The sequence below is a fragment of the Sphingomonas aerophila genome (assembly GCF_014199305.1).
Lineage (GTDB): Bacteria > Pseudomonadota > Alphaproteobacteria > Sphingomonadales > Sphingomonadaceae > Sphingomonas > Sphingomonas aerophila.
The window spans coordinates 166,094-212,869 of the sequence record NZ_JACIJK010000008.1 but is presented as its reverse complement, the minus strand read 5'-3'; the positions used below and the strand labels follow the sequence as shown (position 1 = coordinate 212,869).

Sequence of the window (46,776 nt, the reverse complement as noted above, 5' to 3'; positions counted from 1 at the left end):
TCATAGGCCTGGATGGCACGATGCACGCCAATCGCGCAGCACTGCTCGGCGTCCTCCCAGTGAGCGGCAAGGCCGTACTGGCGGATGAAGTGGCGGATGCGCGGCCCGATGAGCTTCAGGATGTGGGCAAAGGCCTTGTCCGCGTTGGCGCGCTGACGAGCTGTCTGACGAATGTCGTCCGTGGGCGTGTTCTCGATCACGACGGCGACAGCAGCTTCCAATGCAACAGTGGTCTTCGACATCTTCTGGTTCCCCAACCAGCGAAGCGGAGCAAACTGCTGAGCTTCGATCAGGCCGGTTTGCCGTCGAGAAGTTAACGAGATCACACTTAATCAATGTGCGAGTGGCTCTTGCGCGCAGGAGCTGCCGGCGCGGGGACCGCCACGCCGTCCGCGTCAGGCTGAAAGCAAGCCGGCGAACCTGGGCGCTTAGTAGGCGCTAGGCTCTCGGCCTTACATCGGGAGGTTCCGAACCGAAGCGGGGAGCGCCATGCGTCAGGGGTTAGTCATAGAGCTTGGTGAGCGTTGCGGCGCGCTCGATGATCTCGCCCGTGGTGCGTATCGGACCGCTAGGAAGTGCGAGCCTCGGGCAGGCCGGATTGTCCCAGCTTCTCCTCTGGCCCGCGATGCTGACGAAACGCTTAGAAGGCGTTCCAACCCTCGTCCGCGGTAGGAGGATGCGTAGGCCTGGTCAGCGCTGTGATGGCGGCAGCTGGAAGCGGCTTGACCGGCGAGACATACGCCGAAGCCTTGGCCCGATCCTTCAGATTGGCGCCTCCGGCTGTATCGACGCGAAAGCGCCCGGCCTGCTCACTCAGCGCTTGTACCTCGCCAGACAGATTGCGAGCGGCTGCTGAGGTTTCCTCCACCATTGCGGCATTCTGCTGGGTGGCGTGGTCCATGGTGCCAATCGCGGCTGCAATCTGGGTAATCGCGGATGACTGGGCCTGGTTATCGGTGGCCATCTGGCCAAGCAGCTCATGAACCTGGGCGACGTCGCTCGAGATACGCGAAAGCGCATCGTCCACCTTCTCTACCGCGCCAACCGCGGCCACGACGTCAGTGCTGGTAGCAGTCAGCTGCTCGCGAGCGCGCTTGGCTTCTTCTTCCGAACGCATGGCCAGCGCACCCACCAGGTCCGCAACGACCGCAAAGCCGCGCCCCGCCTCGCCAGCGCGCCCAGCCTCGACCGCAGCGTTCATTGCCAACACACGGGTCTGAAAAGCGATCTTGTCGAGCCCTTCGATCACGCTGTCGATACCCTTGGCACTCTCGGCAACGCGGTTCATTGCTGCCATCGCGCCGCTAGCGAGCTCGCGCCCGTCCGAAACGGTTCCCATTGCCCCGTCTGCCCGGGTGACGGTCTGTGTTGCGGCATTCGCGGATGCTCGAAGGCGACCGTCGATCTGCGCGATTGCAGCCGATGTCTGTTCGAGCGAGGCCGCATTGCTTTCGGTCCGTCGCGCAAGGTCCTCAGAGGCCTGCGCAATCTCGCTCGAGCCCGTCCGGATCGAGTGGGCGCTGTCCGTTACCGAGCCAATCAACTCGCGCAAACCCGCGAGTGCCGCGTTGAAGTTCGTCTTGAGCGTGTCAAACGGCACTGCAAGCTCGGCGTTCACCGAGACGGTCAGGTCGCCCGCCGCAAGTGCGCTGAGCCCGTTGCCGATGCTGTCAACAATCAGGCGCGCCTGTGCGTCCTTGGCTGCCTCGGCCGCGTTGAGCTGGCCACGAAAGCTTTCGATAGCACCCGCAAGGGCACCCAGTTCGTCGCGGCGGTCGGTCAGACCCACGGTTGTCGAGCGGTCCCCGGCAGCAAGCTTCCCGACCGAGGAGACCAGGTCGAGCAACGGCTTGACCAGATGCGAGCGCACCTGGCGGGCCAGGAACAACGCTCCGCCGACGGCTGCAGCCAATGTCAGCAGCAGCACAGCCATTGCGATCCTGCCAAGCGATTCCGCAGAACCAGACACGGTCAGCGAGTATGCGCTGATGGCGTCGCTCGCGGACTCCATCGTGCCCTCAAGGACGTGGAATTCGCGTACAAAGTCCTTGAGTTCAGCGTCCGCGGCGTTTGGATTGTTAGCGGCGAGCTCAGAAATCTGCTCCGCCTCTCGAACGTAGCTGTCGACTCCCTGTACGAGTTTGGAGGTCGCGGCCGAGACCTCGGGCGAGCTCTTGAAGGCGACATCAGTGTCGACGTTCACCTTCAGCGACTTTGCATGCTCGGTGAGGTCCTTACGCACATCGGCGATGACGAGGCCGCTTTTCGGGTCGCGCGCCTGAAGCGCCGCCAGCACGTCCGCACGAATGGCGTCGTGCATCATGTCGGCGTTCATGTGATTTCGGAGAAGCTCGGAGGCTTCCTGCTGATCACGCAGCGCTGCGCTCTGCTGCCACGTCGACCAGACGCCGGCTCCGCCGCACAACACCACCAACCCCACGATCGCCATACTTGCCTTGCGGGCAGCTTTGTCCAGCGATGTCGTGCTCACGTCGGTTCTCTCCACGATACTCTCAGCAGCATTATAGGACGCTGTTAGATCGATCTTCAGGAATGGCCTGTAAAAGTCGCCTTCGACGGGAGAGGGCAACAGGATGAACTACCGAGTACTTGCAGCGGTGGGAGCATTGCAGGTGCTCACCTCTATGCCGGCATTTGCAGAAGATCCTGTGCAGCTCGACCTGACACACAAGGTCGATGTCGTAGGGGTTGGATCCGCGGATCGCGGCGAGCAGATCTACTATCTGGATAACCTCGACCTGACAGGAACAGCCGAACTTGAGCCGCTGATTGGTTGGACGGGCGGGACGCTGCACGTTCACCTGCTAAACAATCTGGGCGGCCAGCCAAATAACAGGGCGGCAACCCTACAGGGCGTCAACAATATCGAGGTTGAGAGCCATCGCTTTCGCCTATTTGAAGCATGGTTCGAGCAGAAACTCGGCGAGCACACTTCGGTCCGCGCCGGCCTCTATGATCTGAACAGCGAGTTCTACCAGAACGACGCTTCTGGTCTCCTGATTGCACCCGCCTTTGGCGTCGGATCTGAGATCGCCGCGACGGGGCCAAATGGCCCGTCCATCTTCCCGTCGACTGCGCTCGCTGTGCGTATCGATCAGCGGGTTGGCGAGACTGGCTTCGCGCGTGCTGCGGTATTGAATGCGAGTGCTGGCACCCTTGGCGATCCGCACGGCGTCAACCTGACCTTCGATGATGGCGCACTGCTGATTGGCGAAGTCGGTGTCGAGAAGGAAGGAAGGGGCAGGATCGCTCTCGGGATGTGGACCTACACACTTGGTCAAGAGGATGTCCGCGCCACAGACGCATCCGGCGCCCCCCGTTCCCGCAGCGCGCATGGCGCGTACCTGACGGTCGAGGCCCCTTTGGCTGAGGCGCTAAGCGGGTTTGTCCGAGTTGGAATCTCGGATGGGCATACCACCCCATTTCATGGCGGCTGGCAGGCAGGTGTGCTGCTGAGCCCGGCCGTGACCGGCCGCCCTGACAGCCAGTTCTCGTTGGGCGTCAATCAAGCCTATCTCGCCGCGGACTGGCGTAAGAACCTTCGCGATGAGCGGGTCGATCCTGCTCATGCAGAGAGCGCACTCGAGATTACTTACTCGGATCGGCTGTCGAGCCACGTGACCATTCAGCCCGATCTGCAGCTCGTGCTAGACGCGGATGGCGACCGCGGGCGCGAGCCAGTCGTGGTCGCTGGCCTACGTGCTAAGATCGAGATCTAAGGCATTCGGCCGAGCTTACGTGTTAGGCCACGAGATCCTCGGTACGTCAGGCCATAGGCTTCAGCCACTGCTCCGAAGAGAGGTTCCTGGTGAAGATAAGTAACGGCCTACGATATCAGATGCAGGCATGGGGCGCCCGTAACGGTACCCCTGTGCTTCGAGACAGCCGAGCTCGATCAACGCCGCTTCCTGCTCAGCATTTTCAACACCTTCGGCGATCACGCTAAGCCTGAGGCTTGTTGCCATCCTGATCACCGCTTCGACGATAGCTGCGTCGCCAGCCTTACGATCGATACGCGAGATGAAACTACGATCGATCTTCAGCCGCGTTAGAGGATATTTTTGCAGCAGGCTGAGAGAGGCAAATCCGGTACCGAAATCATCAAAGGCAATGCCAACCCCTGCCCCCTTCAATCTCTTCAGCGCCTTGGTGGACTGGCTGTCGTGCCGCAGAACCGTCGTTTCTGTGATCTCCAGTTCCAATTGCGCGATCGGTCCTTCTCCCGCTTGTGCCGGTCGGGCGAAAACATGCGTGTAGCTGGCGTCCAAGCACCAGACTTCACCAATGTGAAGCCATGTCGAGAGCGTCGGCTGAGACTCGTCCGTTCAGGTGAAGTCGCCGATCTGGCCTGCGCAGTCGCGACTAGGCTGACACTGCGCCGAGGCCTTGCGCGGTCCGTCTTTGCTATAAGCTCGCCAACTGGGACTATCGGCAACTACGACACCTTCGGCGTCAACTTCCCACACCGCCTGCGCCCAACTCTCGATCAGCAGGCGGTGCCGCGTTTCACTTTCGCGGAGAGAGAGCTCTGCCCGGACTTGCGCAGTGGTCTCCTTCAAGGTCCACAGGACGCCAGCCACGCTCCCGCTTTCATCACGAACCGGAGGTACTGGCTGGCGCGAGAATGGTCGCGAGCGACGATGCATCCCAGGTCACGGCGGAGAACGCCGGCTGAGTTCTGGTGAGCTACTTCGACAAGAACGTGACAAGACCGATGGCGGCCAAGAGAAGAACAGCGATAACCCCGCTGCAAAAGGACGCCCGCTCGAAACCCCGTTCGGCTGCCTTGACGGGGTCGGCCACCATCCGTTGGTACTCGTCTTCAGCGAGGAACCTGTAGAGTCGATCGCGCCAATCGCGCCGTAGGTCCTGCTGGATGGTTAGAAAGTGCCATCCGGACCAGATGACGACGCCGACGTAGATCGCCAGAGCGATGCCAATGGCAACCGCGGCCGGCGCGACGAACCTCGCATCCTTGCTGAGGGTCACCCTGGCGATGATCAGGCCGACGTTCCCGACTGCCGACGTGGTGACCGCAGCGACCATCGCCCGGGTCGCGTCGGACAGTCTGGCCGTCTCGTCAGACACCGCCTTGCGAAGGTCGCTGAGCGTCTTGAGCGCGTCGCGGCTCTGCTGTGAGACGCCAAACCCATACGCAATCCGCGCGCCCTCGAGAGCGCTGGGCATGAGCGCAGCCAGGATCGGGAGATCTCCGTCGCGCATCGACGTCCGAGCCACCTCGGCAGCAAGCAGCCCGTGGCGGTTCTCGAGTTCACGGGAGCTCTCGTAAACCCATCCAGCGGCCCGTTGAAGCGAAGAGAAAGACTGCACGTCCACGCGCTCCGCGCCATCGTTCGCGAACCGCGTGGTCGGCGGCCCGCGGAACAGCAGCCGGCCATCCGTTTCGACCTCCTGCGCCAATGCCCGTGAGAGAGCCCTGGCCGCGTCGGAACGCCAAGGGGACAAAAGCGAGCCAGACACGTCGGTGTCAGGATCGCGCAGCAGCCACCTTCCGACGGACTCGAGCGGATCGCCAGATCCCAGAATTCTAACCACCCGGGACGGTTCGGTCACAGACTCCGGCCGGAAGTCGCCCGCATCATCCCAAGGGCGCCAGCTGACCGCCACCGTGTCGATGACGCGCTCAAGCCCGTGCACCCAGATAATCGGTTCGGCAGGAGCCCGCGCACGTATCTCATCGAAACCGACACGGGTAAGCACTGGATAGATGCCGTCCGGCACTGCCGGCTTCGACGCTACCAGCTCAATCCCGACTGCTTCACCGTCCAACTCTTCGACGCGAAGATCGCCACCTTCGTCGGCGATGCGGGAGATAGCGAACCCCGCGGAGTTCAGCAGTGGCAGAAGCGCGAAAGCGTCGGCACCCCCGAGCTGATACAGCGCCAGCTGCATCCGCGTTTCGCTGACCGTGGCATGCCCGGCCTTCGCGAGGGCGTCTACCCTATTGGCGAGTTCTGATCGCAAGGGTGCCATCTTCTACGATATGTCGTGTAGTGACGGTGAACGTCGTCACACCGTCACGTTCCACCCTGGTGACGTTCTGGTTCAGCTGCTCCGCCGGGTACTCGATCCGCACCTCCTCGGCGGTCCGCACGAACTCACGCGGGCGGAGCTGAAAGATCCTTCCCTCTGGTGCGAACGCTACCTCCTCCAGACCCTGGCGGCGAAGATGCATTCTCGTCTTCCGCTCAATCCGGGCGACGGCCCGCTCATCGGCGGGTCTATCCGCCGCGTGCAATGCGGCGTCGACGACATCATCGTTGGTGACGGGCGTCCGCGCCTGCAGCGACTGCTTCATGCGGCGAAGCGCTGCCCCGACACCGCCAGGCGGCAGATCGTCGGCCACGTCCCGGAGAGCCGCCCGCATCGCTTCGTGAAGCCGATCGCTCAGCTCGGCGTCCGTCTTGTCACGTGAGACGCCTAGGTATCGGGCGAAGTAGTCTGTGAGATCGGGCGCTTGATGCATCCGGTCCGAAGCGGACACCATCGGCTGTGCCGTTCCGTCGATGAGGCGGACAATGCAGATCTTCTGCATCGCTTTCCGCTCCTTCACAAATGCCTGCACGATGGCCCGCAGAACGCTGCGGCCGTCCTGTTGCGACAATTCCACGACCTCACGGTAGTCGTATTTGATCATCGCATAAAAGCGCGTGTTCGGTCCGGCATCGAGTTGGAACACGAAAAAGGCGCCGCTTGCAGCCTGACGAACGTGATCCCGAGCGAAAAGCTGCGCGAGCTCCTGACCGCCTGCCTCGAACGTCACGGCGCCACGGGCCATCTTCTCGAGGATGGGGCGGACCATTGACGTGTCCTCGAACCGATGCACCGCATCGGCAGCTTCATCGAGAATCCTTAGCCGGAAGAATGCCTCCTCCTGAACCGGCACCTCAGGCTCCGGGGCGAATGCCTCGTCCTGTCGGCCGATGACGTGAAGGATCATCCTAGTGACGCGAAGACTGTCTTGCTCCTCTTCGACGAAAAAAGACAATTCCATCCCCCGTTGACCTAAGCCCGGATAACCGAACCGACCTGCGCGAACAACGCGGCGCTCTGCGCATCTGCGACCAGCTTGGTTCCAATCTCAAAAAGCAGCATCGGTCGTCCCGATCCGAGCCATCCAGCCGCCAAAGAAATCTCGGCCCAATGAGTCGAATATGTTCTCTGTCTGTTCTGTTTTTCGGATGAAGTCCATCCTGAAAAAGGAGGCGGTGAACGTGCGCAACGTGGCGCTGGAAAGCGAGATCGCGACTCAGGAGCGCAACCTGGTCGGCCCATTGTCCCTCTGGCGGCGGCTGCCCGCTTCGGCCTTCATCGAAGAGGAGGAGGAAATCGCGTCGGCGGTGACCAGCCTGGTCACGGCGACCAAGCTCGCACCCGACTGGCTGATCTCCGAGATCCTGTTGCAGGAGTCGACCGCGGCGGCCTCGGTCTGGAACGAACTCTGCGTCCGCTTCGACGTCATCGATGGACTCAACGCCGGCATCGCCGGCGACGTGGCCGGCAGCTGCGCCGCGCTCGCGGCGACTCAGTCCGATGCGCTTGGTCTCATCCACCTCCTGAACCGGCTGAGCCAACCACTCGTACGCGTGCACCTCGGCGAGCGGCTGAGCGTCGCCGCCAGCTGGATCGGTCGTTGCGGCGTGCTGCTCAACGCGTCGACGCTGAGCCAGGTCGACTGGAATCGGCACCGCTTTCTGACCCACTCCACCGCCATCGACGGAGCACCGTTCTGATGTCCGCACTTGTTGATCGTATCGCACCTCCGCCCGCCACCAAGGTCATCGTGCCACAATCACGGCGAGAGCTTCACGAGTACAATCCACCCGCAGTCCCGGACGCGACCATCGAAGACGTGATCGAGCACGACGCGGAATGCGTCACCACGCTGACGCTCGACGGCCGGGTTCGGGGCATCAACCGTGTAGGTTGCCGGCTGATGGAGTTCGCCGATCCCGCCGAAGTTTCCGGACGGGCGTGGCGCGATCTCTGGCCAGTCGAGGCGAGAATGACGATCGACGACGCGTTCCGGCGCGCCGTTGCGGGCGAAGCCGTGCGCTTCGACCTCGCGCGGCCGTCACCTGCAATGCCGGACCGCTGGTGGGAGACCACCATTACGAGCATCGAGGATGGTCGTGGCCAACCGGTGGCGTTCATCGCCGCCTCCCGGGACATCACGGATCGAATGCAGGCACTTCAGGCCATGCAGGCGGTCGTCGAGGAGATGCAGCACCGATTGAAGAACACCTATGCCGTAGCGTCCGGCATGGTGTCGGCATTCGCTCGCGGCGCTCCTGAGCGGGAGGCGTTCGCCGAGGAGATGGCTTCTCGCCTGGCGGCCCTCGGCACCGCCCAGCAATTGTACCACCGTGAAGATCGCGAACGAAGGCCAATCGCACAGCTCGTGCCCACACTGGTGGCGTCGTTCGCGACGCCCGCGTGCCCCATCGTCGCACGTCACCTGCCCGGCACTCTGGATCATGGACAGGCCGATGCGGTAGCGTTGGTGCTCGGCGAACTCGCGGTGAACAGCACCAAGCACGGTGCCTTGAGCGGTATGGGCGCGATCAACGTCACGTCGGAGGATCGTGGCGGCCGCGTGGAGATCCGCTGGTCGGAACGCGGCTCACGCCGCGTCGCGGCAACTGTTCGGGACGGCGGTCAGGGCATGACCTTGATGCGCCGCATCGTCGCGGCGCGACGTGGATCGCTCGACATGCAGTGGAAAGCTTATGGCCTAACCGCAATCATCGGCTTTCCGAAAGCGTCCATCCGGTAAGAGATGGCGGAAATGGACGAGGATCATGATCAACTGGCCGCCCGCGGTACGTCGTCGGCCGCCCCCGACGCGTTCGACCGAATGCTGGAAGCTTGTTCCGCCTGGCTGACGAGCGACGCCGATCGTCAGGAACAGCTGGCCACGACACTGCACGCCACCGGCAACTACCGCATCCTGCGACGCCTACGGCCGGCGCAGCCGCTCGATCGGCTGCCCGACGGCGCCCGGCTCGGCATCGTGCTCGACGTCGAGACCACTGGCGTGGACGCAGCCCTGGACGAGATCATCGAACTCGCGATGGTCCCCTTCGCCTACACGATCGACGGTCAGGTGCTCGGCACGCTTGCGCCATTCCATGCCTACCGTCAGCCGACGACATCCATCCCTGACGAGATCTCGGCGCTGACCGGGATCACCGACGCGATGGTCGCTGGCCAGGCAATCGACTCCGACGCAGTCGCCGCCTTCATAGCCGAGGCCGTGGTCGTGATCGCGCACAACGCGCGCTTCGACCGCCGCTTCGTGGAGCGGTCCTGGCCGTGCTTTGCCAACATCGCCTGGGCTTGCTCGATGTCGCAGGTCGACTGGCGCGCCGAAGGCTTCGAGGGAACCAAGCTCGCCTACCTGCTGGCAGGTACAGGCTTCTTCCACGAGGGCCATCGTGCGACGGATGACTGCCTGGCGACGGTCGCCCTACTCGGCGCGGCGCTGCCATCAGGGGCCACAGGTCTCGACGCGCTACTGCGGCGCGCACGTGAGCCATCGTGGATCATTCACGCGGAGCATGCGCCATTCGAGCGCAAGGACCTGCTGAAGCGGCGCGGCTACCGCTGGTCTGGCAACGACGGGGTCCCCGCAAAGTGCTGGTGGCGCGAAGTGCCCGATGACGGAATGGAAAATGAACGCTCGTTCCTCGACGATGAGATCTACGGCTACAAGGCCGACCCGATCATTCGGCGAGTGACAGCGTGGGAGCGGTTCTCGGATCGGTGCTGATCAGACCGGAATCGACTCTACCGACCAAGGCGCACCCGCGTTTGGCCCCGCGAGGCGGAGTCCCTCGGCTTCCTTAGATCGTCAGGGAGGATGTTCGTCGGGTAGGCAACCAACTGATCGGTGACCACAGGGATGAGATCCACGACCTCCTTCAACCGGCGAAGGGACGCTGCCTTGGAATAACGGCCGCCGGTTTCGCTGGTGATCGTATGGCCGAGCAGATCGGCTCGCTCCTCCTCGAATACCCGCTTCTCCTTCAGCTCCGTGGCAACCGTGTGCCGGATGGAGTGCACCGACTGACCGGGTTTGACGAAGTCTAGGCACTTGGCGATCGGCGTCCACCATCGCTTGTAGAAGGTATCGCCCTGCGCCGATCGCGAGCTTGTCGCCCGCAGCTCGGGAAAGAGCATCGTCTCCTGCGCTGCACGCAAAGCCGCGACGTACTCGACGAGGCCGAGGCGAAGCAGTTCGGCGGCGAGCGGCACGCGGCGCACCGCAGCTCGGTTCTTGAGGCGCATGTCTTCGAAGTTGCGGACATTGAAGTACCATATGCCGCCTTCCTGCAGGATGTCCTCGAGGCGAAGCTGGCCCATCTCCTGCCGGCGCATGCCGGTGTACCAGGCGATCAGGAGCAGCCAGTAACCGGCATCGTGCCAGATCTCCGCCCCCGGCGAGAGCCGATAGGTCACGGACTTGCAGCCTGACCAGATGGGCAAGCGGAACATCGCTTTGCCCTGGTCCACCGTGTACGCCTCCCGCTCGTTGCGGGCATCGCGATCGTCCTCGAAGAGGAATGCCTTCCAATCGATCTCGGCCATCGACGGCACGGCCTTCCTCGCCCATTGCACCAGTTCCCGAAGGAACAGGAAATGGCGGTTCGTGGTCGTGGTGATCAGACCGATGGCATCCTTCGACATCGTGCCAAGAGCAACCGCCTCTTCGGCCTCCCGGCAGATCGCCTCGAGCGTCATGGGGCCGTGTCGCGGGCTCTTGTGGTGACTGGTCGGCAGGCGCGCGAACTGACCGTTCAACGTCAGCACATCTTCATGGGTCAGCCGGTGCAACGGCCGGTCGCCGTAGCTCTTCTGCAGCAGCCGTGCCGAAGCGAGGAACTGCGACCGCGTCTTGTCGGTCCACCGGGCCTTCCGCTTGCCGTCGACGTCGCCCATGATCTTTGGGTTGTCAGCGATGAACTTTTCCGCCGCGGCAACCGGACCGAGCGTCGCGAAGGCCGGCGGAATGATCGGTGCCGCAGGTGGCTCGACGAGCTTCGTTGATGCGACGGGTGTCGCAACCTCGCCGTAGAAGCTGATCGGGTCATCAAGGCGTTGGCGGAACTCGCGCGCCGCGGCGAGCTTGCCCTCGAAGATCGCCTTTCGCGCCAGAGCGATGGCCACTGGCCCGGCGTCAGCGCCGACACGTGCCGCCTCCGCCTCTGCCGCGGCGAGGGTCCCGGCAACGGGACTGGGCGTCATGCGGAACATCTGGAAGATCCCTTCTCGTTGCTCCTCATTGAGGTCCGAGAAGCGACCATCGACATATTCCCGAGTGCCGGCCTGCGGGGGCACTCCATGAAGAATAAAGTCGCCCAGCATGCGCTCGTAGATCTCGACCAAATCCGTGATCAGTTCGGAGGCTTCGTCGGGGTCGGTCCGTTGAAACTGGACGTGGTTGCGGTCCAACTCGTCGCGCAGGTTCACAAGCGCCTTGCGGAAGATGTCCGCCTTCTGGTCGGTCGTCAGGCCCGAAGCGCGAGCCTCCTTCTCCACCTTCATCCGCAGCGTCTCGCTTCCCGTCGTCATGGCGCAGGCCATGCGGCGAGCGACGGACTGATTGGTCGTCCGCAGGCTCAAACGTACGGTTGAGGCCTTACCATCCTGAAAACGAAGGGTCCGCCGCCAGTAATAGACGGCGCCGCGACGTTCGACGTTCTGAATGGCGGGCATGCCAGGCTCCACACGGAGTGGTCACACCTACCGGACCACTCCGGCAGGCAGATCCTGGATAGTCACGCTTTCGCAGAGACTTGCGGGCAAGACCGCAAGTATGGCTGGGGCGGCAGGATTCGAACCTGCGTATGACGGTACCAAAAACCGTTGCCTTACCGCTTGGCGACGCCCCAACTCGGGCGCCGCTCTAGGCAATGAAGGCCGAGTGCGAAAGCCCCCTTGTGCTCACTGGGGATCAGATTGGCTGAACCCAGCCCTCCGGCCCCTTCGCCGTGCCACGCTGGATCGCTTCCAACGCTGAACGCAGGCTCATGGTAAGCTGTCCGGGGCCACCGCCGCCGATGGTGAACGTAGCGTCACCATCGGTGACCTGCCCGATGGGGGTGACCACGGCTGCGGTCCCGCAGGCGAACGATTCGACGAGCTTTCCACTTTCCGCATCGGCTCGCCACTGATCGGCAGCGTAAGGCGCCTCGGTGACGGTTAGCCCCATGTCGCGGGCCAGCGTGATTAGCGAATCGCGCGTGATGCCGGGCAGGATGGTGCCTGTCAGCGGCGGCGTGCGCAGCGTGCCATCGGCGAACACAAAGAAGATGTTCATGCCGCCCAGTTCCTCGACCCAGCGGCGTTCGACGGCATCAAGAAAGACCACCTGATCGCAGCCGCGCTTGATCGCCTCTGCTTGGGCAAGCAAACTCGCGGCGTAGTTGCCGCCACACTTCGCGGCGCCCGTTCCGCCGGCCGCGGCGCGGCTGTGTTCGCGAGAGATCCACAGCGACACAGCGCGTGGCGGCCCCTTCCAATAAGCCCCCACCGCCGACGCGATCACCATGTAATGGTATTCGGCGGATGGCTTGACGCCCAGGAACACTTCGCTCGCGATCATGAACGGCCGCAGGTAAATGGAGCCGCCCTCGATTTCCGGCATCCAGTCGCGGTCCGCCCGCACCAGCGCCCGGCACGACTCGACGAACAGATCTTCGGGCAATTCGGGCATTGCAAGCCGCCGCGCGGAGTTCTGAAAGCGACGCGCATTCGCATCCGCACGGAACAGCGCAAAGCGATCGTCAGCCAGGCGGTACGCCTTCAGCCCTTCGAAGATCTCCTGCGCATAGTGAAGCACCGCCGTCGATGGATCCATGGTCAGCGGAGCCCGCGCGACGATCCGTGCCTTGTGCCAGCCCTTGTCCTCCGACCAGCGGATGCTTGCCATGTGATCGGTGAATACGCGGCCGAACCCCGGGTCCAGCAGACGCTCGCCTCGTGCGGCCACGTCCAACGGGGCGGGAGACGGTTCGAACTCGAAAGCGGCGGCGGCGAGATCGGCTGGCATCAATTTCTCTGGTTCTGCGGGGTTGCCGTCGCGTAGGACCGATGGCTAAACGGGTCAACGTGTCTGCCGTGCCGTCCCCCGCATCGCCCCTATTCCTGCGCGAGCCGGAACTTCGTCGTGGCATGGAGCTGCTGTACTTCGGGTACAGTCATTATACTCGGTCGATCGATGAGGACCTCGCGCGTTACGGTTTGGGCCGCGCGCATCACCGGGCTGTGTACTTCATCGCGCGCCGACCAGGGCTGACGGTAAGCGAGCTGTTGTCGATCCTGGCGATCACGAAGCAATCGCTCGGCCGCGTGCTGAACGAGTTAACGGAGCGCCAGTTGGTCGAGACCCGGCCCGGTGAGCGAGACCGTCGGCAGCGGCTGCTGTTCCTGACCGAAGCTGGCAGCAAGATGGAAACCGAATTGTTCGAAGCGGGCCGTAAGCGCATGAGCGCGGCCTATGCTCGCGCTGGCCAGAACGCCGTGTCAGGCTTCTGGGCGGTATTGGAAGGGCTGGCACCCGAGGCCGATCTGCCTGTGCTCGACGCGCTTCGGCGCTGATCCGAGCCGATCAGCCGCGCGCGGCGGCGGCCATTTCCCGATTGCGGCGCGTCGCGGCATCGAGCGTCCGTCTCAGCAGTTCCACCAGGGCGTGATCGCGGTCGAGGACGTCCAGCCCTTCACCGGTGGACCCACCCTTGCTCGCCACCTTGTTTGCGAGTTCGCCCGGCGCTTCGTGCGCCGCGCTGGCCATGATCGCGGAGCCAGCCACGGTCGCGAGGGCCAGCCTGCTGGCTTGGTCCGGCGACAAGCCGAGCTCTATCCCTGCCGCTCCCAACGCGTCGATGAACCTGAAGAGGAAGGCGGGACCCGACCCGGCAAGGGCCGTCAGGACATCAAACAGGCCCTCATCGTCGATCCACTCGCACAGGCCCAGCGGTGTCATGAGCGTGTCGGTGACCGCCCTCACTTCGGCGGACGCCGCTACGGTATGAAGCCCGACGACGCCCTTGCCGATCGCGACCGGCAGGTTCGGCATTGCGCGCACGATTGTAGCGTTCGGCCACAAACGGGCGAGAGTCCCGACTTCCACACCGGCAAGAATGGAGATGAGCAGCTTGGGCGCGAGCAACCCCAGGTCGCGCGCATGGACCTGCGCCAGCTGTTGCGGCTTCATTGCGAGGATCACGGTGTCGAAGGTTGCAGTTCCCGTACTGCTTCCTCCGCGAAACTCGCGAACCATCTGCACGCCGTCCGGCACCGCACGCCCGCTTGGCGTCAGCACGGTGACCTTATCCGGGCTAAGCCCCGCATCGATCCAGCGCGTCAGCATCGCGCCGCCCATGTTGCCGCAGCCGACCATCAGCACGCGGCCGACATCGGCCAGCGACGCGTTCATGCCTCGCCCTGGGTCTCGATCAGCGCGGCGGCGAGCGCTTCCTTGGGGCTCTTGCCGCCCCACAGGACGAACTGGAACACCGGGTAGAAGCGCTCGCATTCGTCAACGGCGCTGTCCACAATCAGCTCCGCCGCGCTCAGCGACAGTTCGGCTTCTTCGCCACCGTCAACCAGTGCTGCATGGCGATAGAGCAGGGTTCCCGACGACGACCAAAGCTCGAAATGCCCAAGCCAGAGCTGTTCGTTCACAAGGCCTATCGCCTCGTACACGCCCGCGCGACGATCGTCCGTGACCTTGATGTCGGGAAAGGCCAGTAGTTGGAGGACACCGTCCTCCTCACGCCACAGCGCCCGCAGTTCATAGGTCGTCCAGCTGCCTTTGACGCTGGCAACGATCTCCTCGTCACTGCGGCTGTGTTCCCACCCGTGCGCGGCAAAATATGCCTCCAGCATGTCGAGCGGCGCGGCGTCATCGGTATCGTGATTGGCTTGGTTTAGCATGCTCACCTACCCTTATCGCACAGAGCAGGCTGACAACGCAAAGCGCCCAGCACCACCCCGCCCGCGCGAGCAGGGGACGAAAGTGTGGAAGAAGATGTGGATAAGCTCAGGCAGTGGGGACCGGAACGTCGCTCACGGGACCACTACGCGCTTCGATCGCGTCGAGCCGGGCGCGCAGCGCGTCATTCTCGTCACGCGCGGCAACCGCCATGGCCTTGACCGCTTCGAACTCCTCGCGAGAAACGAAATCCAGTCCGCCGATCCACTCACGCGCACGCTCACGCGCGCCAGCCTGCGCTTCACGCGTAACGCCGGCAACCGTACCCGCGGCGCCGTTCACGAGCTTCACCAGATCTTCAAACATCCGGTTGTCTGACTGCATTGCGTGTCGCCTGCCTAAATGGAATTGTGTTCAGAGCATTTGGGAAGTGCGGCTGCTCGGCGCAAGCGTTTCCGCCTCTGGATTGAGCCGCCCGATGCTCCAGGTCAGCACACCCGCGAAGCTGATCCAGATGAGGTACGGGACCATCAGCCATGCCGCGACTTGCCGTATGCGCGAGAAGAGCACGGTTGTTGCAATGGCGAGCGCCAGCATGACCACGATCAGGCCCAGCGCTGCACGAATGCGGTGCGCACCAAAGAACAGCGGCTGCCACCCGAGGTTGGCCGCGAGTTGCGCCACGAATAGCGCGATCGCCACCCCCCGGCCCCGCGCGCCACGCGCGTTGAGCACGATCGCAAGAGCGAGGCCGAGCAGAACGTAAAGGAGGCTCCAGGCAACCGGAAACATCCAGCCTGGCGGCGTCAGCGCCGGCTTCTCAAGCGCAACATACCACGGGTTGCTGCTACCGGCCGGAACCGACCGCCCCGACGCAAAGCCGAGCAACAGCACGCCCGGCACCGTTACGACTGCCCAACGCAGGAATGACATCCTGAGCTGAGTTTTCGAAGCGATACCCCCCACGCATGTTCTCCGCCCTGTTTATACCACCTCTTGGCGTGTCCGACGCCGCGCCGCAAGACGAACCGAACCGGGTCGGTTCACTTGGAGCAAGCCGCAAGCAGGAATTCGACGTTACCCTCGGGGCCGGTGATCGGGCTTTGGGCCACTGCCTGCACCGTCCACCCCTGCGCTTCGAACCAGTGCGCAACTTCATCGCAAACCCTGGCGTGCACTGCGGGGTCGCGAACGACGCCCCCCTTGCCGACATCCTCACGCCCGGCTTCGAACTGCGGCTTGACCAACACCAACGCACGCGCGCCCGCCTTGGCAAAGGTCAACGGCCGTTCAAGCACCTTGGCAAGACCGATGAAGCTGGCATCACAGACGATGAGGTCCACGACCTCCGGAATGTGATCAGGGGTCAGGACACGCGCGCTGGTCTGTTCGAGCACAACCACCCGCGGGTCTTCGCGCAATTTCCAGGCAAGCTGATTCGTGCCGCTATCGACTGCATAGACCCGTGCCGCCCCCCGGGTGAGCAGGACATCGGTAAAGCCGCCAGTCGACGAACCGACATCGATCGCCACGGCGCCGGTCACGTCCCACCCAACTTGGTCGAGGCCATGCGCAAGCTTGATCCCGCCGCGCGACACCCAGGGGTGATCGCGTCCGCGTACGTCCAGTTCGACGTCGGAGGCGACGGCTTGCCCCGGCTTGTCGACCTTGCGGGTTCCGACAAACACCAACCCGGCCATGATCAGGGCCTGCGCGCGCGTCCGGCTTTCGGCCAGACCGCGATCAACAAGAAGTTGGTCAGCCCGAATCTTCGGCATCAGCGGTCGATCGAGAAAACAGAGCGGGTCACCAGCGCCGATATCGCTGCGACAGCCTCTTGTCGCAAGCGGGCTTCGATTCAGCGTTCGGCCTATTCCCCATCAGCCAAGTAGGAGTATGTAGATCGCGGGGGGCGTGGCCTGACGGCGTGCCCTTGAGAGCCGAACGACCACGCCCTTCACCTGGTGGGAGGTGAACATGGATAGTTTCGCACCGTTCCGAACGGGACGGCCAACTGTTCTGACGATACCGGGCCTGGGTGGCTCGGGACCGGCTCATTGGCAAAGCCTGTGGGAACGCTCCCGCACCGACACGGTCCGGGCTGAACTCGGCATGTGGCACACGCCGCACCGCAATAGCTGGGTGACCAAGCTGGACGAGGCGATTCGTCTGGCAGAGGCGCCGGTGATCCTTGCCGCGCACTCGTTAGGCTGTATCGCGGTGGCCTGGTGGGCAGCGCTCAGTCCGCAGCCTTATGGCTGGCCAGTTGCGGGCGCCCTGCTGGTCGCCCCGGCAGATGTCGACCGGGTGGATCCGCCTGCCGAGCTCGCCGGATTTGCACCCTGCCCGCGCGTGTCCCTCCCCTTCCCGTCGCTGCTAGTCGCGTCAAGCGATGACCCGTGGGTGTCCTTGGCGCGGGCACACAGCATGGCGGCCGACTGGGGGAGCCATTTCGTCGACGTCGGCCCTCTAGGGCACCTCAACGCCGCGAGCGGCCTGGGCCTGTGGTCGGAAGGGCAGGAACTGCTTGATCGCGTCATCGCGGCCAGCAGTGACGGTCGGGGCCACGCGCGAGCGCCCGGCGACGCCCGATCGGTGCTGGCGGTGCGCGAAGAACGCCGCGCGCCTCGCCTAGCTTAGGCGCGTGCGCCCTCGCTCACACCCGTGCTGTTGTGCCGTAGCGCCGTCAGCACGGTGGTGACGATCGCGTCGGCGTCCAACCCGGCCTCTGCATACTGGACCTCTGGTTTGTCCTGGTCCTGGAACTTGTCGGGCAGCCGCATGGTCCGGATCTTAAGGCCTCCGTCAGTCAGCCCCTCGTCCGATGCCATCGTCAGCACATGGGCACCCAGGCCACCGACCGCGTTCTCTTCAATCGTGACCGCAATCTCGTGATTGGTTAGCAGCCGCCGGATCAACGCCTCATCAAGGGGCTTGGCAAAGCGAAGGTCGGCCACCGTGGTCGACAGGCCCTTGGCTTCCAGCTGATCCGCCGCTTTCAGCGCTTCGGTCAGGCGGGTGCCAAGCGACAGGATCGCAACGGCTTTGCCCTCACGTACGACGCGGCCCTTGCCGATTTCCAGCCGCTCAGGAACTTCGGGCAGTGCAACGCCCGTCCCGTTGCCACGCGGATACCGTACCGCGATCGGCCCCGAGTCGTGGAGGACGCAGGTGTGCGTCATATGGACCAGCTCCGCCTCATCCGCGGCGGCCATCACGACAAAGTTGGGCAACGTCGCCAAATAGGTCACGTCGAACGAGCCGGCGTGAGTTGCACCGTCCGCTCCGACCAGCCCTGCGCGATCGATCGCGAAGCGAACCGGCAGGTTCTGGATCGCAACGTCATGAACGACCTGATCATAGGCGCGCTGAAGGAAGGTCGAATAAATCGCACAGAACGGCCGCATCCCCTGGGCAGCCAGTCCCGCTGCAAAGGTCACCGCGTGTTGTTCGGCAATGCCGACGTCGAAGAAGCGATCCGGGTGAGCCGCCGCGAACTTGTCCAGTCCCGTGCCCGACGGCATCGCCGCGGTAATCGCCACGACCCGCTGGTCGCTGTCCGCTTCCCGGGCCAGCGCCTCGCCGAAAACGTTCTGGTATTGCGGCGGGCCCGGGGGTGCCTTGGCCTGCGCGCCGGTGATGACGTCGAACTTCTGGACGCCGTGGTACTTGTCCGCGCTGGCTTCGGCGGGCGCATAGCCCTTGCCCTTCTTGGTCACGACATGGACCAGGATCGGGCCTTCCTCCGCGTCCCGTACATTCTCGAGCACCGGGATCAGGTGGTCCAGATTATGGCCGTCGATCGGGCCGACATAATAGAAGCCCAATTCCTCGAACAGCGTGCCGCCCATGGTCATGCCCCGGGCGAACTCGTCCGTCTTGCGCGCCGCCGTGTGGAACGGACGCGGGAGGCGGCGAGCGATCTTCTTCATCACTTCGCGCAGAGACAGGAACTCACGGCTGGACACCATGCGGCTGAGATACGCCGACAAGCCGCCCACCGGCGGGGCGATTGACATGTCATTGTCGTTCAGGATCACGACCAGCCGGTTGCCCGCGGCCTCCGCGTTGTTCATCGCTTCATAGGCCATGCCAGCCGACATGGCGCCATCGCCGATCACGGCGATGCCCTTGCCCGGCTTGTTCGACAGCTTGTTGGCCATTGCAAAGCCGAGCGCGGCCGAGATCGAGGTCGACGAATGGGCCGCCCCGAACGGGTCATATTCGCTCTCGGAACGCTTGGTGAAACCTGACAGCCCGCCACCCTGCCGCAATGTGCGGATGCGCTCGCGACGGCCGGTCAGGATCTTGTGCGGATAGCATTGATGCCCGACGTCCCAGATCAGACGATCATCGGGTGTGTTGAACACATAATGGATCGCCACCGTCAGCTCGACCACACCGAGTCCCGACCCGAGATGGCCACCAGTGGTGCCAACGGCAGAAATGGTCTCCGCGCGCAGTTCGTCGGCCAATTGCCGCAACTGCTCGGGCGCCAAGTGCCGCAGCTCCTCGGGGGTGTGAACGGTGTCGAGCAGCGGGGTTGCAGGAACGTCGGCCATTGTCGCCGCTTACGCCTTCAAACCGGACCTGTCACCCGCGCGCGCCATGGACATTCGATGCAGGTGCCTAATCAGTTGGACCTACCGGGCCCACAATCGGCACAACGGCCGCGTACCTCGATCACGGGGCGCTCGGCGGTGAAGCCGGCTGACTTCGCCGCCTGGCGCACGCCGCGGGTCAGGCGATCGTCGTCCAGATGAGTTGTCTGGCCGCAGCTGTCGCAAACCAGAAAAATGCAATCGTGCAGACAGTCGGGATGCGAGTTCGCCAGGTAGGCGTTGGCACTCTCAACCCGGCGGGCAAGGTTCGCGCCGACAAACAGGTCCAGGATCCGGTACACGCTGTTCGCGGCAACCCGGCGCCCTTGCGCCAGCGATACCGCCTCCGCAATATCATACGCACTGGCGGGCTTGCTGAAGCTTGCAAGCGCTACGAATACGCTTGCCCGCATCGGCGTCCATTGCTCACCGGCACGCTCAAGCCCGGCTTGGGCGGATGTGACCAGGTCGTCGCCCTGCGGCTCATGATGATGATGATGCGCAGCTTCGGCCATGCCTTTATGTATGCCGCAGGCCGGGCAGCGGCAAGTCGACGAAGCGTTGCCGAACCGGCGCGCACCTTGGCGCGGCGCACCCGGAACGCTACTTACAGGCCATGCTACAGCCGAGCCCAGCCTTTATGAGCACTGCCCGTCCGCGTGCCGTGGCGACCTGGCTTCTGATCGTTGCAGCGATGATCGTCGGCATCGTCGTCGTCGGCGGCATCACCCGCCTGACGAACTCCGGGCTGTCGATCACCGAATGGAAGCCGATCACCGGCATCATTCCGCCGCTGACCGACGCGCAATGGCAGGCGGAGTTCGCCAACTATCAGCGCATTCCAGAATACCAGCAGATCAACCACGGCATGACCATGGCCGGGTTCCAGGCGATCTTCTTCTGGGAATATCTCCATCGCGCGCTGGCCCGCACGATCGGGCTCGCCTTTGCTGCGCCGATGCTCTGGTTCTGGCTGCGGCGGCAAGTTCCTGCCGGCTACATGCCGCGACTGGTCGCGCTGTTGTCGCTGGGGGCGCTGCAAGGGGCGGTCGGCTGGTGGATGGTGAAGTCGGGCCTGGCGGTAAGGACGGACGTCAGCCACCTTCGCCTGGCAGTGCACCTGCTCACCGCGCTCGTGACCTTGGGCGGTATCGTCTGGACGGCGCTCGACCTGCTCGCTCTCGGGCGGAACAGGCTCGCTGCGCCCGCACGCTTGCTGCCGGTCGCGACGATTTCCCTTCTCGTGCTGATCGCGCAGATCACTTGGGGTGCGTTCACGGCGGGGCTCGATGCGGGATATGCTTTTGCGAGCTGGCCTCTCATGGGCGACGCCCTGTTCCCCTCTGACGTCCCGCTGACCGGCGTGGGCCAGGCAGTCAATGACCCCGTCGTGGTGCAGTTCATCCATCGATGGCTCGCCTTTGTAGCAGCGGCCGCCCTCGTCTGGCTCGCGACACGGGCTCACCGGGCAGGGTCGTCGGCCGGCGTGGCGGTCGTCGGGCTTGTGTGCCTCCAGATTGCACTGGGGATCGCGACCTTGTTATCCGGCGTGCAGATCGGGATCGCCGTCGCCCATCAGGCGAACGCAGCGGTGTTGCTGATCGCCACGGTCGCGGCCGCCCATGCGGTTGGACGCACTCGCGCCTAACCCGTCCGGGTGCTATGGTATCACGATACCCGTCAGCAAACCCGCACTTTGCTTGACTTCGGGGCCCAGCTTCGTCATTGCCGCTACGTCCACGCTGCCTGACAGGGGCGGCGTGTTTGCGTTCAATCCGAAAGGTTCATCGCCCATGAAGGCGCTCATGAAGACCACCAAGGCGGCCAAGCCGCACGAGGTGGAGAAGAAGTGGCACATCGTCGACGCCACCGACCTGGTGGTCGGCCGGGCGGCTGTTGTGATTGCCAACGTCCTGCGCGGCAAGCACAAGACCAGCTTCACCCCGCACGTCGACTGCGGTGACAACGTGGTGGTCATCAACGCCGACAAGATCCGCTTCACGTCGAACAAGGCGTCGAAGAAGGTCTATTACAAGCACACCGGCTATGCCGGCGGCATCAAGGCAATCACCGCAGCCAAGGTGCTGGAAGGTCGTTTTCCTGAGCGCGTGCTGGAAAAGGCCGTCGAGCGAATGATCCCGCGCGGGCCGCTGGGTCGGCAGCAGATGCGCAACCTGCGCATCTTCGCCGGCACGGAGCACCCCCACGCCGCCCAGAACCCAGAGACCCTCGACATCGCCGGCATGAGCCGCAAGAACAAGGTGGGCGCGTAAATGTCCGACAATCGTCAGTCCCTTTCCGACCTGAGCTCTGCGCTGAACGAGCAGCGTGATGCCGTCGTCGCCCAGTCCGATGATCGCGCTGATGCGTATCTGTCGGGTGCGGTCGATGAGCCGGTGCAGCGCGCGCCCCTGCGTGAGCAGGAACTCGACAAGCAGGGCCGCGCCTATGCTACCGGCCGTCGTAAAGACGCAGTTGCCCGCGTGTGGCTGAAGCCCGGTTCGGGCAAGATCACGATCAACGGCCGCGACCAGGAAATCTACTTCGCGCGTCCGTCGCTGCGCCTCGTCATCAACCAGGTGTTCGGCGTGACTGAGCGCGAGGGTCAGTACGACGTGGTCGTCACCGTCAAGGGCGGCGGCCTGTCGGGCCAGGCAGGCGCGGTTAAGCATGGCATTAGCCAGGCGATCACCAAGTACGAACCGATCCTGCGCGCACCGGTGAAGGCTGCGGGTTTCCTGACCCGCGACAGCCGCGCCGTGGAGCGTAAGAAGTACGGGCGCGCGAAGGCACGTCGTAGCTTCCAGTTCTCCAAGCGTTAAGGCAGGCGTCGGGGCGGCTGGTCCGCCCCGCCTGTTGCGACAGAATGGGCGTCATCGCCCCGACGACAACAAAAAGGCGGTCCCGCAAGGGGCCGCCTTTCTCGTTTCAGTTTGCACTGTGTTCGGCGTTCAATTGAGGTCGGCGCAACGACGGCGAACCGAATCGCGATCGGATCTGCACAGGCGTGTAGAGGCGCCGAGCGCGATCACTTCGCGCCGATATCCCGCCGCACGATCAACGGCTTCGGACACCCGTCCACTTCCCGATAAACGGTCTTGATCTGGTTGGCAGGCGGCATCTCGCTAAGCTTGCGCGCCCGCGCTGGCGCGGTGTCGCGATCGGCGTGCTGCAACCGGGCATCGCATTGCTTCAATGCCGGACGTGGAGCAGGCGAGGCAGCAACCGTGGCGAAAGCAAGCAGCAGCAATAAAGCGATTCGCATCTCACCTCTCCTCTTCAAGACAAAAGCATACTCTCGGGTAGCCAGGCCTGAAAGGGGAACGCCCCCATCATAGCGTTGTTACTTGCGCAAAGAGGAGGGCGCGCCGTGAACAGGTTGAGGGCAGCAGCACTGGGTGGCGTATTGGCAGGGGTGGTGACCACTGCTGTCATGGTTGCAGGCCGCAAGTCCGGCATATTTGGCGAGACCCTGGATCGTGACTCAGTCGACTGGATTGATCGACACACGGGCTCTCGGGCTGCAATCGGCGACACTGGCACCAGCTTGCTGGAATTCGGCAACCATCTCGCCGCCTCGGCAGCGTTCGGGCTCGGCTACGCTGAACTGCGCGAACGTCTGCCTGCCATTCCCCCGGCTGCCTTGGGAGCGCTATACGGCACCGCGCTGTACCTGGTGAACATCGCCGGGATCGCACCTGTTCTCGGCATCACGAAAGGGGAGATCCAGGCCGGCCCCCGCAAGGCCGCGGAGCGCTGGTTCGTCCATGTCGTCCAGACTGTTGCGACGGCGCTGATTGCGGAGCGCTTGACGAGCAGGTCTGCCGCCTAGAGTTCGACCACCTGCGTTCCCAGCCGCTCCGCCTCCTGCGGATCATGGGTGACGATCAGCATCGGCAGGCGTACCTCGTCCCGCACCCGCTCGATGATCCGCATCGCTTCCTCCCGCCGGGCACGGTCGAGCGATGCAAGCGGCTCGTCGAGCAGCAGAAAGGCGGGGCCGGACAGCAGCGCCCGCCCGATCGCAACCCGCCTCGCCTCGCCACCTGACAGGGTTCGCGGCCATCTGTCGAGCAAAGGGGCAAGTTCCAGCAGCCGCACGATGTCTGCCTCTGCTTGTGCCCCTCCCGGTTCTTGTTGGGCGGTTTCATGGGCCTTTGTGGCGCGCCGCCCGCCATAGCGCAGGTTAGCCTGGACCCGAAGGTGCGGGAACAGCCGCGGCTCCTGAAAGACATAGCCAGCGCGCCGGCGTTCAGCCGGAACGTCGATGCGCCGCGCAGCATCGAACAGGGTGTCACCACCAACCCGCACGTGCCCACGATCGGGCCTCAGCAGCCCCGCAACCATGTTGAGTACGCTGGTCTTGCCAGCCCCCGACGGCGCGAAGAGCACGGTTGCCCCCTCCCCGCCCGAAAAGCGGGCCGAGATCTCCGTCGTGCCGAGCCGCTTGGCGATATCGACGTCAAAGGACATGCAGCCGCCGTCCCCATCGCCGGCCGAGCCATTCCGACGCGGTCAGCGCGATCAGGCTAAGCGCCACCGAAACCGCAGCCAGCCGCCACACCGTTTCCTCTGCACCCGGCCTCTGAAGCGCTGCGTAGATCGCCAGCGGCAGCGTCTCTGTCTCACCCGGCACGTTGGACACAAAGGTGATCGTCGCGCCGAACTCCCCTACCGACCGCGCAAATCCAAGCACCATGCCGGCGGTCAGCCCTGGCAGGGATAGCGGCAGCGTGATCGTGCGGAACACCCGCGCGCGGCTCGCGCCCAATGTACGCGCCGCGCTCTCCAGCCGGGGATCGACCGCTTCGACCGACAATCGCATCGCCCGCACCATCAACGGCAATGCCATCACCCCGGCCGCGATCGCGGCGCCTGTCCAGCGGAACAGCACGGTGACACCGAACCACCGCTCCAGACATCCACCTATCGGCCCGTTAGGCGCGAAGAACAGCAGCAGCACCCAACCGGTTACCACCGGCGGCACGACAAGCGGCAGGTGCACAAGCCCGTCCAGCAACAGCTTGCCCGGAAACCGCCCGCGCGCGAGGAGCCAAGCCAGAGCAAACGCTAACGGCAATGCGGCAAGGCATGCGGTGCCGCCCACTAGCAGCGACAGCCGGACCACCTCCCATTCCGCCGCGGACAGCATCAGGAGGGGGCGAACCCGAACCGCGCCAAGATCGCCTGACCGCGCGGGGAAAGCAGGAACCGGCGGAAGCCTTCGGCGTCCCTGCTCGTCGACGTGCGTAATCGCGCGATCGGGTACAGGATCGCAGGGTGGCTGGAGGCCGGAAACACGCCCACTACCTTGACCCGAGCCGACGCCCGAGCATCGGTGAGGTACACGATCCCGAACGGCGCCGCGCCCCGCTCCACCAACGCCATCGCCGCGCGCACGCTTTCTGCGCGCACGACATGCGGCTGGACGGCTCTCCACGCGCCGAGCCGGACCATGGCTGCCCTGCCGTATTTCCCCGCCGGGACAGCGTCGGGATCGGCCATCGCAACAGGACCGGCAGCCAGCGTCCGTGCCAACATGGGCGTGGTCAGCCGGATCGCGCTACCCGCCGGTGCCACAACGACCAGCCGGTTGCGGGCCAGATTGGCCCGGGTCGCTGGCACGATCAACCGGGCGCGCTGCAGGGCGTCCATCCATTCTTCATCTGCGCTGGCGAACAGGTCCGCCGCTGCCCCCGCCTGCACCTGCCGCGCGAGCGACGGCGTCCCGGCAAAGGAAAGCACGGGACGCGGATGTCCCATCTGTTGCCATGCCCCGCCGGCCGCGGTCAGTGCCTCCTGCAGACTTGCCGCAGCCAACACCAGTGGTCCTCGCTCCGTCGACGGAGCAGGCGTCGCGCTCAGGGCCCCCAACAGGGCAGCGAGCGCAAAGGCAGTACGGCGCAGCATCGCAGTGCCTTACCGATCGTCCGGTACCCTGACCAGCAGCACGAGAAGACTATGCTTTCCCACCAGGATGATGACCTGTGTTGCCGGTACAATCGACCGCCCAAGCCGCTGGGGAACCTCGGCGTTCCCCCTCCGTTTCTCCCGCATTAGGGAGGACCCGAATGGCTACCTTGTTTCGCGACGCCGCCCCGCGCGCATCGCAATTTTTGACGGACAGTTTCCAGCGAGGCCTGGCGCATTGGAACCGGGAGCGGCTGGAGCCTAACTTCCCGTCCGAGGATTGGCAGCGGTGCCTTGACCGGGACGTTCGCATGCAGCGGCTGGAGGGCGGCTTCCTGGAGGAGCTTCGGGCCGAAGTAGCGGACGAGGCTGCAGCTGCACCGACCGACGTTGAAGGGTTCATCGATTGGTTTGAGGGTCTGAAGCAGGTCGGCCCGGGCCAAGGCGATCCGTTGTTCCCCTGGATCGCCGAAGAGGCATCCCTGGAACAGCTGAAATGGTTCTTCGAGCAAGAAGCCGCTGGAGAGGCCGGGTTCGACGACCTGGTCGCCATGACGCAGGTGAAGCTGCCCGCACGTCCCAAGCTGGAACTTGCCCGCAATTATTGGGATGAGATGGGCCGCGGCCAGCTGGCGGGCATGCATGGGTTGCTGCTCGACGCCCTGACCGATACGCTGAAGGTCGACCCCATCATCGAAAATACCGTGTGGCAGAGCCTGGCGCTCGCCAATGCGATGACGGCAATGGCAAGCAGCCGACGCTACGCCTGGCATTCGGTGGGCGCGCTGGGCGTCATCGAGCTGACCGCACCTGACCGGTCACGGATGACGGCGCAGGGGCTAAAGCGTCTTGGCTTCTCGAACAAGGAGCGGCGCTATTTCGATCTCCATGCCATCCTCGACATCAAGCACTCGGAGGACTGGAACGCCGAGGCAATCCGTCCGGCAGTCGAGGAAGATCCTCGCCGTGCGACCGCGATGGCCGAAGGTGCCTTGATCCGGCTGAAATGCGGCGAACGCTGCTTTGAGGCGTATCGGGCACAGCTCTGGGGCTGAACCAACGACGCTGTGAAGGTGGTGGGCGTCGGCCGCGGCCGGCGCCCTTTCTTCGTCTGGAGCGGCTCGGCTCGGCGCAGATCCGATTCAACTCAGCGCAGAGTGCGACTCGTGTTGCAACCACGAGTCGCACCACGCGTCGAGCGTCGCATGCGAGCCCGCCGCCTTCAGTCGTCCCTCATCGACCGCATCCTCTTCGATGACGATGCGGAAACGCTGACCGTGTTCTTCAAACGGTCGGGCAAGTACATCTACGACGGTGTGCCTCGCGCCATCTATGACGCGTTTGGCAAGGCCGCATCGGCAGGTCAGTTCTTCAACGACAAGGTTCGGGGTCACTTCGAGTGCCGCCCCGATCCCGTCCGGCGCCGATACCCCATGGAGTGAAGGCACTCTGGAGCGCGCCCGGCGTTGGCTCCACATGCCCCACAACATTGCTGCACTTGCAACCGTGGTTTCCAGCCGCGCCATTCGCGTCGGTCATGAGAAAAGCTTTGACGCCTGGGCTGAACGCATCTGTGCCGACGCGGCACAAGCCGCAGGCCACATCGCCACCATTCGCCTGGGCCAAACTCAAGGGCTGCAGCACCTTCTCTTCCAATTCGCAGCCCAAGCTGAAGCGGAACGGTGGAAGGGTGGAGAGGACTTCCGCCGGCTAACCGGGGAAGCAGACGGGTTTTCGACCGGCCTTGATCAGGTCAAGGCCGGCGAGCGTGTCCGCTTCGAACTGCCCAGCGAGGCAAGCGCAGCGAAGTGGAAGCGCTTCGTGACAACCTGGATCGCGGTGTTCCCGGTCCTGCTGACGATCAGCTCTCTCGTGCGGCTGGTCCTCAAGGACCTGCCGCCGTTCGTTCAGCTGATCCCCTCCTCCTTGCTTCTCACGGCCTCACTGCAGTGGGTGATCCTGCCGCGACTGCAACGCTGGAGTCGCAGCTGGGTGCTAAGCAACGCGCACGGTGACTTGCGCAAGGGTTGAGGCAGCGCGGGCGCGTTGGCCCGCACCATGGCTCAGCTCTCGTCACCCATCCTGAGTGCTGCAATGAAAGCCTCTTGCGGGATGCTGACCGAGCCGTACTCGCGCATCTTCGCCTTGCCCTTTTTCTGTTTATCCAGCAGCTTGCGTTTGCGAGTTGCGTCGCCGCCATAGCACTTCGCAGTCACGTCCTTGCGCATCGCACTGATCGTCTCGCGTGCAATCACCTTGCCGCCGATCGCTGCCTGGATGGGGATCTTGAACAAGTGGCGCGGGATCAGTTCTTTCAGTCGTTCCACCATGCCGCGGCCGCGAACCTCTGCAGTGCTGCGGTGAACGATCATGCTGAGCGCGTCGACCGGCTCCTCGTTGACCAGGATGCCCATCTTGACCAGGTCGCCTTCGCGGTACCCGATCTGGGTGTAGTCGAAGCTCGCATAGCCCTTCGACAGCGACTTCAGCCGATCGTAGAAGTCGAACACCACCTCGTTGAGCGGCAATTCATAGGTCGCCTGGGCGCGCCCGCCGACATAAGTCAGGTTCTTCTGGATGCCTCGGCGATCCTGGCACAGCTTCAGGACCGACCCAAGATATTCGTCCGGCACATAGATGGTGGCGTTGATCCACGGCTCGCTGATCGTCTCGATCTTGTTGGGATCGGGCATGTCGGCCGGATTGTGCAGCTCGATATGGCCGCCGTCATGGCTAAGCTCGATCTCATAGACCACCGACGGCGCGGTGGTGATCAGGTCCAGATCGTACTCGCGGGTCAGCCGCTCCTGAATGATCTCCAGGTGCAACAGCCCCAGGAAGCCGCAGCGAAACCCGAAACCGAGCGCGGCCGAGGTCTCCATCTCAAACGAAAAGCTCGCATCGTTCAGGCGCAGCTTGGAAATCGACTCGCGCAGCTTTTCAAAGTCGTTGGCGTCGACCGGGAACAGGCCGCAAAAGACGACCGGCTGAACTTCCTTGAACCCCGGCAGCGCCTCTGCCGCAGGCCGCTTCGTGTCGGTCAGCGTGTCGCCGACCCGCGCCTGCGCCACATCCTTGATCTGCGCGGTGATGAAGCCAATTTCGCCCGGCCCCAAATCCGTCAACTGCTCGATCTTCGGCCGAAAACAGCCGACCCGATCAACCAGGTGCTGCGTCCCCGCCTGCATGAAGGTGACCTGCTGCCCCTTTTTCAGCGTGCCTTCCATGACGCGCACCAGGATAACCACGCCGAGATATGGGTCATACCAGCTGTCAACCAGCATCGCCTTCAACGGGGCGGTCGCGTCCCCCTTCGGGGCCGGGATCTTCTTGACCACCGCCTCCAGGATGTCGGCTATGCCGATCCCGGACTTGGCGGACGCCAGCACCGCTTCGGACGCATCGATGCCGATCACATCCTCGATCTCCTTGCGCACCTTTTCAGGCTCGGCGGCGGGCAGATCGATCTTGTTGATCACCGGCACGATCTCGTGGTCGTGTTCGATCGACTGGTAGACATTGGCCAGCGTCTGCGCCTCGACGCCCTGCGCCGCGTCCACGACCAGCAACGCACCCTCGCACGCTGCGAGGCTGCGGCTCACCTCATAGGCGAAGTCGACGTGACCCGGCGTGTCCATCAGGTTCAGCGTGTACTCGACCCCATCCTGGGCCTTGTACGACAGGCGCACCGTTTGCGCCTTGATGGTGATCCCGCGCTCCTTCTCGATGTCCATGTTGTCGAGCACCTGCTCGCTCATCTCACGGTCGGACAGGCCGCCAGTGGCCTGGATCAGCCGGTCGGCGAGCGTCGACTTGCCGTGGTCGATGTGTGCGATGATCGAGAAATTACGGATACGGTCGAGCGGAGTGGCCACGATGCGCTTTTCTATTGAGGGAGTGCGGAGTTGACGGAGCCGTTAGCACCCCGTCGCCATCTTGCCAAAGCGAGCGGTGACCCATGTATTGCGCGCAGTCCGAATATGCGAGCCCGACGGTAAGGCTCGGCAGGCGCCGGTAGCGGTCCCTGCCGTGAGCGGAGGCCTCCACGTCATCGCCGCGAGGCGGAGCGCTGGACGGGACGCACTTCAGCATCAGGCTTTGTCGACCTGGTCCCGCCTTCAACCCGGCAAGCAGATGGGCGGCCAGAGTTCCCCAGCGACGGGCCGACCCCGCGGGATAAGTTCACGCGCATCGATGCCATGCTGCCGGCCCCTGCCGATTTGCCGGGTTGAACTGCCCGGCGACTGCCGCTAGAGGCCCTCGCCTGCCGCCACGACACCAGGGGCGGCAGATGATCGGTCGGGGAATAGCTCAGCCTGGTAGAGCACTGTCTTCGGGAGGCAGGGGCCGGAGGTTCGAATCCTCTTTCCCCGACCAATCCACCACCTGATCGGTCCAGCGGCGCTCTCGCCAGCGGCTCTCTCCCCCGTTACGCATACGCCGGAATGATCCGGAGGATGCGATGATCAAATCACTTGCCTGTTTGTTGGTGCTTGCCGCCGCCCCGCTCGCTGCGCGGGACACCAGCGTCGCGACGCCCTCCGTCATCAAGGCACAGGTCGCGGCAATGGAGCGTGACATGAAGCCCGGACAAGGCTTTGCCTGGCGCCCGCTCCTTCAGGGCGGTGAGGCGATTGCCGCGATCGAAATCTGGAAGCGCCCCGGTCGCCCCGCTGTTCACCCGGATCAGGCCGAGTACGCGACGGTGATCGACGGATCAGGCACGCTGGTGATGGGCGGCACCATGGTCGCGCCGACCACGACGCGTGCCGACCTGATCGAGGGCGACAAGATTGAGGGCGGGACCACCTACCCGCTCCACGCCGGCGACGTGATCATCGTGCCCGCTGGCGTGCCGCACTGGTTCGGGATCACGGGCGGGCGAATGGTGCTGCTCGGCACCAAGCTGACCCAACCGGCCGGGAAATAAGGCGCGGCTACCGTGCAGGCCGGGCTGGTATCTTCTTTTCGATGATCCAGGCTTTGGGATAGCTGGTCGGGTGCGGCGTGCCGTTCAGCCGCGTCGCCTTGACCAGCTTGACCTCACGTAGCAGCATCTGGCCGCCCATCCCGCCGCCAGTCGGCATGGCAAGAATGCGTTTCACCACATCCATGCCCGACACCACCCGTCCGAACGCGGCGTAACCCTGGTAGTCGCCGCGGGCGTCCATGGCCGGGATCGGCCCGACCGTGATGAAGAAGTTTCCACCCGCCGAGCGGGGATCCATCTTGCGGGCCATCGAAATGGTGCCGTCGAGATGCAGGATACCCGTTCTGTCGGTCCGCTCGTGCGGGAACGGCGGCAGAATCCGGCGCGCATCGGTGCGGATACCGCCCTGGATAAAGCCATATTGCGGCGCCTTGCGACTGCGTGACGACCGGTAGAAGCTTACGTCGTCGAAGCGGCCGTCATCGACATAAGCGAGGAAGTTGCCACCAGTTTTCGGCGCGCGCCTGGTATCAACCGCGATCACAATCGGCCCAGCCGATGTGGCCAGTCGCACCTTAACGATCCCGGAAGCCGTCGCGAGCTTGGCGACGCCCGGAACTGGGATCAGGAGCGCGGCGAGCGGCAGCAATGCCCGCACCGCCCTCACTCCCACTCGATCGTCCCCGGCGGCTTGGAGGTATAATCGTAGACGACTCGATTGACCCCGCGCACCTCATTCACGATCCGAGTAGCCACGCGGGGAAGGAAATCGCCCGGAAAGTCGAATACTTCAGCCGTCATTCCGTCAACCGACGTCACCGCGCGAAGCGCCAGGACCGAGTCGTACGTCCGCCCGTCGCCCATCACGCCGACCGTGCGCACGGGGAGCAGCACCGCGAACGCCTGCCAGATCGAATCGTACAGCCCGGCGTTCTTGATCTCCTCTAGGTAGATCGCGTCCGCCTTGCGCAGGATGTCGCAACGCTCCTGCGTCACCTCACCGGGTATACGGATAGCGAGGCCGGGTCCGGGAAACGGGTGCCGTCCAACAAAGGCGTTTGGCAGCCCCAACTCCCGACCCAGCTCGCGCACTTCGTCCTTGAACAGCTCACGCAATGGCTCGACAAGCTTCATGTTCATGCGCTCGGGCAGGCCGCCGACATTGTGGTGGCTCTTGATCGTGACCGACGGGCCGCCGGTAAAGCTGACGCTCTCAATGACATCCGGGTACAGCGTCCCCTGCGCCAGGAACTCGGCCCCGCCGACCTTGCTCGCTTCGGCCTCGAAGACCTCAATGAAGGTCTTGCCGATGAACTTGCGCTTTGCCTCCGGGTCCGTGACGCCGGCCAGGCCGCCCAGGAACAGGTCGGCGACGTCCACATGGACCAGCGGGATGTTGTAGTGACCCCGGAACAGACTCACGACCTGCTCCGCCTCGCCCGACCGCATCAGGCCGTGGTCGACGAACACGCACGTCAACTGCTCGCCGATCGCCTCGTGGATCAGCACTGCCGCAACAGCTGAGTCGACCCCGCCTGACAGCCCGCAGATCACCCGGCCCTTGCCGACCTGCTCGCGAATTTCCTGGATCTTGGCACCGCGGAACTCTGCCATGGTCCAGTCGCCCGCCAGGCCGCAGACGTGCCGGGCGAAGTTGGCGATCAGCTTGCCGCCATCGGGCGTGTGAACCACCTCCGGATGGAATTGCACCCCATAGAAACGTCGCGACTCATCCGCGACGACCGCAAAGGGCGCGCCCTCGCTTGTCGCGACCGGCTCGAACCCGGGCGGGATCGCGTCGACCTTGTCGCCATGGCTCATCCAGACCTGATGCCGCTCGCCTGGCTGCCACAGCCCCTCGAACAGCGCGCAAGACTGTTTCACCTCGACAAACGCCTTGCCGAACTCACCCCCGTCGCCCGAGATGACGACATTCCCGCCCAGCTGAGCGCTCATGAGCTGCTGGCCGTAGCAGATGCCCAGTACCGGAACGCCTGCCTCAAGCAGCCGCTGCGGGGCCCGTGGGCTTGTTTCCAGTGTCACTGACGCCGGGCCGCCCGACAGGATGATGCCTGCAGGCCTCATGCGGTCGAACGCTTCCTCGGCCGACTGGAACGGTGCCACCTCGCTATAAACGCCGGCCTCACGCACGCGGCGGGCGATCAGCTGGGTAACCTGGCTGCCGAAATCGACAATGAGGATGCTTTCGGGGTGCTGCATGGCCGCCGTCTAGCGACCCTGGCCGAGGCGCGAAAGGGGCCGCACGAGCGGCACGCGCTCACTTTCCCCGCTGCTTGCGCTTTGTCATGGATGTGTCACACTCCTGTCATCGCAATGTAACTTCCCGCGGAGGGAGGCAGACGGAGAGAGATGATGCGGACGCTTGTCTACCTTGTCGTGGCGGGGCTCGGGCTCGGCGTGCCCGGGCTCGCTATGGCGCAAAGCTTCAGCGGAGCCGAGCAGTTGATGCGCGGCGACCTTCCGGCGGCGGAGCGCGAGATTGCTCATCAACGGCGCATGTTCCCCAACGACCCCGATCTGCTGGTCAACCTGGCGAGCATCTATATGAAGACCAACCGCGTGGACGAGGCGCGGCGGCTGTATCGCGACGTGCTGGCGCGTGCGGATGAGCCCTTGACGCTGGCAAACGGCAGCACCGTGTCATCGCACCGGATCGCCCTCACAGGTCTGCGCAGCCTGCCGGCGGAAATGATTGCCTCGCGCTAGGTCGTCCAGGCACGACAAAGGCCGCCCCGTCTCCGGAGCGGCCTCTTGTCTCTCAACGCAAAAACAAGGTCTACGAACGCGGGATCAATGACCCGCGCCCTGCCTGCTTCAGGCTGCCTCGTCGAAGTCCTCGTCGAGCTGGACAGGACCGGAGTCCTGGCCCTTGGCCGACACGTCGCGGTCGACGAACTCGATGATAGCCATCGGCGACGCATCCGACGCACGGATGCCTGCCTTGATGACACGGGTGTAGCCACCGTTACGACCGGCGTAGCGAGCAGCCAACGTGTCGAACAACTTGGAAAGCTGTGCATCGTCCAGCAGGCGCGAATGTGCCAGACGACGGTTCGACAGGCCGCCCTTCTTCGCCAGGGTGATCAGCTTCTCGATATAAGGGCGAAGCTCCTTCGCCTTGGCCACCGTGGTGGTGATCTGCTCATGCTTGATGAGGGCGGCCGACATGTTGCGGAACAGGGCCAGACGATGGGCCGAGGTACGCTGCAGCTTACGGCCGCCGACGCGATGACGCATGGAAACTTCCTTCTTCGTTCGTAGGGGGGCCGGATGAGGTACCCCGATCCAGGTGGCCGTTCAGGTCGCCACCATCACCTCGAACCCCCGGCGAAGGCCGGAGATCCATTCTTTTCAGGCCCACCGCGGGCAAGGCCCGCGTTGTCGAACGGGTCGGCACGCCGACCCGCCGGACAGGGCTGCTTGTCGCCGGCGCAGCCACGCTGCGCCGGTGCAAATCAGCCCATGATCTCCTGCTCGAGCTTCTTGGCCATCTCCTCGATGTTCTCAGGCGGCCAGCCCGGGATTTCCATGCCGAGGCGCAGACCCATCGACGAGAGTACTTCCTTGATCTCGTTGAGCGACTTGCGGCCGAAGTTCGGGGTGCGCAGCATCTCGGCCTCGGTCTTGCCGACCAGATCGCCGATATAGATGATGTTGTCGTTCTTCAGGCAGTTGGCCGAACGCACGGACAGTTCCAGCTCGTCCACCTTCTTGAGAAGGTAACGGTTGATCTGCTGCGTGTCGCCGACCGGCTCCGCACCGCCGGTTGCCGGAACGGCCGCCTGGCCGACCGGAGCCGCCGCACGGGTAATCTGGCCCTCGTCAAAGTGCACGAACAGCGCCAGCTGGTCCTGGAGGATCCGGCCGGCATAGCCGACTGCATCGTCCGGGGTCACGGTGCCATCGGTCTCGACCGTCAACGTCAGCTTGTCATAGTCGAGGTCCTGACCCACGCGGGTCGGGTCCACCTTGTAGCTGACCTGGCGGACCGGCGAGTACAGCGCGTCAACCGGGATCAGGCCGATCGGTGCGTCGGCCGGACGGTTCGCCGTGGCGGGTACATAGCCCTTACCCACGTCGGCGGTCAGCTCCATGTTGAGCGTCGCACCCTCGTCCAGGTGGCAGATCACCAGTTCGGGGTTCATCACTTCGATGTCACCCGACACGGCGATGTCGCCTGCCGTTACCTCGCCCGGGCCGGTCGCGGACAGCTGAAGCCGCTTGGGGCCTTCGCCCTGCATGCGGATCGCGATCTGCTTCACGTTCAGGACGATATCCGTCACGTCCTCACGGACGCCGGCCAGGCTTGAGAACTCGTGCAGCACGTTCTCGATCTTGATCGAGGTCACGGCGGCGCCCTGCAGGCTGGACAGCAGCACGCGGCGAAGCGCGTTGCCGAGCGTCAGGCCGAACCCACGCTCAAGCGGCTCGGCGACAAAAGTCGCGCGCCGCTTGCCGTCGCCGCCAGACTTCTTCTCAAGCCCGTTTGGCTTCTTCAGTTCCTGCCAGTTCTTTGCGTTGACAGCCACGGGGTTCCCCTGAGTTGGCGGCCGGTGGGGCGCCGGCCGCGATGTACAAGAGCGCCGGCTCGTCAGCCGGCGCCGAAAGTGCGTCGGGCACTCCCAAGGGAGCGCCCGCCGAAATCAGACGCGACGACGCTTGGACGGGCGCACGCCATTGTGCGGGATGCTCGTCACGTCACGGATCGAAGTGATCTGGAAGCCAACCGCCTGCAGCGCGCGCAGCGCCGACTCACGGCCCGACCCGGGGCCCTTGACCTCGACCTCGAGCGTGCGGACGCCATGTTCCGCGGCCTTCTTTCCTGCATCTTCAGCTGCGACCTGCGCCGCATACGGGGTCGACTTACGCGAACCCTTGAAGCCCATCATGCCGGCGGACGACCAGGAAATCGCATTGCCCTGCGCGTCGGTGATGGTGATCATGGTGTTGTTGAAGCTGGCGTTGACGTGCGCCACGCCGGCGGTGATGTTCTTGCGCTCGCGACGGCGAATGCGCTGTGCTGGCTGAGCCATGTGGTGAAACCCTGACCTTTATGTCGTGATCCGGAGGGCGGTGGACCGTATGGCCTCTGGCCCGCCCCCGGCGAAGTAAACCGTCCCTTGAACGGTTTACTTCTTCTTACCTGCGATCGGCTTGGCCTTGCCCTTGCGGGTGCGCGCATTGGTGTGCGTGCGCTGGCCGCGGACCGGCAGGCCCTTGCGGTGACGCAGGCCACGATAGCAGGCCAGGTCCATCAGGCGCTTGATGTTCATCGCTGTTTCGCGACGGAGATCGCCTTCCACCGTGTATTCAGCGTCGATCGCTTCGCGGATCTGAAGGACTTCCTGGTCCGTCAGGTCCTGAACGCGACGCTCTGGAGCGATGTTCAGCTTTTCAGTAAGCGCCTTGGCATGGGTGCTGCCAATGCCGTGGATATAGGTCAGCGCGATTACCACGCGCTTGTTGGTCGGGATGTTGACACCCGCGATACGTGCCATGAACTTGTTTCTCCTAGCTCCACAGCGACGGCATGGCAGCCAGTCGCTATCTCGACGCGTTAGCCCCGAACGAACGATAGCGGCGGTCGCGCGCACGCGCCGCCGGAACCGGGCTATCGGGGTCGTTCGCTGGTAAGGGTCAGGACGCGTGCTGTCAACAGGTACGAGGCGACCCGGGGAACCGAATGCGGTTCAAAGCGTGTGCTGGTCTGCAGCGCCGAGCCGCCACCAGCGCTGCATTGCTACACCGGTCCAGACAAGCTCCACCAGCCCGAATGGCCACGCGCCCTGAAGAAACCCATAAACCGAACTCATCACACAGCCGCCGGCGAAGGCGAGCACCCAGCCGCGCCCCCGGCTTTCCAGTACATAGCATAACATCGTGAAGCCAACCGAGATGAGGCCGAAGGCGGTAAGCGCATCCATGCCATCGCCCTGCCACCACGGCCGGGCGACGTCACGCAATCTCATGACGGCGCACCCTTTTGCGATCACTTCTCGACCCGGCGTGCGCGGGCGCAAAGCTTATCGGGCCAGCCCTTCCCCCACCGGTTTGTCGTTGCTAAGGCCCATCCGCAACGTGATTTTTCGCCCGCCCCTGCGCGCCTCAGCGCGCGCGACCGTTGGCCGGCACTTGAAAGGACGCACATGACCGCGATCGGCCAGGACTCGCTCGGCACCCGTTCCATGCTTGAGGCCGGCGGCCAGAGCTATGACTATTACTCCCTCGCCAAGGCTGCGGAGAAATATGGCTCGATCGACCGGCTGCCCTTCTCGCTGCGCGTGCTGCTGGAGAACATGCTTCGCTTCGAGGATGGCGTAACCGTCACCGAAGCGGACGTGCAGGCGATCGTGGACTGGCAGAATGATCCGGTCGCCCCGAACCGCGAGATCCAGTATCGCCCGGCGCGCGTTTTGATGCAGGACTTCACCGGGGTTCCCTGCGTGGTCGACCTTGCCGCGATGCGCGACGCGATCACGAAACTCGGCGGGGATGCCGCCAAGATCAATCCGCAGGTGCCTGTGCACCTCGTCATCGATCACTCGGTCATGGTGGACGAGTTCGGTACGCCTCAGGCGCTGAACGACAACATGGAGCTGGAATACCAGCGCAATGGCGAGCGCTATGAATTCCTGAAATGGGGTTCCAAGGCGCTCGACAACTTCCAGGTCGTGCCGCCGGGCACCGGCATCTGCCACCAGGTGAACCTCGAATATATCGGCCAGGCCGTCTGGGCCTCGGCCGAGACGGGCGAGCACGCCCAGGGCAGCAACAAGATTGCGTACCCGGACACGCTGGTCGGCACCGACAGCCACACCACCATGATCAATGGCCTGGGCGTCCTCGGCTGGGGCGTTGGCGGGATCGAGGCGGAGGCCGCGATGCTCGGCCAGCCCGTGTCCATGCTGATTCCGGAAGTCGTCGGCTTCAAACTGATCGGTGAGCTGAAGGAAGGCATCACCGCGACGGACCTGGTGCTCACCGTCACCCAGATGCTGCGCAAAAAGGGCGTGGTCGGCCGGTTCGTCGAGTTCTATGGCCCGGGCCTCGCCTCGATGACGCTTGCCGATCGCGCGACCATCGCGAACATGGCTCCTGAATATGGCGCGACCTGCGGCTTCTTCCCGATCGACGAACGCACGATCGAATACATGAAGCTGACCGCCCGCCCGGCCGAAACGATCGCACTGGTTGAGGCGTATGCGAAGGCAAACGGCTTCTGGCGTCATGCTGACAGCCCCGACCCCGTGTTCACCGACACGCTGGAGCTCGACATGAGCACCGTGGTCCCCAGCCTTGCCGGTCCCAAGCGGCCGCAGGACAAGGTCGCGCTGAACAAGGTCGACGAGGTGTTCAACGGCGACCTGTTCAAGATCTATCACAAGGAACGCCCAGAGCGCGTCGCGGTGAACGATCGTGACCACGACATCGGCGACGGCGACGTGGTGATCGCGGCAATCACCAGCTGCACCAACACCTCGAACCCCAGCGTGCTGGTCGCCGCAGGACTCGTTGCCCGCAAAGCGCGCGCCGCTGGCCTGAAGCCGAAGCCCTGGGTCAAGACGTCGCTCGCCCCAGGGTCGCAGGTCGTCACCGACTACCTCACCAAGGCGGGACTGACCGAAGACCTCGACGCGCTCGGCTTTAACCTGGTCGGCTATGGCTGCACCACCTGCATCGGCAACTCGGGCCCGCTGCCCGCACCGATCAGCCAGGCGATCAACGAGAATGATCTGGTCGCCGCCTCCGTCCTGTCGGGCAACCGCAACTTCGAAGGGCGTGTGTCGCCAGATGTGCGCGCCAACTTCCTCGCCAGCCCGCCGCTGGTCGTTGCCTACGCGCTGAAGGGCACGGTGACCGAGGACATGGTCGAAACGCCGCTCGGCCAGGGCACGGACGGGCAGGACGTCTTTCTGAAGGATATCTGGCCGACGAATGACGAGGTCGCGTCGGTGATGAACGCCAACATCGACGATGCCATGTTCCGCGCTCGCTATGGCGACGTGTACCGTGGTGACGACAAGTGGGCCGGCATCGACGTCAGCGGCTCCGACACGTACGACTGGCCCGCAGCGTCGACCTACATCGCCAACCCGCCCTACTTCGATGGCATGGAGATGACGCCCAAGCCTGTCACCGACATCATCGAGGCGAAGCCGCTGGCGATCCTTGGCGACTCGATCACCACCGATCACATCAGCCCCGCAGGGTCGATCAAGGCGGACAGCCCCGCGGGCAAGTGGCTGAGCGAGCGGCAGGTCAGCCGTCACGACTTCAACAGCTATGGCGCGCGTCGCGGCAACGACCATGTCATGGTCCGCGGCACCTTCGCCAACATCCGCATCCGGAACGAGATGGTACCGGGCGTCGAGGGCGGCATGAGCCGCTTCGGTACCGAGATCATGCCCATCTATGACGTCGCCATGCGCTACAAGGATCAGGGCACGCCGCTGGTCGTGGTCGCGGGCAAGGAATATGGCACGGGCTCATCGCGCGACTGGGCGGCGAAGGGCACCAACCTGCTCGGCGTCCGGGCGGTGATTGCCGAAAGCTTCGAGCGTATCCACCGCTCGAACCTAGTCGGCATGGGTGTCCTGCCGCTCCAGTTCGGCGAAGGCGTGACCCGCCAGACCCTGGGCCTGACGGGCGACGAAACCTTCACGATCGAGAATGTCGCTGGCCTGCGCCCGCGCCAGGACGTCGAGGTGAAGCTCACCCGCGCAGATGGGTCGACCGAGACGTTCGTGACCCGCTGCCGGATCGATACGGTGAACGAGCTCGAATACTTCCTGAACGGCGGTATTCTCCAGTACGTGCTGCGCAAGCTCGCCGCATGATCCGGCGGCTCGGGGCGGCGATCGTGCTGGCGTGCTCACCCGCGCTGGCTGCCGCCGCCCCGGCGCCCATCGTCGGCCGTTGGCTTACGGCCGAGGGCAAGGCGATCGTCGAGATCGAACCCTGTGGCTCTGCGCTTTGCGGCCGTATCACGCGTATCCTGAAACCCCGGCCCGGCGGCCCGGCCGTGGACGCCAACAACCCAGACAAGACGCTGCGTACGCGCCCGATCCAGGGCCTCGCGATCCTGACCGGGTTCGCCCCATCGGGTGGCCGGTGGAAGGGGCGCATCTACGATCCGGAAAGCGGGAACACTTACCGGTCCGAACTCATCCGCTCCGGCTCCACCCTGAAGGTGAAAGGGTGCTGGACCTTGATCTGCCGTACCCAGCAATGGTCGCTGGCACGCTGAAGCGCGGCTAGAAGCGACTCCTGCCCTGCAGCGCAGCGCTAGCCCGGCCCCGCGCATAGATGAAGTAGACCAGCAGCCCCAGGGCGTTCCACGCGATAAACGCGATCTGCGTCACCGCCTGCAGGCTAGTGAACAGATAAAGGCACCCGAGGATCGCCAGAGGAGCCACGATCCATGCGGCCGGGGTCCTGAACGGCCGGTGCAGGCCCGGGTCGCGCCGACGCGACACCAGCACGCACACGGCGACCGCCACGAACGCGCACAATGTCCCCGCATTGGCCAGGCTCGCGATCACATCGAGCGGCACCAGGCCCGCAACGATGGCCACGAGCACGGCGGTCAAGGCCGTGATCCGCGCCGGGGTACCCCGTGCCGAAACGCGGGCCAGGCCTGCCGGCAGGAAGCCGTCACGTGCCATGACAAGGAAAATCCGGCTCTGCCCATAGAGGAAGGCGAGCAGCACCGTCGGCAATGCTACCGCCGCGGCGATACCGACGATGGTCGCAATGCCACCCTGCCCCAGCTCGCGCAAAATCAATGCGAGTGGTTCCGTACTGTCGGAGAAGCGCGTGAAAGGCAGGGCGCCGACCGCCGCTGCTGCGACGACCAAATAGATGGCGGTGCACGCGACCATCGACCCGATGATCCCGATCGCCAGGTCACGCTCGGGCCGCTTGGTTTCCTCCGCCGCAGTCGAGATCGCGTCGAACCCATAGAACGCGAAGAAGATGATCGCCGCTGCGCCCATCACCCCATATTTGACGCCGCCGGCGGCAGTCTGGCTCCCGAAGCCATAAGGCGCGAAAGGATGAAGATTTGCTCCCTTGAACGCCGGCAGGGCGACCGCGACGAACAGCGCCAGCGTGATCAGCTTGAGCACGACGAGCGCGAAGTTTACGCGCGCGCTCTCCCGGGTGCCCAGCATCAGAAGGGCGGCAACCAAACCGATGATCAGCACGGCGGGCACGTTCACGACGCCGCCCAGTGCGGGCCCTGCCGTTATCTGGGTGGGCAAGACTATACCGAACCATTTCAGCGCCCCCACCGCATAGCCGGACCATCCCACCGCGACGGTCGAGACCACCAGCGAATATTCGAGGATGAGGCTCCACCCCACCACCCAGGCGATTACCTCGCCCAGCACAGCGTAACTGTAGGTATAAGCGCTACCGGCCGCCGGAATGGCGCTCGCCATCTCGGCATAACAAAGCGCGGCGCACGCGCAGATCGCGCCCGCAATCGCGAAGCTGACAAGCACCGCCGGTCCAGCCCGGTCGGCCCCAACTCCGATCAAGGTCAGAATGCCGGTTCCTACGATCGCTCCAATGCCCAGCGCCACCAGATGCGGCCAGGACAGCGTGCGCGCCAGTTCCCCTGCCCCATGCGGGCGTGGTGCATCGATTGGCTTGCGGCGAAACAGGCTCAACTTCGTCCCCCAGGATGACATGTTCTCGTTTGAACAAGCATGCGGCGGTTCGGCTGTCGGGGCAAGGCGCACGGGCTTTGCATAGCCGGCCGTGGGGACTAGCGTGCCGGCATGATCCCTATCCTGCTCGCCATGGCCGCGGTTGCGGCTCCCCAATCGGACCGCCTTCCGCCCGCCAAGCCGCTACCGATGGCTGTTGATGGTGAGGAGGGCGCCGTGATGCGTTCGGTCTCTGCCCTGCTGCGCGCGATTGAACGCGGGGACGGCCCCGCGCTTCTGGCCACGGTCAACGCCGACGGCGCGGCAACGGTGGTGGCTGACGGGCGCTCGCCCAAGACGATGCGTTGGGTCGACCTCGCGTCAGGCCTGAAGGCGGACAACAGCCGCGCCGAGGAAAGGCTGGGCACGCCCGCTATCGAGTTCGACGGGGACGTCGCGATGGTCTGGGCACCCTACACCTTCCTCGTGAACGGGGCTGTCCATCACTGCGGCTACGACCATTTCGACCTAGTTCGTCAGGCGGGCAGTTGGAAGGTGCTGAACGTCACCTGGTCGCAGCGCACCACCGGATGCGCCGCGCCCTGATGCCTTACTTGCGCTCGTAGACCTTGCGCCCGTCAATCCAGGTTTCCTGCACCTTGGTTGCCCGAAGATCGGTGGGGCTGGCGAGCAACGGGTCGCGGTCGACGATGATGAAGTCCGCGTGCTGCCCGGGGGCGAGCCGCCCGAACTTGTCCTCGGCAAAACCGGCATAGGCCGCGCCGCCGGTGAACGCCCACCACGCCTGCTCACGGGTCACCCGCTCCTCGGGCCGCCATCCGCCAAAGGGTTGCCCGTTCTCATCCTGCCGAGTGAAGGCGGCCGCCCAGCCGGCCCAGGGATCGGGCTTTTCGACCGGGTAATCGGACCCAAAGGCGAGCTTTGATCCGTTTCGCAGCATGGCGTTCCAGGCATAGGCGCCGGCCAGCCGGTCGGGCCCCAATCGCGCCTCCGCCATCACGCGATCGCTCGTTTCGTGGGTCGGCTGCATTGAAGCGATCACGCCATGCTGTCCAAAGCGGGGCAGGTCGACGGGATCGATGATCTGCGCGTGTTCGATCCGCCAGCGCCGGTCGCCCTTGAACGTGTCACCGATCTCGTCGATCGCGTCGAGCACCTGCGCATTCGCCCGGTCTCCGATCGCGTGCACCGCGACCTGGTACCCGTCCATCGATGCGCGCACCATCAGGTTGCGGATCACGTCATCCGTCATGAAGCCAGCCCCGGTCTGACCCGGCGCGTCGGCATAAGGCCGCTTCAACCATGCTCCCCGCGACCCGAGCGCGCCGTCGGCATAAAGCTTCACCCCGCCCATGCGCAGGCGGTCGTTATACAGCCAGGGTGTCGGGCCACTGCCACCGATTTGCACGGCGGTGTCGACGCCCATGGCATAGCTAAGGATGCGCACCCTCAGCAGCCTGAGGTCACCTAGCCGGCGATAGCTCAGCCATTCGTCGAGCGATGTGCCCATGTCAGACGTCGCGGTCACGCCATAGCTCAGCAGCGTGTCCTGAGCCTTCAGGATCGCAGCGTCCCGATCCTTGGCAAGCGGAGCAGGAATCACCCGCTGGACCAGGTCCCGAGCCGCATCGACGAAGACGCCGGCGGGTTGTCCGCCCGGCCCCTTCTCGATGCGCCCGCCCGCCGGACTCGCCGTCCTTGACGTGATGCCCGCCTCACGCAGGGCCGCGGTGTTGCCCCATGCGGCATGGCCGTCCGCCCGCGCCAGCCACACCGGCCGATCCACGATTGCTGCGTCCAGCTCGGCCGCAGTGGGGAAGCGGCCCAGACCCCAGAACTCCTGGTTCCAGCCACCACCGATGATCCAGCGCTTGTCCGGATTTGCACGCGCGTACGCGGTGATCTTTGCCTGCGCTTCGGCCAGGGTACGCGTATCGGACAGGTCAAGCTCGATGGACCGGAACCCAAGCTCCGTCACATGGCCGTGCGCATCGATCATGCCCGGCATCAGCACCCGGCCCTTCATGTCGGCCCGCCAGTCGAGCTTGTCGGGCCGTTTCTCACCCGCCTTCATCAGCCTGGCCACCTTGCCCTCCGGCGTGACGAGCAGGCCGGTGAACCGCACCACCTCCCCCTTTTCGTTCAGGGTCAGGCCGGTGACATTGTCGACCAGGCCGTCCGCCAGTGCCGGGGGGGAAAGAAGCAGCGCCGCCGCCGCGAACGGGAGTTTGTGCATGGCCCGGGCGCATAAGCGGTGTTCCCCGCCCGCGCCAGATGGTCTAGCCCGCGATCATGGCTACCCAGCACGCCCAGACCGAGGCTCTCCCCGTCCAGATCGACGACGTCGTCGCCGCCCATGCACGGATCAGCGACCAGATCGTGCGAACGCCGACGCTGATCAGCCGCACCTTGTCCGATCTGACCGGCGCAACCGTGTACCTGAAATTCGAGAATCTTCAGTTCACCGCTGCCTACAAGGAACGCGGGGCGCTCAATACGTTGTTGCAGCTGTCGGAAGCGGCGCGAAGCGTCGGCGTGATCGCGGCGTCGGCGGGCAACCACGCACAGGGCCTCGCCTTTCACGCCAATCGGCTCGGCATACCCGCCACCATCGTGATGCCGCGCAACACTCCCATCGTGAAGGTGGTGCAGACCCAGGGTCATGGCGCGACCGTGATCCTGGAAGGCGACACATTCGATGCCGCTTACGCCCATGCCCGCATCCTGGAGGGCGAGCGCGGCCTGACCTTCGTTCACCCCTTCGACGATCCCCGGATCATCGCAGGCGCTGGCACCGTCGCGCTAGAGATGCTGGCCGACGTGCCGCAGATCGACACGTTGGCTGTCCCGATCGGCGGCGGTGGGCTGATCAGCGGCATGGCAACGGTCGCCCGTGCCCAGTCACGCCTGGTTGAGGTGGTCGGCGTCGAGGCGGAATTGTTCCCGTCCATGTACAACCGGATCAACGGCACGGACATGCCCTGTGCCGGCGATACGCTGGCGGAGGGCATCGCGGTCAAGGAGCCTGGCGGCATCACCAGCCGGATGGTCGCCGAGCTGGTCGACGACATCGTGCTCGTGTCCGAGCGGAGCCTGGAAGAAGCGGTGTCCCTGCTGCTCCAGATCGAAAAAACGGTGGTGGAGGGAGCGGGAGCGGCCGGCCTCGCCGCCCTGCTCGCGCATCCCGAGCGCTTTCGCGGGCGCACCGTCGGTGTGGTTCTCTGCGGCGGCAACATCGACACGCGGCTGCTCGCCAACGTGCTGCTGCGGGACCTCGCCCGGTCAGGCCGCCTCGCCCGACTGCGTGTCCGGCTTCAGGACCAGCCCGGCGCGCTGTTCAACGTCGCCCGCATTTTCGAGGCGGAGCGGGTCAACATCATCGAAGTCTATCATCAGCGGGTGTTCACCACCCTCCCCGCCAAGGGCCTGATCACGGACATAGAATGCGAGACGCGCGATCGCGCTCATCTGGACAAGCTGGTCGCCGCGTTGCGGGCGAGCGGATACGAAGTGGCACCCGTCGAGCTGGCCTGACCCGCCGCTCGACGTCAGGGCACCAACATACGACCGTTTACCCTCTTTGATGGTAAACACGCTTTTCACGACCTGCGATGTAGCCATATAAGGTCGAAATGCGCCGGGTTGCCCGCGCCCGAGGAGTACGTCAGCTACCGTGACCGCGCCGTTTCGCTTCCCTCGCTTTTTCGTGACGAGCCCGGCGCCGTGTCCGTACCTGCCCGGGCGCCAGGAGCGGAAAGTCTTCACGGAACTGACCGGTCCCCATGCCGGCGAGCTGAACGACGCGCTGGGCCGTATCGGCTTTCGCCGCTCCCAAGGTGTCGCGTATCGGCCATCCTGCGCAGGCTGCACGGCCTGCGTTTCAGTCCGCGTGGTGACGCCTGAGTTCGAGCCCAACAGCAGCCAGCGCAAGCTGATCAGGCGCAATGCCGATCTGCAGGTGAGCGCTTGCCGCGCCTGGGCGACTGACGAGCAGTTTCAGCTTCTGCGCCGCTATCTGTCCGTGCGTCATCCGGGCGGTGGCATGGTGGGGATGGACGAGGACGATTATGCCGATATGGTCGAGCATAGCCCCGTTCAGTCGATGATCGTGGAATATCGCGAACCGTCGACCAACGGCCGTCGCGGCCGTCTGGTCGGCGCATGCCTGACCGACCGTCAGGCTGATGGTCTGTCGATGATCTACAGCTTCTTCGCGGCCGACGAGGAGACCCGGCCCGGGCTCGGCAACTTCATCATCATGGACCATATCATGCGAGCCCGCGAAGCTGGGCTGCCCTATGTGTACCTCGGCTATTGGGTGAAGGGGTCACCGCGGATGGCGTATAAGACCCGCTACCGTCCGATGGAGGTCTTGGGGCCGCAGGGCTGGCGCTTGCTCGGCGATGATGACCTGCGTACCCCGGTGTCGCTCGAGGAACAGCTATCCATCCAGCAAGAACTGGTCTGATCAATATCCGTCTATGTCACGGCGGGATCAGCCCTGCCTCGATACTGTAACGTCGACGTCCAGATCTTCTTCCCCAACGCCCAGCCGCGATCCGGCAACCGGCGCCGCACCTGCGGCATCCAGCGCAACCGCAACGCGTACATAATCTTCTTCAGGACAGCGGCCTGTGCATGGGTCGAACCCGACCCAGCCAAGCCCGTCCACATGCGCTTCCGCCCAGCTATGTGGTGCGGGCGCGTGCCTTCCCAGGAAAGCCGCCGCGGAATAGCCGGAGACATACCGAGCCGGGATGCTCAAGCTCCGTGCCGCAACCGCAAAGATGTGGGCGAGATCACGGGGCGTCACGCTCGGTTCGCCAAAAGCCGCACCTGCGGCCAGCGGCGTCTCAGGACGCTTCAGGTCCACTCGAGAACGCTCATGCAGCGCCGTGTTGATCGCATGCAGCGCCGCAAGAGGTTGAGCGTCGCCGCCAATGCCCTGGGCCCACGCCGTGATAGCCGGATCGGGAAGGGTTGCCTCTGTCGCGCGCAGGAACACGGCCGGGGCAAGCGGTTCACCCGCGCCGTGCAGCACGCCATCGGAATGGCTGGTCACGACCTCCCCCTCGACCGCGATTTCGATCGAGGTGACCGGGCCATTCACATACAACATCGTCACCCGATTGCCCCAGCCGTCACGCCCGTGACGCATATGGGCGTCGCGATCGACGTTGATCTTCCAGTGCGCGACCGTCTGGTCGTGGGTGTCCGGCGGGGTCAGCCGCAGCATCTGCACCAGCCGCGCCTGCGGAGCGGAGAAGCGATAGGTAGTGCGGTGGTCGATCGACAAGCGCATCAGGCGAACGCGAACTGCCGACCGATTGCCGCATGCAGCAGGTCGTTCTCACGGATAAATGACTCGAGATACTGGTGAAGTCCCGACGCGATTACATCGCCTGATCGAGTGCGCTCCATGCGGTCGCGCCGCGCCCGTGCCATCCGGTCCGCCTCACCATGCCGCCCGGCGCGACCAGCCAGCAGGTTGAGGATCTCGACCGCCTCCCTTGAAGAAGCTGCGATGGAGCGGGGCATCTCGGCACGCGCAATCAACAGGTCGATCACGCTCGCTGGCGTCAGCCCCTCCGAATACAACCAACGATAGGCAGTCACGGCGGACACGGTCTGCAGGATCGTGGTCCATTGGTCCCGGTCGAT

49 protein-coding genes, 2 tRNA genes and 1 pseudogene (1 of these 52 running past the window's edge) are annotated in these 46,776 nt (G+C 64.5%); 21 read left to right on the top strand and 31 right to left on the bottom strand.

Annotation, left to right across the window (positions count from 1 at the left end):
• Both FHS94_RS14085 and FHS94_RS14080 read right to left on the bottom strand, forming a co-directional pair.
• Nucleotides 1-242, bottom strand: a pseudogene (locus FHS94_RS14085) (sigma-70 family RNA polymerase sigma factor); the annotation flags it as partial.
• Nucleotides 243-640: 398 nt separating this feature from the next.
• Nucleotides 641-2,449 carry a methyl-accepting chemotaxis protein gene (locus tag FHS94_RS14080; protein WP_184058972.1) on the bottom strand — a complete coding sequence of 603 codons (1,809 nt, stop codon included), beginning with the start codon at nucleotides 2,447-2,449 and terminating at the stop codon, nucleotides 641-643.
• Between the two features lie 184 nt (nucleotides 2,450-2,633).
• Between FHS94_RS14080 and FHS94_RS14075 the strand changes: the two genes are divergently transcribed.
• Entirely contained in the window at nucleotides 2,634-3,740 is a 1,107-nt protein-coding gene (locus tag FHS94_RS14075) for a carbohydrate porin (RefSeq protein WP_343055298.1), read from the top strand.
• Nucleotides 3,741-3,800: 60 nt separating this feature from the next.
• Here the strand turns inward: FHS94_RS14075 and FHS94_RS14070 are convergent, their stop codons facing one another.
• The 3 genes from FHS94_RS14070 to FHS94_RS14060 form a co-directional block, all read right to left on the bottom strand.
• Nucleotides 3,801-4,289, bottom strand: a complete 489-nt coding sequence (locus tag FHS94_RS14070; protein WP_184058920.1) for an EAL domain-containing protein — start codon at nucleotides 4,287-4,289, stop codon at nucleotides 3,801-3,803.
• A 418-nt stretch (nucleotides 4,290-4,707) separates the two neighbouring features.
• Nucleotides 4,708-5,934 (bottom strand): hypothetical protein, encoded by a 1,227-nt coding sequence (locus FHS94_RS14065; protein ID WP_184058918.1) that lies wholly within the window; start codon nucleotides 5,932-5,934, stop codon nucleotides 4,708-4,710.
• Nucleotides 5,935-5,983: 49 nt separating this feature from the next.
• On the bottom strand, nucleotides 5,984-6,982 hold the full coding sequence (locus FHS94_RS14060; protein ID WP_184058916.1) for a hypothetical protein: 999 nt from the start codon (nucleotides 6,980-6,982) through the stop codon (nucleotides 5,984-5,986).
• Nucleotides 6,983-7,223: 241 nt separating this feature from the next.
• Between FHS94_RS14060 and FHS94_RS14055 the strand changes: the two genes are divergently transcribed.
• From FHS94_RS14055 to FHS94_RS14045, 3 genes are read left to right on the top strand one after another with little or no spacing between them, the layout of a single operon-like run.
• The gene (locus tag FHS94_RS14055; RefSeq protein ID WP_184058914.1) at nucleotides 7,224-7,775 is read left to right on the top strand and encodes a hypothetical protein; all 552 of its coding nucleotides are present in this window, start codon (nucleotides 7,224-7,226) and stop codon (nucleotides 7,773-7,775) included.
• Entirely contained in the window at nucleotides 7,775-8,818 is a 1,044-nt protein-coding gene (locus FHS94_RS14050) for a sensor histidine kinase (RefSeq protein WP_184058912.1), read from the top strand. The genes FHS94_RS14055 and FHS94_RS14050 overlap by 1 nt, the downstream gene beginning before the upstream one ends.
• Nucleotides 8,819-8,830: 12 nt before the next feature.
• Nucleotides 8,831-9,814, top strand: coding sequence for a 3'-5' exonuclease (locus FHS94_RS14045; protein ID WP_246348619.1), 984 nt, complete (start codon nucleotides 8,831-8,833; stop codon nucleotides 9,812-9,814).
• 17 nt (nucleotides 9,815-9,831) lie between these two features.
• Here the strand turns inward: FHS94_RS14045 and FHS94_RS14040 are convergent, their stop codons facing one another.
• The 3 genes from FHS94_RS14040 to FHS94_RS14030 form a co-directional block, all read right to left on the bottom strand.
• A complete protein-coding gene (locus FHS94_RS14040) occupies nucleotides 9,832-11,760 on the bottom strand; it encodes a site-specific integrase (protein WP_184058910.1) in 1,929 nt (642 codons plus the stop codon).
• 101 nt (nucleotides 11,761-11,861) lie between these two features.
• A tRNA-Gln gene (locus FHS94_RS14035) sits at nucleotides 11,862-11,936 on the bottom strand.
• Nucleotides 11,937-11,998: 62 nt separating this feature from the next.
• A complete protein-coding gene (locus tag FHS94_RS14030; RefSeq protein ID WP_184058908.1) occupies nucleotides 11,999-13,096 on the bottom strand; it encodes a branched-chain amino acid aminotransferase in 1,098 nt (365 codons plus the stop codon).
• 41 nt (nucleotides 13,097-13,137) lie between these two features.
• Between FHS94_RS14030 and FHS94_RS14025 the strand changes: the two genes are divergently transcribed.
• Complete coding sequence (locus FHS94_RS14025) at nucleotides 13,138-13,644, top strand: MarR family winged helix-turn-helix transcriptional regulator (protein WP_184058906.1); 507 nt, start codon at nucleotides 13,138-13,140, stop codon at nucleotides 13,642-13,644.
• 10 nt (nucleotides 13,645-13,654) lie between these two features.
• Here the strand turns inward: FHS94_RS14025 and FHS94_RS14020 are convergent, their stop codons facing one another.
• The 5 genes from FHS94_RS14020 to FHS94_RS14000 all read right to left on the bottom strand — a co-directional run bounded on the left by FHS94_RS14020 (nucleotide 13,655) and on the right by FHS94_RS14000 (nucleotide 16,758).
• Nucleotides 13,655-14,482, bottom strand: coding sequence for a pyrroline-5-carboxylate reductase family protein (locus tag FHS94_RS14020; RefSeq protein ID WP_184058904.1), 828 nt, complete (start codon nucleotides 14,480-14,482; stop codon nucleotides 13,655-13,657).
• Nucleotides 14,479-14,982, bottom strand: coding sequence for a type III secretion system chaperone family protein (locus tag FHS94_RS14015; RefSeq protein ID WP_184058902.1), 504 nt, complete (start codon nucleotides 14,980-14,982; stop codon nucleotides 14,479-14,481). The genes FHS94_RS14020 and FHS94_RS14015 overlap by 4 nt, the downstream gene beginning before the upstream one ends.
• A gap of 106 nt (nucleotides 14,983-15,088) precedes the next feature.
• Nucleotides 15,089-15,364, bottom strand: coding sequence for an accessory factor UbiK family protein (locus tag FHS94_RS14010; RefSeq protein WP_184058900.1), 276 nt, complete (start codon nucleotides 15,362-15,364; stop codon nucleotides 15,089-15,091).
• A 30-nt stretch (nucleotides 15,365-15,394) separates the two neighbouring features.
• Complete coding sequence (locus FHS94_RS14005; RefSeq protein ID WP_184058898.1) at nucleotides 15,395-15,913, bottom strand: TspO/MBR family protein; 519 nt, start codon at nucleotides 15,911-15,913, stop codon at nucleotides 15,395-15,397.
• A 110-nt stretch (nucleotides 15,914-16,023) separates the two neighbouring features.
• On the bottom strand, nucleotides 16,024-16,758 hold the full coding sequence (locus FHS94_RS14000; protein WP_184058896.1) for a TlyA family RNA methyltransferase: 735 nt from the start codon (nucleotides 16,756-16,758) through the stop codon (nucleotides 16,024-16,026).
• 199 nt (nucleotides 16,759-16,957) lie between these two features.
• On the opposite strand from FHS94_RS14000, the gene FHS94_RS13995 reads away from it, so the two are divergent.
• Nucleotides 16,958-17,620 (top strand): RBBP9/YdeN family alpha/beta hydrolase, encoded by a 663-nt coding sequence (locus FHS94_RS13995; protein WP_184058894.1) that lies wholly within the window; start codon nucleotides 16,958-16,960, stop codon nucleotides 17,618-17,620.
• On the opposite strand, the gene dxs is transcribed toward FHS94_RS13995, so the two are convergent.
• Complete coding sequence (dxs, locus tag FHS94_RS13990; RefSeq protein ID WP_184058892.1) at nucleotides 17,617-19,542, bottom strand: 1-deoxy-D-xylulose-5-phosphate synthase; 1,926 nt, start codon at nucleotides 19,540-19,542, stop codon at nucleotides 17,617-17,619. The two genes, FHS94_RS13995 and dxs, sit on opposite strands and share 4 nt — an antisense overlap.
• Nucleotides 19,543-19,613: 71 nt before the next feature.
• A complete protein-coding gene (locus tag FHS94_RS13985; protein ID WP_184058890.1) occupies nucleotides 19,614-20,096 on the bottom strand; it encodes a Fur family transcriptional regulator in 483 nt (160 codons plus the stop codon).
• A 101-nt stretch (nucleotides 20,097-20,197) separates the two neighbouring features.
• On the opposite strand from FHS94_RS13985, the gene FHS94_RS13980 reads away from it, so the two are divergent.
• From FHS94_RS13980 to rpsI, 3 genes are all read left to right on the top strand, one after another.
• Complete coding sequence (locus FHS94_RS13980; protein WP_184058888.1) at nucleotides 20,198-21,229, top strand: COX15/CtaA family protein; 1,032 nt, start codon at nucleotides 20,198-20,200, stop codon at nucleotides 21,227-21,229.
• Nucleotides 21,230-21,374: 145 nt separating this feature from the next.
• The gene (rplM, locus tag FHS94_RS13975) at nucleotides 21,375-21,854 is read left to right on the top strand and encodes a 50S ribosomal protein L13 (protein WP_184058886.1); all 480 of its coding nucleotides are present in this window, start codon (nucleotides 21,375-21,377) and stop codon (nucleotides 21,852-21,854) included.
• Complete coding sequence (gene rpsI / locus FHS94_RS13970; protein ID WP_184058884.1) at nucleotides 21,855-22,403, top strand: 30S ribosomal protein S9; 549 nt, start codon at nucleotides 21,855-21,857, stop codon at nucleotides 22,401-22,403.
• 206 nt (nucleotides 22,404-22,609) lie between these two features.
• Here the strand turns inward: rpsI and FHS94_RS13965 are convergent, their stop codons facing one another.
• Entirely contained in the window at nucleotides 22,610-22,846 is a 237-nt protein-coding gene (locus FHS94_RS13965) for a hypothetical protein (protein WP_184058882.1), read from the bottom strand.
• Nucleotides 22,847-22,951: 105 nt separating this feature from the next.
• Between FHS94_RS13965 and FHS94_RS13960 the strand changes: the two genes are divergently transcribed.
• The gene (locus FHS94_RS13960) at nucleotides 22,952-23,413 is read left to right on the top strand and encodes a hypothetical protein (protein ID WP_184058880.1); all 462 of its coding nucleotides are present in this window, start codon (nucleotides 22,952-22,954) and stop codon (nucleotides 23,411-23,413) included.
• Here FHS94_RS13960 and FHS94_RS13955 read toward each other — a convergent pair.
• Genes FHS94_RS13955 through modA form a run of 3 tightly spaced genes read right to left on the bottom strand, consistent with a single transcriptional unit; the run spans nucleotide 23,410 to nucleotide 25,491 of the window.
• Nucleotides 23,410-24,054, bottom strand: coding sequence for an ATP-binding cassette domain-containing protein (locus FHS94_RS13955; protein WP_184058878.1), 645 nt, complete (start codon nucleotides 24,052-24,054; stop codon nucleotides 23,410-23,412). The genes FHS94_RS13960 and FHS94_RS13955 overlap by 4 nt on opposite strands.
• Nucleotides 24,044-24,733 carry a molybdate ABC transporter permease subunit gene (gene modB / locus FHS94_RS13950; RefSeq protein ID WP_184058876.1) on the bottom strand — a complete coding sequence of 230 codons (690 nt, stop codon included), beginning with the start codon at nucleotides 24,731-24,733 and terminating at the stop codon, nucleotides 24,044-24,046. The genes FHS94_RS13955 and modB overlap by 11 nt, the downstream gene beginning before the upstream one ends.
• A complete protein-coding gene (modA, locus tag FHS94_RS13945; RefSeq protein WP_184058873.1) occupies nucleotides 24,733-25,491 on the bottom strand; it encodes a molybdate ABC transporter substrate-binding protein in 759 nt (252 codons plus the stop codon). The genes modB and modA overlap by 1 nt, the downstream gene beginning before the upstream one ends.
• Nucleotides 25,492-25,652: 161 nt before the next feature.
• On the opposite strand from modA, the gene FHS94_RS13940 reads away from it, so the two are divergent.
• From FHS94_RS13940 to FHS94_RS13930, 3 genes are all read left to right on the top strand, one after another.
• Entirely contained in the window at nucleotides 25,653-26,546 is an 894-nt protein-coding gene (locus FHS94_RS13940) for an iron-containing redox enzyme family protein (protein ID WP_184058871.1), read from the top strand.
• A 150-nt stretch (nucleotides 26,547-26,696) separates the two neighbouring features.
• Nucleotides 26,697-26,933 carry a KTSC domain-containing protein gene (locus FHS94_RS13935; RefSeq protein ID WP_184058869.1) on the top strand — a complete coding sequence of 79 codons (237 nt, stop codon included), beginning with the start codon at nucleotides 26,697-26,699 and terminating at the stop codon, nucleotides 26,931-26,933.
• Nucleotides 26,934-26,967: 34 nt separating this feature from the next.
• Nucleotides 26,968-27,522 (top strand): putative antibiotic biosynthesis monooxygenase, encoded by a 555-nt coding sequence (locus FHS94_RS13930; RefSeq protein WP_184058867.1) that lies wholly within the window; start codon nucleotides 26,968-26,970, stop codon nucleotides 27,520-27,522.
• 32 nt (nucleotides 27,523-27,554) lie between these two features.
• Here FHS94_RS13930 and lepA read toward each other — a convergent pair whose 3' ends face one another.
• Entirely contained in the window at nucleotides 27,555-29,366 is a 1,812-nt protein-coding gene (gene lepA / locus FHS94_RS13925; RefSeq protein ID WP_184058866.1) for a translation elongation factor 4, read from the bottom strand.
• Between the two features lie 425 nt (nucleotides 29,367-29,791).
• Here lepA and FHS94_RS13920 point away from each other — a divergent pair.
• Nucleotides 29,792-29,868, top strand: a tRNA-Pro gene (locus tag FHS94_RS13920).
• An 85-nt stretch (nucleotides 29,869-29,953) separates the two neighbouring features.
• Entirely contained in the window at nucleotides 29,954-30,421 is a 468-nt protein-coding gene (locus FHS94_RS13915; protein WP_184058864.1) for a cupin domain-containing protein, read from the top strand.
• A 7-nt stretch (nucleotides 30,422-30,428) separates the two neighbouring features.
• Here the strand turns inward: FHS94_RS13915 and FHS94_RS13910 are convergent, their stop codons facing one another.
• The gene (locus FHS94_RS13910) at nucleotides 30,429-31,088 is read right to left on the bottom strand and encodes a peptidylprolyl isomerase (protein WP_425506188.1); all 660 of its coding nucleotides are present in this window, start codon (nucleotides 31,086-31,088) and stop codon (nucleotides 30,429-30,431) included.
• The gene (gene guaA / locus FHS94_RS13905; protein ID WP_184058862.1) at nucleotides 31,085-32,641 is read right to left on the bottom strand and encodes a glutamine-hydrolyzing GMP synthase; all 1,557 of its coding nucleotides are present in this window, start codon (nucleotides 32,639-32,641) and stop codon (nucleotides 31,085-31,087) included. Before guaA ends, FHS94_RS13910 begins: the two co-directional genes overlap by 4 nt.
• A gap of 153 nt (nucleotides 32,642-32,794) precedes the next feature.
• Here guaA and FHS94_RS13900 point away from each other — a divergent pair, with 153 nt between their 5' ends.
• On the top strand, nucleotides 32,795-33,148 hold the full coding sequence (locus FHS94_RS13900) for a tetratricopeptide repeat protein (RefSeq protein ID WP_184058861.1): 354 nt from the start codon (nucleotides 32,795-32,797) through the stop codon (nucleotides 33,146-33,148).
• A gap of 108 nt (nucleotides 33,149-33,256) precedes the next feature.
• Here the strand turns inward: FHS94_RS13900 and rplQ are convergent, their stop codons facing one another.
• From rplQ to FHS94_RS13875, 5 genes are all read right to left on the bottom strand, one after another.
• Nucleotides 33,257-33,679, bottom strand: coding sequence for a 50S ribosomal protein L17 (gene rplQ / locus FHS94_RS13895; protein ID WP_184058859.1), 423 nt, complete (start codon nucleotides 33,677-33,679; stop codon nucleotides 33,257-33,259).
• A 218-nt stretch (nucleotides 33,680-33,897) separates the two neighbouring features.
• Nucleotides 33,898-34,971 (bottom strand): DNA-directed RNA polymerase subunit alpha, encoded by a 1,074-nt coding sequence (locus FHS94_RS13890; protein ID WP_184058857.1) that lies wholly within the window; start codon nucleotides 34,969-34,971, stop codon nucleotides 33,898-33,900.
• Between the two features lie 114 nt (nucleotides 34,972-35,085).
• Nucleotides 35,086-35,475, bottom strand: coding sequence for a 30S ribosomal protein S11 (gene rpsK / locus FHS94_RS13885; RefSeq protein ID WP_184058855.1), 390 nt, complete (start codon nucleotides 35,473-35,475; stop codon nucleotides 35,086-35,088).
• A gap of 96 nt (nucleotides 35,476-35,571) precedes the next feature.
• Complete coding sequence (gene rpsM, locus FHS94_RS13880) at nucleotides 35,572-35,940, bottom strand: 30S ribosomal protein S13 (RefSeq protein WP_184058853.1); 369 nt, start codon at nucleotides 35,938-35,940, stop codon at nucleotides 35,572-35,574.
• 192 nt (nucleotides 35,941-36,132) lie between these two features.
• The gene (locus FHS94_RS13875) at nucleotides 36,133-36,411 is read right to left on the bottom strand and encodes a hypothetical protein (protein WP_343055294.1); all 279 of its coding nucleotides are present in this window, start codon (nucleotides 36,409-36,411) and stop codon (nucleotides 36,133-36,135) included.
• Between the two features lie 177 nt (nucleotides 36,412-36,588).
• Between FHS94_RS13875 and acnA the strand changes: the two genes are divergently transcribed.
• Nucleotides 36,589-39,279 (top strand): aconitate hydratase AcnA, encoded by a 2,691-nt coding sequence (acnA, locus tag FHS94_RS13870; protein WP_184058851.1) that lies wholly within the window; start codon nucleotides 36,589-36,591, stop codon nucleotides 39,277-39,279.
• Nucleotides 39,276-39,689, top strand: a complete 414-nt coding sequence (locus FHS94_RS13865) for a DUF2147 domain-containing protein (RefSeq protein ID WP_184058849.1) — start codon at nucleotides 39,276-39,278, stop codon at nucleotides 39,687-39,689. Before acnA ends, FHS94_RS13865 begins: the two co-directional genes overlap by 4 nt.
• Before the next feature lie 7 nt (nucleotides 39,690-39,696).
• On the opposite strand, the gene FHS94_RS13860 is transcribed toward FHS94_RS13865, so the two are convergent.
• Nucleotides 39,697-41,115 (bottom strand): amino acid permease, encoded by a 1,419-nt coding sequence (locus FHS94_RS13860; RefSeq protein ID WP_184058846.1) that lies wholly within the window; start codon nucleotides 41,113-41,115, stop codon nucleotides 39,697-39,699.
• 111 nt (nucleotides 41,116-41,226) lie between these two features.
• On the opposite strand from FHS94_RS13860, the gene FHS94_RS13855 reads away from it, so the two are divergent.
• Nucleotides 41,227-41,700 carry a nuclear transport factor 2 family protein gene (locus FHS94_RS13855; protein ID WP_184058845.1) on the top strand — a complete coding sequence of 158 codons (474 nt, stop codon included), beginning with the start codon at nucleotides 41,227-41,229 and terminating at the stop codon, nucleotides 41,698-41,700.
• A 4-nt stretch (nucleotides 41,701-41,704) separates the two neighbouring features.
• Here the strand turns inward: FHS94_RS13855 and FHS94_RS13850 are convergent, their stop codons facing one another.
• Nucleotides 41,705-43,351 carry an amidohydrolase gene (locus tag FHS94_RS13850; RefSeq protein ID WP_184058843.1) on the bottom strand — a complete coding sequence of 549 codons (1,647 nt, stop codon included), beginning with the start codon at nucleotides 43,349-43,351 and terminating at the stop codon, nucleotides 41,705-41,707.
• A 56-nt stretch (nucleotides 43,352-43,407) separates the two neighbouring features.
• Here FHS94_RS13850 and FHS94_RS13845 point away from each other — a divergent pair, with 56 nt between their 5' ends.
• A complete protein-coding gene (locus tag FHS94_RS13845) occupies nucleotides 43,408-44,649 on the top strand; it encodes a threonine ammonia-lyase (RefSeq protein WP_184058841.1) in 1,242 nt (413 codons plus the stop codon).
• A 139-nt stretch (nucleotides 44,650-44,788) separates the two neighbouring features.
• A complete protein-coding gene (locus FHS94_RS13840) occupies nucleotides 44,789-45,583 on the top strand; it encodes an arginyltransferase (RefSeq protein WP_184058839.1) in 795 nt (264 codons plus the stop codon).
• A 27-nt stretch (nucleotides 45,584-45,610) separates the two neighbouring features.
• Here the strand turns inward: FHS94_RS13840 and FHS94_RS13835 are convergent, their stop codons facing one another.
• Together FHS94_RS13835 and FHS94_RS13830 are read right to left on the bottom strand one after the other, a co-directional pair.
• Entirely contained in the window at nucleotides 45,611-46,417 is an 807-nt protein-coding gene (locus FHS94_RS13835; protein WP_184058836.1) for a transglutaminase family protein, read from the bottom strand.
• On the bottom strand, nucleotides 46,417-46,776 hold the end of the coding sequence (locus FHS94_RS13830; RefSeq protein ID WP_184058834.1) for an alpha-E domain-containing protein. The gene runs 579 nt beyond the window's last position; 360 of the gene's 939 nt are visible here — the last part of the coding sequence; its start codon lies off the right edge, out of view — the gene reads right to left on this strand; the stop codon is at nucleotides 46,417-46,419. The genes FHS94_RS13835 and FHS94_RS13830 overlap by 1 nt, the downstream gene beginning before the upstream one ends.

Bases quoted from the DNA above. Each gene is read 5' to 3' on its own strand.
- FHS94_RS14080 (WP_184058972.1), bottom strand. From the start codon at position 2,449: ATGGCGATCGTGGGGTTGGTGGTGTTGTGCGGCGGAGCCGGCGTCTGG.
- FHS94_RS14065 (WP_184058918.1), bottom strand. From the start codon at position 5,934: ATGCAGCTGGCGCTGTATCAGCTCGGGGGTGCCGACGCTTTCGCGCTT.
- FHS94_RS14060 (WP_184058916.1), bottom strand. From the start codon at position 6,982: ATGATCCTTCACGTCATCGGCCGACAGGACGAGGCATTCGCCCCGGAG.
- FHS94_RS14055 (WP_184058914.1), top strand. From the start codon at position 7,224: ATGAAGTCCATCCTGAAAAAGGAGGCGGTGAACGTGCGCAACGTGGCG.
- FHS94_RS14050 (WP_184058912.1), top strand. From the start codon at position 7,775: ATGTCCGCACTTGTTGATCGTATCGCACCTCCGCCCGCCACCAAGGTC.
- FHS94_RS14045 (WP_246348619.1), top strand. From the start codon at position 8,831: ATGGACGAGGATCATGATCAACTGGCCGCCCGCGGTACGTCGTCGGCC.
- FHS94_RS14040 (WP_184058910.1), bottom strand. From the start codon at position 11,760: ATGCCCGCCATTCAGAACGTCGAACGTCGCGGCGCCGTCTATTACTGG.
- FHS94_RS14030 (WP_184058908.1), bottom strand. From the start codon at position 13,096: ATGCCAGCCGATCTCGCCGCCGCCGCTTTCGAGTTCGAACCGTCTCCC.
- FHS94_RS14025 (WP_184058906.1), top strand. From the start codon at position 13,138: ATGGCTAAACGGGTCAACGTGTCTGCCGTGCCGTCCCCCGCATCGCCC.
- FHS94_RS14020 (WP_184058904.1), bottom strand. From the start codon at position 14,482: ATGAACGCGTCGCTGGCCGATGTCGGCCGCGTGCTGATGGTCGGCTGC.
- FHS94_RS14015 (WP_184058902.1), bottom strand. From the start codon at position 14,982: ATGCTAAACCAAGCCAATCACGATACCGATGACGCCGCGCCGCTCGAC.
- FHS94_RS14010 (WP_184058900.1), bottom strand. From the start codon at position 15,364: ATGCAGTCAGACAACCGGATGTTTGAAGATCTGGTGAAGCTCGTGAAC.
- FHS94_RS14005 (WP_184058898.1), bottom strand. From the start codon at position 15,913: ATGTCATTCCTGCGTTGGGCAGTCGTAACGGTGCCGGGCGTGCTGTTG.
- FHS94_RS14000 (WP_184058896.1), bottom strand. From the start codon at position 16,758: ATGCCGAAGATTCGGGCTGACCAACTTCTTGTTGATCGCGGTCTGGCC.
- FHS94_RS13995 (WP_184058894.1), top strand. From the start codon at position 16,958: ATGGATAGTTTCGCACCGTTCCGAACGGGACGGCCAACTGTTCTGACG.
- dxs (WP_184058892.1), bottom strand. From the start codon at position 19,542: ATGGCCGACGTTCCTGCAACCCCGCTGCTCGACACCGTTCACACCCCC.
- FHS94_RS13985 (WP_184058890.1), bottom strand. From the start codon at position 20,096: ATGGCCGAAGCTGCGCATCATCATCATCATGAGCCGCAGGGCGACGAC.
- FHS94_RS13980 (WP_184058888.1), top strand. From the start codon at position 20,198: ATGCTACAGCCGAGCCCAGCCTTTATGAGCACTGCCCGTCCGCGTGCC.
- rplM (WP_184058886.1), top strand. From the start codon at position 21,375: ATGAAGGCGCTCATGAAGACCACCAAGGCGGCCAAGCCGCACGAGGTG.
- rpsI (WP_184058884.1), top strand. From the start codon at position 21,855: ATGTCCGACAATCGTCAGTCCCTTTCCGACCTGAGCTCTGCGCTGAAC.
- FHS94_RS13965 (WP_184058882.1), bottom strand. From the start codon at position 22,846: ATGCGAATCGCTTTATTGCTGCTGCTTGCTTTCGCCACGGTTGCTGCC.
- FHS94_RS13955 (WP_184058878.1), bottom strand. From the start codon at position 24,054: ATGTCCTTTGACGTCGATATCGCCAAGCGGCTCGGCACGACGGAGATC.
- modB (WP_184058876.1), bottom strand. From the start codon at position 24,733: ATGCTGTCCGCGGCGGAATGGGAGGTGGTCCGGCTGTCGCTGCTAGTG.
- modA (WP_184058873.1), bottom strand. From the start codon at position 25,491: ATGCTGCGCCGTACTGCCTTTGCGCTCGCTGCCCTGTTGGGGGCCCTG.
- FHS94_RS13940 (WP_184058871.1), top strand. From the start codon at position 25,653: ATGGCTACCTTGTTTCGCGACGCCGCCCCGCGCGCATCGCAATTTTTG.
- FHS94_RS13935 (WP_184058869.1), top strand. From the start codon at position 26,697: ATGCGAGCCCGCCGCCTTCAGTCGTCCCTCATCGACCGCATCCTCTTC.
- FHS94_RS13930 (WP_184058867.1), top strand. From the start codon at position 26,968: ATGCCCCACAACATTGCTGCACTTGCAACCGTGGTTTCCAGCCGCGCC.
- FHS94_RS13915 (WP_184058864.1), top strand. From the start codon at position 29,954: ATGATCAAATCACTTGCCTGTTTGTTGGTGCTTGCCGCCGCCCCGCTC.
- guaA (WP_184058862.1), bottom strand. From the start codon at position 32,641: ATGCAGCACCCCGAAAGCATCCTCATTGTCGATTTCGGCAGCCAGGTT.
- FHS94_RS13900 (WP_184058861.1), top strand. From the start codon at position 32,795: ATGCGGACGCTTGTCTACCTTGTCGTGGCGGGGCTCGGGCTCGGCGTG.
- rplQ (WP_184058859.1), bottom strand. From the start codon at position 33,679: ATGCGTCATCGCGTCGGCGGCCGTAAGCTGCAGCGTACCTCGGCCCAT.
- rpsK (WP_184058855.1), bottom strand. From the start codon at position 35,475: ATGGCTCAGCCAGCACAGCGCATTCGCCGTCGCGAGCGCAAGAACATC.
- rpsM (WP_184058853.1), bottom strand. From the start codon at position 35,940: ATGGCACGTATCGCGGGTGTCAACATCCCGACCAACAAGCGCGTGGTA.
- FHS94_RS13875 (WP_343055294.1), bottom strand. From the start codon at position 36,411: ATGAGATTGCGTGACGTCGCCCGGCCGTGGTGGCAGGGCGATGGCATG.
- acnA (WP_184058851.1), top strand. From the start codon at position 36,589: ATGACCGCGATCGGCCAGGACTCGCTCGGCACCCGTTCCATGCTTGAG.
- FHS94_RS13865 (WP_184058849.1), top strand. From the start codon at position 39,276: ATGATCCGGCGGCTCGGGGCGGCGATCGTGCTGGCGTGCTCACCCGCG.
- FHS94_RS13855 (WP_184058845.1), top strand. From the start codon at position 41,227: ATGATCCCTATCCTGCTCGCCATGGCCGCGGTTGCGGCTCCCCAATCG.
- FHS94_RS13850 (WP_184058843.1), bottom strand. From the start codon at position 43,351: ATGCACAAACTCCCGTTCGCGGCGGCGGCGCTGCTTCTTTCCCCCCCG.
- FHS94_RS13845 (WP_184058841.1), top strand. From the start codon at position 43,408: ATGGCTACCCAGCACGCCCAGACCGAGGCTCTCCCCGTCCAGATCGAC.
- FHS94_RS13835 (WP_184058836.1), bottom strand. From the start codon at position 46,417: ATGCGCTTGTCGATCGACCACCGCACTACCTATCGCTTCTCCGCTCCG.